Source organism: Paractinoplanes tereljensis (assembly GCF_016862435.1).
Classification (GTDB): domain Bacteria; phylum Actinomycetota; class Actinomycetes; order Mycobacteriales; family Micromonosporaceae; genus Actinoplanes; species Actinoplanes tereljensis.
The window spans coordinates 1-57,468 of the sequence record NZ_BOMY01000038.1; the positions used below are offsets into that span (position 1 = coordinate 1).

Genomic DNA, 57,468 nt, shown 5'->3' on the forward strand with positions numbered 1-57,468 from the left:
GGCCGGGCCGGCGGGCCAGCGGCCGGGCCGGCGGGCCAGCGGCCGGGCCGGCGGGCCAGCGGGCCAGCGGCCGGGCCAGCGGGTCGGCTGGCCAGCGGCCGGACCGGCGGGTCGACGAGCCAGCGGCCGGGCCTCCCATATTGCGGGCATACGATCCCGCCTTGCGGACGAAGCCTCCACATCGTGGCCGCGGCACCCCGATATGCCGTCTATATCCGGCAGCGATAGGGCGGCCTGCGGCGAACTTGTCGAATTGGCACCCCGCTCAGTGATTTACCGTTCCAAGATCTGCGATTTTCCGGCGCGGGAGCTGCAGGAGAAGCCGCATAACTTCCAAAACGCCCTTCGCCGCCGGGGTAGGCAGCTACGCGTGTTGGCCGGCTGAGCAGCGAGCCCGGCGGGGTTGGGGTGAGAGCCCGGCGGGGTTGGAGTGGAGGCCCGGCGGGGTTGGAGTGAAAGCCCAGCGGGGTTGGAGTGAAAGCCCAGCGGGGTTGGAGTGAAAGCCCGGGGTTGGAGTGGAGGCCCGGGGTTGGAGTGGAGGCCCGGGGTTGGAGTGAGGGCCCGGGGTTGGAGTGGAGGCCCGGGGTTGGAGTGAGGGCCCGGCGGGGGTGGGGTGAGGGCCCGGCGGGGTTGGGGGTGAGGGGTCTGGATGCGCGAGAGTCGCTTCGCGGGCCGGTGTTGCACGCCGGCCGCGCGGTGTGGGCGGTCGGGTGCGGTTGCGGTTGTGGAGGTCGCCGCCCGTATCGGAAAAGCTTGGTCTTGAACCGGAAAGCTGTCCGGGGTTGACGCGATGGACCGGGCGTTGGTCGACATCCGGATGCGAGACCTGTTCGTCATGAGGGCCTCGCCAGGATGGTTCGGGCTGTTTCGGGTCCTGGGATGCTGAGCGGTCAGGGTGGGGTCAGGCCGGTCAGGCCGGTTGGGGTGCCCCAGCCGGTTGGGCCGTCATAGCCGGTTGTGCCGGTGCACAGGTAGTCGCCGCCGCAGGTGGCGGAGTTTGGGCCGGGGACGTTGCTGCCCGTCGTCACGTCTCGGAAGGCGGTGGCGCTGTGCCTCAACCACGGCACCGAGCCGTCGTTGATTCGGCTTGAGGCGCCGGTCATGGCGTACAGGGCCGCGATTATCGGGGCTGAGGCGCTGGTGCCGCCTACTATCTGCCAGGCCGCTACCGGGTATGAGTTGTAGACGGCCACGCCCGTGGCCGGGTCGGCCACCGCGGCCACGTCGTTGAGCATGCGCATCGGGCAGTTCGGGTCGGTCTGCCAGGACGGCTTTGGCATGTAGGCCGAGCAACCCGAGCCGGTCAGCGACCACACCGACTCCGACCACGTGCCGGCGGCGTTCTTGGTCAGGGTGGTGCCGCCTACCGAGGTTACGTGCCCGGATGCGGCCGGGAAGGAGACCGAGTAACCGATGTCGCCGGCGCTGACCACGATCGGGTGTCCGGGGTGGATGTAGTGCGACTCGAACTCGGTCTGCCCGGGGAACTCGACGCCGGTGCCGTAGCTGTTGGAGACGGTGTCCGCGCCCAGCGCCACGGCCGTGTCCACCGCCGCGCCCAGGTCGTCGAAGCCGTTGGAGGTGGCCTGCACCAGTAGGATCTTGCAGGCGGGGCAGACGGCCGAGACCATGTCCACGTCCAGCGACTGCTCCAGCGCCCAGCCCGGGTCGGGGGCGGGCAGCGGACTTGTGGCGCCGTCCTGGTTGACGATGCGCAGGCAACCGCTGGCCACGGTGCAGGCCGGCAGTCCGTAGGTGCTGCGGTAGACGGCCAGGTCGGCCTCGAGGTTGGGGTTCGTGAAGGCGTCCACGATGGCGACGGTCCGGCCGGTGCCGCCGGCCGAGATGTTGTAGGCCGAGACCAGGTCGGCCGGCGCGAGCCCGGCCGGCGCGGCGAGGGTGCCGACCGGGCCGCCGCTCACCACCACCTTGGCGAAGCAGGTGGCCTTGGGCGGCGCGACGCGGGGACACGCGTCCCGCACCACAAAGGACGTCGCGGTTGGCGATTCGGCGGCAGCCGTCGTGGATGGCGGCTCGACAGCGTCCGCCGCGGATGACGGCCCGGCGGCAGCGGCCGTTGCGGTCAGGGTGGTTGCCCAGGTCAGCATGGCGGCGGCAGTGGCGGCGCCGAGGGCGAGCAGTGGGGTGCGGATACGCATCTGTCTTCCCTTCGGGGTCAGCCGGCCACGCGCACGGCGCGGATGACGGTCTGGTCGAGCGTTGCGCCGGCCGGGTCGGTGGCGTGAATGCGCAGGGAGAGGTAACCGGCGGGGGCGGGTGGCACGGTTGCCGTGAATCGGCCGCTGCCAGCTGCTGCGGCGGTCACCGGTGTCCAGGTGGTGCCGTCGTCGGTGGAGACGTCCAGCGTGAGGTGTTCGGAGATCGGCGTTGGGTCGTAGGACTGACGCCGTAGCGTCACCGACAGCGGCGTGTCCACGCCCGCTCGGATCGCGTTGGTGGTGTCCGCCGCGATGCCGTATTCGGCGAACAGCAGCGGCAGGAACGCGCAGGGGGCGTCGCAGGTTCGGCCGGTCGGCAGCGAAGCCGTTGGCGATGCGGTGTGCCAGCTCCAGGCGGTGTGCACCCGGTCGGCGGTGCTCGACCACGATGCCGACGCTGCGGTGTCCAGCTCCAGCCTCAGCTGGGTCGCGGCGGCGGGGATGGCGATGCTGCCGACCGGGTCGGTGCCTTCGGCGATCAGGGCGCTATCGGCGTACACCCGGGTCTGGATGTTGACCTTGGTGGTTTCGCTGGAAACCATGCGGATCGCGTGGCCGCCGGCATCCATCCTCGGTCTTAGGTCGAGTTGCAGCTGGTTGGCCTGGCGGCAGGCGGGGCACGGCAGGGGGCGCAGGGTGGTCAGGTCGACGCCGGGCACGGCTGGCGCCGCGAAGTAACGGTCGGTCGTGCGCTGCCCGGGTCGATAGGCGACCAGGGCGGACTGCGCGCTGCCGTTGAAGTCGTCCGGTTGCGCTACGGCCGAGCCGACCCAGCCGACGCCGGGGAGCGCTGAGACGTACTCGGTGCGGCGCAGCGGCGCCACCGCCGTGCTGGCGAAGCGGATCGGGAACTGCTCCCAGGGCTGGAACGAGGTGCGGTAGGTGCTGATCCGCGAGGTGTCGCCCTCGGCCGCGTAGGTCGCGTCCAGCGTCGCCAGGCCGGCGGCCGGGACCTTCTCGGCGAAGTCGGCCGGCACCTCGCCCTCGGTCGGGAAGACCAGGTCATAGAGGTACGGGTCGGGGGCGGTGGCCGGGGAGGTCAGCCGGAAGTAGGTGTACCAGCGCACCGCGCCCAGGGAGACCGGGTCGGTGGGCGTTACCGACAGCGACGGGGAGCCGCCGATCATCATCACCGCGGTGGTCGAGTCGGAGCCGGCCGCCGATTGCCGTGAGTAGGTGGCCTGCATCTGCTCCAGCCCGGACGGGTTGGGTGTGGCCGGCACCGGTACGACCGTCGTCGCGGTGGCGGCGTCCGCGGTTACCGTCAGCTCGGTGCCGGTCACCGCCAGCTCGGGGAAGAAGAGGAGGGCGTCGCCTCGATAGACGCCGTCCGCGTCGTAGGTGGTGATGTTGACCTCGATCGAGTAGTGCCCAACCGGGACGCTGAACGACACCTGCCCGTCGCGGAACGGCTGCAGGCTGCTGAAACGCTGGACGTCCTCGACGTTGGTGGCCGCTACGCCGCCGCTGAACGCGGGGGCGCCCAGCTTGTCGAGGCCCTTCACGGTCAGCGTGGCCACCGGGTATTGCGGGGCGGCGGTGGGCTCGTCGGCGGGGGCGCCCAGCTTCTTGACGCCCGCGAGCGCACCGTGGGCGAGGCCGGCGCCGAAGGCGGCCGGGTCGTCGATCCGGCCGGTCGGCACGTCGAGGCCCGGGATGTCGTGCGGGGTCGCGCCGGGCGCCCACTCCACCCGGAGTGCGGGCGGCGGCGCGAGCACGTCGAACAGCGCGAGATCCAGCTCGCGGCCGACGAATGGCATGGCTTCGTCCGGTACGACGTAGAGGTGTTCGCCGACCGCCATGCTGCGGATCCGCACCGGGTCGGCGGTGGTGGTCGCGGCGGCCTCCACGGCACCGCCCTCTTTATCGAGGAAGAGGCGCTCCCCCGTCGGCAGCGTGAGCCGCACCGGGTTCTCGTCGGCGTGGACGGTGCCCGGCACGGCGGCCAGCGCGCCGATGAAGGCGAGCGCGAGCGCGGCCAGCCCGGCGGTGATCCTGAGGCGAAGCATCCGCATCCCTCCAATTAATCGAGGAATGTCTATATTGGGAGCGCTCCCACCTCAGGTCAACCCCTCAGCGCACCTGCTTTGCCTGGAACTGCATGCGCGGCGCCGCGTAGAACTCCTGCGCCTCCACCAGTTGGAGCTCGCGTTCGCCGGACCGGAAAGTGGTGTCGATCAGGTCGAAAATGCTGGAGGCCGTACGCTCCAGCGACACCGCCGCGTTCCGGGTCGCGACGTAGTGGGCGGTGAACAACGCGGCCGTCACGTCACCCGAGCCGTTCGCCTTGAACGGCAGGTGCGGGGTGGTCACCAGCCAGGCGCCGGCCTCGTCCACCGCGAGCATCTCGATCGTGCCCTCGTCCCGGTCGGGCCGCTCCACGCTGGTGACCAGCACGGTCGACGGGCCGGCGGCCCGGGCCAGGTCGGCCGAGGCCAGGGTGGACTCGATGTCGGCCGGCTCGGTGCCGGTCAGGTAGCCCAGCTCGAACTGGTTGGGCGTGATGATGTCGGCCACCGGCACGACCCGGTCCCGCAGCAGGTCGGGGATCTCCGGCGCGACGAAGCAGCCGGACTTGGCGTTGCCCATGACCGGGTCACACGCGTAGAGCGCGGCCGGGTTCGCGGCCTTGACCCGGCGGACGGCGTCAACGATCACGTCACCGATGCCCACCCCGCCCTGATATCCGGACAGCACCGCGTCGATCTGCGCGAACACCCCGCGCTCCTCGACCCCGAGCAGGATCTCGGCCACGTCCGACGGCGGGATCAGCGGCCCCCGCCAGGCGCCGTAGCCGGTGTGGTTGGAGAAGTTCACGGTGGGGACCGGGACGACCTCGACGCCGATCCGCTGCAGCGGGAACACCGCCGCGGAGTTCCCGACGTGCCCGTACGCAACGGCTGACTGGATGGACAGAACCTTCATGCCCACAGCGTAGAGACCGTCAGGAGCGGAACTGCGCGAAGCGGGGGCGGGCGGCTCCGCCGAACGCGGTGAACTCGCCGCCGACCGTGATCGCCCGGGTGACCGGGTTGACGCTCAGGGTGAGCACCCCCCAGCGGCCGTTGCTGCGGGGGTTCCAGCCGAGCAGCGTGCCGCTGGCCGAATCCCAGGCGCCCAGCTTGGGCTGACTCCGCATCCGCGGCGCGCACCACGAGGTCGCCGTGCGCGAGCGCTGCGGGCAGGCCACGGTGAAGTGCCCACCGCCGTAGACGACGCCGTTCAGGTAGGCGATCGCCTGCACATCACCGTCGGTGACGCTGCTCCACACCATCGACCCGTCCGGCCGGTACGCGACCACCCGGCCGCCCGGGCCGGCCAGCGCGGCGTACACCCGGTCGCCGTTGGTGGTCAGAGCCATCACCGAGTACGGCGTCGCCGGGCGGAAGCCCGGGTCGACCTGCCCGTCGGTGAGCCGCCGCGCGGAGAGGTGGCCCTTGATGCTGCCACCGACGTACAGCCGGGTCCCGGCCGTGCTCAGCGTCCGCACCAGCCCGTCCACCCCACCGCGGAAACCACTGTCCAGGGCGCCGTCGGACAGCCGGAACGCGGCCAGGTTGCGGACCGACCGGCCGTCCACCGACCGGATGCGGCCGCCCAGGTAGAGCCGCCCGCCCGCGGCGGCCAGCGCCTGGCCGATGCCGCCGACGGCGTGCCGCAGCGGACCCACCGCGCCACTGCGCAGGTCGATGCCGGCCAGGCCGGCCCGGGGCTGACCACCCACGGTGCTGAATTTGCCGGTCGCGTAGACCGAGGACCCGCTGGCGGCCAGCGCCATCACGGTGCCGTCGGCGAGCGGGGCCCAGGGCAGCAGCTTGCCGGTGCGCGAGTCCACCGCGGCGAGCCGCTTGCGGGGCACCGACTTCCCGTCGACGACCGCGTGGGTGAAGCTGCCGCCCAGGTAGATCGTGCCGCCCACGTTGGTGCTGGCGTACACCAGCCCGTCGAATCCGACCGTGGGATCCGGCCTCGCCGAGACCAGCGAGGTGGCCGCCTCGGCCGCCATTGGCGTGCCCGCGAAGGCCAGCACACCCGACAGAACCATCCCCAGACCCGACCGCCACACAAGACCCATGAAGACGACCTTATGAGGATATTGCGGGGTTCGGGACGAAGATCGACAAAGGTTGACCAAAGATAACGATCGATGGACACTCCCTGGAAAGCGCTTACCTCCGCCCTGGGAGAGCTGGATGAGGCTTCGTCGAATTGCCCTCGTGGCCGCCCTGATTCTGGCCGGTTCACAGGCCCCCGCCCAGGCCGGCGGCCGGGGCGGCATCGAACTGGAACGCCTCGACCGCGGCCTGGTCGCGGCGGCCACCGCCGAGGGCGTCTTCCTCAGCTGGCGGCTGCTCGGGCCGGAGGCGACCGGCCACTCGGCGACCGGGCTGACCGGGGTCAACTTCCACGTCTACCGGGACGGCCGGCGGATCGCCACGGTCACCGACAGCACCAACTACCTGGACCCGGCCGGCACCGCGGCGTCGACGTACCGGGTCACACCGGTCGGTGGCGGCCGCAGTGCGACCGCCACCCCGTGGTCGAGCAATCATTACGACTTGCCGCTGAACAAGCCGGCCGACGGCGCAACCTACACCTACTCGGCCAATGACATGAGCGTCGGCGACGTGGACGGCGACGGCCAATATGAATACATCGTCAAATGGGACCCGTCCAACTCCAAGGACGTCTCCCAGGTCGGTTACACCGGAAACGTCTACATCGACGCGTACGAGTTGGACGGCACCCAGCTCTACCGGATCGACCTGGGCGTGAACATCCGAGCCGGCGCGCATTACACCCAGTTCCTGGTCTACGACTTCGACGGCGACGGCCGCTCGGAGATGATGTTCAAGACCGCCCCGGGCACGAAGATCACCCGTTACCGGCCGGACGGCTCGGTGGCGTCGTCGAAATACATCACCATGCCGGCGGCGGACCGCAAGGCCGGCTACCGCGACACCGACGACTATCGGCTGAGCGCCGCCGGCTACTACGAGCACGTGGTGCGGATGTTCGAGGGCTGGAGCACACACCCCGAGGTGGTGGCCGGGCACTGGCCGGCGACGGTCGAGGAGGCGCTGGGCCTGGCGCCCGGATTCGGCGACGCGAAAGCGCTGACCGACTACTTCATGGACGTCTACGCCCCGGCCCGCAGCACTCGCAACGCCCTGCGCAATTTCGCCGGTTTCATCGTGGACGGCCCGGAATACCTGACGGTGTTCGAAGGCGCCACCGGCCGGGAACTGCAAACCGTGCGCTACAAGCCGGGCCGCACCGACGACGGCCTGATGTGGGGCGATTACGCGATGGCCCGGATCGAGCCGGGCAACCGGGTCGACCGTTTCCTGTCCGGCGTGGCCTATCTGGACGGCAAACACCCGTCCGCCATTTTCGCCCGCGGTTACTACACCAGAACGACAATCATCGCGTACGGCTGGAACGGTCACCGCCTCACCGAGAACTGGTACGTCGACTCGGGCTGGGTGCCGATGACGAACCCGTTCAACGACTCGCCGCACGGCCGGGACGGAACGAATCCGGAATTCGCCACCATCACCACCCAGGGCGACCACTCGCTCAGCGTGGCCGATGTGGACGGTGACGGAAAACAGGAGATCGTGTACGGCAGCGCGACCATCGACAACGACGGCTCCCTGCTCTACTCGTCGTACGACACCCTGCCCGCGGGCAGCGCCGCACCGGGCGAATACGTGCGGCTCGGCCACGGCGACGCCATGCACGTCACCGACATCGACCCGAACCGGCCCGGGCTGGAGATCTTCACCGCGCACGAGGGCGCGACCTTCGCCCCGTACGGGATGGCGATGCGTGACGCCGCCACCGGCGAGGTGCTGTTCGGCGCCTACTCGGGCCGCGACACCGGCCGCGCGATGATCGGCGACGTACTGCCCGAGGTGCCCGGCATCGAGAACTGGGCCAGCCTGCCCGGCGGCTCCGACGCTCTCGGCCTGCACAAGGCCACCGGCGAGGTGCTGACCACCGCCATCCCCGGCACCAACCAGAGCATCCGCTGGGCCGGCGACGGAACCACCCAGATCCTCAACGGCGCCATCGACGTCACCCCGACGATCGACGACTGGAAGCGCGGCCCGGTGCTGACCGCGACCGGCACGCTGGCCAACAACGGCACCAAGGGCACCGCTTCGCTGATCGCCGACATCTTCGGCGACTGGCGGGAGGAACTCCTGCTGCGTACGGCGGACAGCTCCGCGATCCGCATCTACCTGAGCACCGACCTGACCACCCACAAGCTCTACACGCTGATGCACGACCCGCAGTACCGGGTCGAGGTGGCCCGCCAGCAGACGACCTACAACCAGCCGTCCTACCCGAGCTTCTACCTGGCCTCGGACACCGACTGGGCGAAGGTGCCGCTGCGCAGTCGACAATGACACGAATCGATATCGACAACCCCACGTCTCCGTCCTGAATGGATAGTGTCGCGGCACCGGGCATGTCCGTACCCACAGGACGGGGTGAACACGATGCGTGCATCAGAAATGCAGGCGGGAAGACGCCGGGCGGTCATCGCCGCCGGCGTCATCGCAGCACTGACCATCGGCGCGGCCGGCTGCGCGAAGAGCGATCGCGACAGCGGCACCGACGACAACAAGGCCTCCGGCGGCACCTTCATCTTCGCGGGCGCCGGCGACCCGAAGAACTTCGACCCGATCTTCAACGATGACGGCGAGTCCTTCCGGCCGATCCGGCAGCTGTACGACACCCTCGTCACCCACAAGCCCGGCACCGCTGACCTGACCGGCGGCCTGGCCGAGAGCTGGGAGAACGACCCGACCGGCAAGATCTGGACGTTCAAGCTGCGCTCGGGGGTCAAGTTTCACGACGGCACCGCGCTGGACGCCACCGCGGTCTGCGCGAACTTCGACCGCTGGTTCAACATGAAGGGCGAGGCCGCCCAGTCCCAGATGATCTACTACACCGACATCTTCGGTGGGTTCGCCGGCAGCCCGGACGCCCTCTACGACAACTGCAAGGCCTCCGACGCCTCGACCGCGGTCCTGACGCTGAAGAAATACAAGGGCGCCTTCCCGGGCGCGTTCGCGCTCACCGCGTTCTCCATCGCCAGCCCGGCCGCGCTGAAGCAGTACGACGGTGACACCGTCACCCAGAACGGCGACTCGTTCTCGTACAGCGCGTTCGCCAACGAGCACCCGACCGGCACCGGCGCGTTCACGTTCGGCGGCTGGAACAAGGCCACCGGCGAGATCACCCTGAACCGCAACGCCGACTACTGGGGCGACAAGGCCAAGGTCGACAAGATGATCATCAAGGTGATCAAGGACGAGAACACCCGGAAGCAGGAGCTGCGTGCGGGCACGGTCCAGGCGATCGACTTCCCGGCGCCGGCCGACCGCAAGGCCCTCGCCGCCGAGGGCTACAAGGTGCTCGACCGGCCCGCCTTCAACATCCTCTACCTGGGCATCAACCAGAAGAACAACCCCAAACTCAAGGACCTGCGGGTACGCCAAGCAATCGCGTACGCCCTCAACCGCGCCCAGCTGGTGCAGACCAAGGGCCCGGGTGGCTCGGCGGTGGCCGACGAGTTCCTGCCCAACACCGTCCTCGGCTACGCCCCGGACGTGCAGAAGTACGAGTACGACGTGGCCAAGGCCAAGCAGCTGCTGGCCGACGCCGGCGCGACCGGCCTGACGCTGAACTTCTACTACCCGACCGAGGTGTCCCGGCCGTACATGCCGAACCCGCAGGAGATCTTCACGGTCCTGGCGAACGACCTGCAGGCGGCCGGCATCAAGGTCAACGGCGTGCCGCGTCCGTGGAACGGCGGCTTCAAGGACGACGTGCAGCAGTTCGGCAAGCAGGACCTGCACATGCTCGGCTGGACCGGCGACTACAACGACCCGGGCAACTTCGTCGGCACGTTCTTCGGCCGGGGCAAGGTCGAGTTCGGCGACCAGGCGATGACCGACATGTTCGACGCCATCGGCAAGGCCGACGCGACCGTCGACCAGACCGCCAAGAAGGCCGCGTTCGAGCAGGTCAACCGCGACCTCGCCAGCAAGTGGCTGCCGGCCGTGCCGATCTGGCACGCCCCGCCGGCCGTGGTGACCACCAAGAACGTCGTGGGCCTGGTGGCCAGCCCGCTCACCGCCGAGCAGTTCAACACGGTCTCGCTCACCAAGTAGGTCCGTGCCGGCCCGGGCCCTCGTGGTCCGGGCCGGTCCGCTCATTGAAGGACCTCATATGGTGCGAGTGATCTCGCGACGGCTGATCCAGCTCGTCGCCACCGTGGTCGCCCTGATGACCCTGGTCTTCTTCTGGTTGCGCAGCCTGCCCGGCGGACCGGTCGACGCGCTGCTGGGCGAGCGGGCGACCCCGCAGACCCGGGAGTTGCTGACCCGGGCCCTCGGCTACGACCAGCCGATCTGGGTCCAGTACGGCCGCTTCCTCAAGAACGTGGTGACCGGCAACTTCGGCAACTCCATCCGCACCGGCGAGCCGGTGACCGAGGTGATCGGCCGAGCCTTTCCGGCCACCATCGAGCTGGCCATCGCGGCGATCATCATCGCCATCGGGCTGGGCATCCCGCTGGGATACCTGGCCGCCAAACACCGCGGCCGGCTGCTCGACAACGCGACAATCATCGTCACCCTGGTCGGCATCTCCATCCCGATCTTCTTTCTCGGCTACCTGCTCAAGGACTGGCTGACCCAGGACATCCACCTGTTCCCGCCGTCCGGCCGGATCAGCACCGGCCTCGGGAACACCGACGTGACCGGGTTCTTCGTGCTGGACGGGCTGCTGACCCGGGAACTCGACGCCTCCGCCGACGCCCTCTGGCATCTGGTGCTGCCCGCGTTCACCCTGGCGACGATCCCCCTGGCGATCATCATTCGGATCACCCGGGCCAGCGTGCTGGACGTGCTGGACGAGGACTACATCCGCACCGCGGACGCCAAGGGCCTGCGCCACGCCACCGTCCGCAAGCGGCACGTGCTGCGCAACGCCCTGCTGCCGGTGGTCACCACCATCGGCCTGCAGACCGGCGCGCTGCTGGCCGGCGCGGTGCTGACCGAGAAGGTCTACAACTGGGGCGGCCTCGGCACGCTGATCACCGACTCGATCAGCGGCGGCCGCGACTACCCCGTACTCCAGGCCTTGATCCTGCTCGCCGCGATCGTGTTCATCGTGGTCAACCTGGCGGTCGACCTCTCGTACGCGTTCATCGACCCGAGGGTGCGTGTCAAGTGAGCGGAATGGCGACGCTCGCCGAGAACAAGCGCCGGCGGATCGAGGAGCTGATCGCGCGTACCTCCGAGGCCGGCGGGGTCAGCCTGTTCCGCGACGCCGGCCGCCGGTTGCTGCGCAACCCCACCGCGATCGTCGGTGGCGTGCTCATCCTGCTGTTCCTGATCATCGCGATCTTCGCGCCGCTGGTGGCGCCGCACGACCCGGTACAGCGGTTTCCCGAACTGACCCGGGACCTGACCGTCGACCACATCCCGGGCCCCACCGCCGGGCATCCGCTGGGCAGCGACCCGCTGGGCCGGGACTTCGCCTCCCGGATGATCTACGGCGCCCGGCAGACGCTGTTTGTCGGCGTCCTCGCCACCCTCATCGGCCTGCTGCTGGGCGTGCTGCTGGGCGCTATCGCCGGCGCGCTCGGCGGCCGAGTGGACGCGATAATCATGCGACTCACCGACGTCATGCTGGCCCTGCCCAGCCTGCTACTGGCGATCACGCTGGTCGCCCTGGCCAGCCAATCCACCCAGTGGACGGTGATCATCGCGGTCGCGGTGGTGAACGTGCCGATCTTCGCCCGGCTGCTCCGCGGCTCGATGCTGGCGCAGCGGGAGAGCGATCACGTGCTGGCCGCCCGCGCGCTGGGCGTGAAGCGGCACGACATCGTGCTGCGGCACATGCTGCCGAACTCGCTGACCGCGGTCATCGTGCAGGCCACGCTGACCTTCGCGGTGGCGATCCTGGACGCGGCCGCGCTGTCCTTCCTGGGCCTCGGCGACCCGGACATCAACCGGGCCGAGTGGGGACTGATGCTGGGGGTGGACGGGGTTCGGTATTTCGAGGTCCGCCCGGAACTGGCCTACTTCCCGGCCCTGGCGATCATTCTCGTCGCCCTCGGCTTCACCCTGCTCGGGGAGAGCATCCGCGAGGCCCTCGACCCGAAGAACCGGCGGTGACTTGTCATGCCCCTGCTCGACGTACGTGACCTGTCGGTCGTCTTCCAACGGCGGGGCACCCGGCCGGTCGCGGCGGTGGACGGCGTCAGCTTCACGGTGGAACCCGGCCAAACGGTCGGCCTGGTCGGTGAGTCCGGCTGCGGCAAGTCGGTGACCAGCCTGGCGATCATGGGCCTGCTCCCCCGCCGTGGTAACACGGTCACCGGCGAGGTCCGCTTCGAGGACACCGACCTGCTGAAACTGCGCCCGGCGGAGCTGCGGGACCGGCGCGGCCGGGACATCGGCATGATCTTCCAGGATCCGCTGTCCTCGCTGAACCCGGTGATCCCGCTCGGTCTGCAGGTGGCCGAGGTGCTGGAACGCCACCAGGGCCGCACCCGGCGGGAGGCGCTGCGGGAGGCCCGGGGCCTGCTCGACGCGGTCGGCATCCCGGACCCGTCACGGCGGCTGAAGGAGTTTCCGCATCAGCTCTCCGGGGGCATGCGGCAGCGGGCGCTGATCGCCATCGCCCTGGCCTGCAAGCCGCGGCTGCTGATCGCCGACGAGCCGACCACGGCCCTCGACGTGACCATCCAGGCGCAGATCCTCACCCTGCTCAAGGAACTTGTCGACAACTCCGGCACGGCGCTGGTCATGATCACCCACGACCTGGGCGTGGTGGCCGGCCTCTGCGACACGGTCAACGTGCTGTACGCCGGCAAGGTGGTCGAGCGGGCCGGCCGCCACCACCTGTTCGCGGCACCGCGACACCCGTACACCGATGGGCTGTTGCAGTCGGTTCCTCGTCTTGATGCCGACCGCGGCGGGCGGCTGCACCAGATCCGTGGCTCGGTCAGCGACAACATCCCCTGGTCGGAGGGCTGCGCCTTCGCGCCCCGCTGCGACCGGGTGATCGACGACTGCATCGGCGAGACGGTGCCCCTGCTCGGTGGCGCGCTGCGATGCACGAACCCCGTACCGAAGGGAGTGCGGGTGTGAGCGCACTGGTCAAGATCGACGACCTCAAGGTCCACTTCCCGATCAAGAGCGGACTGCTCTTCGACCGTACGGTCGGCTACGTCTACGCCGTCGACGGCGTCTCCCTGGAGATCAAGAAGGGCGAGACGTACGGCCTGGTCGGCGAGTCCGGGTGTGGCAAGTCGACGCTGGGCCGCGGCCTGTTGCGCCTGATCGAGCCGACCAGCGGCGAGATCACCTTCGACGGCACCGATGTCCGCGCGCTCAAGGGCGAGCAGATGCGACTGTTCCGCCGGCGCATCCAGATGGTGTTCCAGGACCCGATGTCCAGCCTGGACCCCCGGCAGTCGGTGCAGTCCCTGCTGGTCGAGGGCTTGCGTGCGCACGGCCTGCACACCGGCCGGGCCGACGTGCAGAAGCGCCTGAGATCCACGCTGGACTCGGTCGGGTTGCCGGCGTCGGCCCTGAACAAGTACCCGCACGAGTTCTCCGGCGGGCAGCGCCAGCGCATCGGCATCGCCCGGGCCCTGGTGCTCGGCCCCGAGCTGATCGTGGCCGACGAGCCGGTGTCCGCGCTCGACGTGTCCATCCAGGCCCAGGTGATCAACCTGCTCGGCGACCTGCAGGAGTCGCTCGGCCTGACCTACCTGGTCATCGCGCACGACCTGGCCGTGGTCCGGCACATCTCCGACACCATCGGCGTGATGTACCTCGGTTCGCTGGTCGAGGAGGCCGACGGCGACCAGCTCTACGAGCGCCCGCTGCACCCGTACACCCGGGCTCTGCTCTCGGCCGTGCCCATCCCCGACCCGCGGGTGGAGGACCGGCGCGAGCGGATCCTGCTGGTCGGCGATCTGCCGTCGCCGGCGAATCCGCCGAGCGGATGCCGGTTCCGCACCCGCTGCCCCTGGTCGCAGGCCCGCTGCGCCGAGGAACGGCCGGAACTGCGGGTCTTCGACGACTCCGGGCAGCGGGTGGCCTGCCACTTCGCCGAAGAGATCCGGAGCGGCGACCTGACCCCGCACGAGGTCCGCGCCGAACTCGTCCACCCGGACTCCGACCCGGCCGAGGTCGGCGCGGAGCTGATCGTGACCCGCACCGACCTGCCTTAGGCTCGGACCATGACCTTCGATATCGCCCGGGTCCGGGCCGGCTATCCCGCGCTCGCCGACGGCTTCGTGCACTTCGACGGGGCCGGCGGCACCCAGCCGGCCGAGCCGGTGATCGCCGCGATCGCCGGGGCGATGCGCACCGCGGTGTCCAACCGGGGCACCGCGCACGAGCCGGCCCGCCGGTCCGGCGAGATCGTCGAGGCGGCCCGCGCCGCGGTCGCCGACCTGGTGGGTGGCGACCCGGCCGGGGTGGTGTTCGGCCCGAGCGCCACCGCGCTGACCTACCTGGTGGCCCGCACACTGGCGGCGGGCTGGGGCCCGGACGACGAGGTGGTGGTGTCCCGGCTGGATCACGACGCCAACGTCCGCCCGTGGGTGCAGACCGGCGCGACCGTCCGGTGGGCCGAGGTCGACCTGGCCACCGGCGAGCTGCCGGTGGCGCAGTACCGCGATCTGATCGGCCCGCGCACCCGCCTGGTAGCGATAACAGCGGCCAGTAACGCCATCGGGACCATGCCGGCGGTCCGGCAGATCGCCGACCTGGCGCACTCAGCAGGCGCTCTGGTGTACGTAGACGGAGTGCACGCCACCGCACACCGCCCGACCGACGTGCGCGAGCTGGGCGCCGACTTCTACGTGACAAGCGCCTACAAGTGGTCCGGCCCGCACTACGCCGCCGTAATCGCCGACCCAGCCGTCTGGGAGCCCCTGCACCCCACCAAGCTGATCCCGTCCCCCGACCGAGCCCCCGACCGCTTCGAATACGGAACGCTGAGCTTCGAGCTGCTAGCCGGCATAACCGCCGCGGTAGACCACCTGGCCACCTTGACCGACGCTGTCGGCACCCGGCGCAGTCGGCTGCTGGCCGGCCTGGCCGCAGCCACCGAGCACGAGAACCAGCTGCTGGACCGGCTGCTGACCGGCCTAGCCACCATCAACGGCGTGACGATCTGCCCGGCGGGCGCCAACCGCTGCCCAACGGTCTCCTTCCGCCTGGCCACCCAGGCTCCGGCCGAGACCGCCCGCCTCCTGGGCGAGCAGGGCATTTGTGTCTCCCACGGCGACTATTACGCGGTCGAGTACTTCGAGGCGGCAGCCCTGCGGGCCACCGGCGGCGCGGTCCGAGCCAGCCTCTACCACTACAACACCAAAGACGAGGTAGACCGCCTCCTAGAGGCAGTCAGCAAGCTTTCCTGAGCTCGCCATCCGGCCACGAACGACGCTTAGCGGGGTTTGTTGGGGTCTCGTTGCGCGAGAGTCGCTGCGCGCGCCGGTGTTGCGCGGTGGTCGCGTGGTGTCGGCGGTCGGGTGGGGTTGCGGTTGGGGAGGTCGTTGCCCGTACCGAAAGAGGCTTTGATCTTTACGCCTGGGCTTCCCAGCGGGCGGTGAAGGACGTGGTTTGGTTTATCGCCGCGTCGTCGCTCTGGACTATCCACTCGAGCTTCCAGGTTCGGGTTGCGTTTGTGGTCGCTGACCAGCTGCCTATGCCGTTCGCCCAGGTGTTGCGGGCGGTTATGAAGGCGGCCAGGGTGCTGTTGCTGTAGAGGGTGCCGGTGGCGCTGAAGTCGCTGCAGTCGGTGTTGCTTCCGGTGCCGTACTGCAGGCGGAAGACCAGGTACGAGCCGAGGGTGCCGGTCGCCGTGGGCACGTACATCTGCACCGTGGCGGGCAGCGAGCCGGTGTAGGTGGTGATCACGCAGGTGATCGCGGTGCTGCCGGGGATGGCGTTGGTGACCGCGAAGAGCGCAGGCGTCGCTGCGCGCCGGTGGCCTTAAATCTCACCCCGTCCACCGGCAATGGTGCGGCGGAGATCGGCGGGCGGCTGGGCGTTGAGCCTGCTCGTCTCCGACTACTGGCAGGGGCAGATCGACGACCTGCGCATCTACCACGGTTACCCGCTCAACTCGGCCAGCACCACCGGCACCACCGCGATGGCCTTCGGCGGCACCGGCAGCGCCTACAACAACAAGTACGCTGCGACCCCGGCCACGACCGCCTTCACCGTCGAGTGCCTGATCCGGGTCGGCCCCGGCCAGAGCGGCATCATCGCCGGATTCAGCGCCGGCGGCACGACCGACCGGCTCCTCTACGTCGACGCGGCCTGGCACCACCTCACGGCGAGCGTCGGCCCGATCACCGGGACCGGCGCCCTCGCCGCCGGCGGCCTCCGGCTGTCCCTGGACGGCACGGTCACCTCGACCTCCGCGGTGACCGCGGCCATCGCGTCGACCGGCGTCTGGCGCTGGGGCGGCACGCCGCTGCTGCTCCCGCTGACCACCTGGCCGGCTGCCCCCGGCAACCCGTATCTGACCGGCACGCTCGACGAGCTCGCCGTCTACGACAAGCAGCTGACCGACCAGGATGATCTCTGGCGGGTCTACGGCAACTACTGACCCACGAGCGCCTTGATGCTCACGGTGGCGGCCCCGCGCGCCCACTCCTCGAACGGCAGCGGGCGGATCGACAGCGGGCAGTCGGCGGCGGCACCGAACGCCTGGCGCTGGAAGCCGGCCCGGATGTGCGGCTCGAACAGGTCGTAGGCGGACAGCCCCTCACCGGAGACCACGATCCGATCGGGGCCGACCAGGTTGGCCACCGCCGCGATGCCGCAGCCGATCGCCTCGCCGGCCCGGGCGAAGACGGCGCCGACCCGCTCGTCGCCGGCTCGCGCCGCGGCCACCGCGTCGTCGAACCGGAGCCCGGCGTCACGGATGATGGCGTCGGTGCCGGCGACCGCCTCGACGCAGCCGCGGCTGCCGCAGTGGCAGGCCGGGCCGTTCACGTCGAAGCCGACGTGGCCGATCTCGCCGGCCACCCCGTGCGAGCCGGACACCAGCCGGCCGTTGACGACCAGGCCGCAGCCGATGCCCGCGCCCACGGTCACCAGCGCGAACGACTCGGCGCCGACGCCCTCGCCGAACCAGTGCTCGGCGGTGGTCAGCGCCTTGACGTCGTTTTCCACGGTGACGGTGAGGCCGGTGGCCTTCTCGGCCCGCTCCCGCAGCGGCACGTCGCGCCAGCGCAGGAACGGCGAGTAACGCACCAGGCCGGTGGAGTGGTCGACGTCGCCGGAGACGGCCAGGCCGAGCCGCCGGGTGCGGGCCCGGTAGTCGCCGGGGCCGTCGAGCAGGTCGTCGACCAGCTCGCCGAGCTGGGTCAGGACATAATCTAGGTCGGCGGCGGCCAGTCGCCGGTGCGCCGACGCCCGCACCTGCGCGCCGAGGTCGCAGACCACGCCGATGAGCTCGTCGCCGGTGATCTTCACGCCGACGAAGAACTCGCGGTCGGCCCGGATGACCAGCGGGCTGGCCGGTCGGCCGGCGCCCGGGCCGGTGCGCTCGGTCGCGGCCAGTTCCTCGAGATAGCCCATCTCGATGAGCGGGCGCGCGGCCTTGGTGACGGCGGCGGAGGACAGGTCGAGCCGGCGGGCGAGGGCGACGCGACTGATCGGCCCCTCGGTCAGCACGGCCGTGAACACGGCCGTCACGGCGGGCGCCACGGTCTCGCCGTCGGGAAACATGCCCGAAATCTATGCTCAATAATTTCCTTCGTCAAGTATTGATTTCGGTCAGAAAGCGGCCCTACGCTCGCCGCGTCCCACACATCTTTGTTGAGGATCCCGATGCCCGACCTGCATTTCGAGCCTGACCAGCGCCTCTGGCTGCTGTGCACCCCGTCGACCTCGTACGCCATCCGGCTCGACGAGAACGACGACGTGCGGCACGTGCACTGGGGTGCGCCGCTGACCCCGGCCCAGGCTCGTGAGCTGGGCGCGCGCACGCCACCGGCGGGCAGCAGCTTCGACACCGCGGGCGGGGCCGAGGAGATCGCCGTCGAGGGCGGCGCCCGTTTCGGGGCAGCCGGTCTGCAGGTGCGCTTCGCCGACGGCACCCGGGGCGTCGAGTGGCACTACGCCGGCCACGACATCGACGGTGGGCACCTGAGCATCCACCTGGACGACCGGCACTACCCGCTGCGCGTCACCCTGCACTACCGGGTGCACGACGACGGCGACGTGATCGAGCGGTGGACCACCCTCGAGAACCGCTCTTCGGCTGAGTTGATCGCCGTGCAGCGGAGTGACAGCGCGGCGTGGACCCTGCCGGTGGCCGGTCGGCGGGTGAGCCACCTCGTCGGCGGCTGGAACAGCGAGTTCCAGCTGCGCCAGGCCGAGGTGCCGACCGCCGAGACCGTCTTCACCAGCCGGCGGGGCATGACCAGCCACCACGCCAACCCCTGGCTGGCCCTTGACGACGGCACCGCCACCGAGGAACACGGCGACGTGTGGAGCACCGCGCTGGCCTGGAGCGGCAGCTGGCGGATCACCCTGCAGCGCGACCCGCGGGGCCGCACGACGTGGACCGGCGGGTACGGCCACGAGGGGCTCACCTGGTCGCTGGCCCCCGGCGAGAGCCTGGAGACCCCGGTGTTCGCCGGGCTCTTCACCACCGGCGGGTTCGGCGCGGCCAGCCGCAGCTGGCACGAGCACGTCCGGCGGCACGTCCTCACCCATCCCGGCGAGCCCCGGCCGGTGCTCTACAACTCGTGGGAGGCGACCGGGTTCGACGTCGACGAGCCCGGCCAGACCGCCCTGGCCGCGCGGGCCGCGCGGCTCGGCGTCGAGCTGTTCGTGGTGGACGACGGCTGGTTCGGCGAGCGGGTCAGCGACCACGCCGGTCTCGGCGACTGGACCCCCAACCCGGACCGCTTCCCGAACGGACTGCGGCCGCTCTCCGCCGAGGTGCACCGGCTCGGCATGCAGTTCGGCCTGTGGGTGGAGCCGGAGATGGTCAACCCGGACAGCGACCTCTACCGGGAGCACCCGGACTGGGTGCTGCACATGGCCCACCGCTCCCGGACCGAGATGCGCCAGCAGCTCGTGCTCAACCTGGCCCGGCCGGACACCGCCGCGTGGGCGCACGCCTGGCTCGACCGGCTGGTGGCCGAGAACGACATCGACTTCCTCAAGTGGGACGCCAACCGCCCGATGACCGAGGCCGGCTGGCCCGGCCACCCCGACCCGGACCGGGTGTGGATCGAGCAGACCCGGGCCGTCTACCAGATCCTGGACCGGCTCCGGGCCGACCACCCGCGCCTTCGCATCGAGGCTTGCTCCGGCGGTGGTGGCCGGGCCGACCTGGGCGTCGTCGCCCGCACCGACCAGGTGTGGACGTCGGACAACACCGATCCGGTCGACCGGATCGGCATCCAGCACGGTTTCAGCCAGCTCTTCCCGGCGCAGGTGATGGGTGCGTGGGTGACCGACAGCCCGAACGTCGCCACCGCCCGGCGCACTCCGCTGCGGTTCCGGTTCCACGTGGCCATGGCCGGCGCGCTGGGCATCGGCGGTGACCTCGCCAAGTGGACCGAGGACGAGCTGAAGGAGGCCACCGGGCTGATCGCCACGTACAAGCGGATCCGGCCCGCGGTCCAGCACGGCACCGCCTACCGGCTGGCCGGGGACGGCACCCTGACCGCGGTCGGCTACCGGTACGAGGACCAGTTCGTGGTGCTCGCCTGGTGCCCGTCGCGCCCGTTCGGCCACCAGCCCGGGCCGCTGCGGCTGACCGCGCTCGACCCCGGCGCCAGCTACCGGGACCAGGACACCGGGGCGGTGCACTCCGGCGCCGTACTGCTGCGGTCCGGTCTTCCCCTCGCCCTGCCCGACGGTGACCACGCCAGCGTCCTCGTCCACCTCGTCCGCATCGGGAGCTGACCCCATGGCCATGTTCGACCTGCCCCTCGACCGGCTGCGCGACTACCGGCCCGAGCTCACCGAGCCGGCCGACTTCGACGCGTTCTGGCTCGGCACCCTCACCGCCGCCCGCGAGCACGACCTGGCCGCCGAGCTGACCCCATTTGACGCGCTGCTGCCCGGGGTGGAGGTGTTCGACGTCCGGTTCAGCGGCTACGACGGGCAGCGGGTAGCCGCCTGGCTTTTGCGCCCGGCCGGTTCGGACAGCCCGAGGCCGTGCGTGGTGCAGTTCATCGGGTACGGCGGTGGCCGCGGCCGCCCGCACGAGTGGCTGCTGTGGCCGGCCGCCGGCTATGCCGTGCTGGTGGTGGACTCCCGGGGTCAGGGCGACGGCGACACGCCCGACCTGGCCGGCGACACCACGCCGCACCACTCCGGGCTGCTGACCCGGGGCGTGCTCGACCCCGCGCAGTACTACTACCGGCGGCTGTTCACCGACGCGGTGCGGGCGGTGGACCTGGCGATCACCCTGCCCGGCGTCGACCCCGACCGGATCGTGGTGGCCGGGGCCAGCCAGGGCGGCGGCATCGCGCAGGCCGTCGCCGGGCTGCATCCCCGGGTCCGAGGCGCGCTCATCGACGTACCCTTCCTGACTCATTTCCGGCACGCCACCGAGATCACCGACTCGTACCCGTACCACGAGCTGTCGGTTTTCTGCGCCACCAACCGTGAGCGGACCGACCAGGTCTTCCACACCCTGGGTTATTTCGACGGCGTGCATTTCGCGGCGCGGGCGACCGCGCCGGCGCTGTACTCCGTCGGCCTGATGGACGACGTGTGCCCGCCGTCCACGGTGTACGCCGCGTTCAACCGCTATGCCGGGCCGAAGCAGATCCAGATCTGGCCCTACAACCGGCACGAGGGCGGCGGGTCGTACATGGCCCCCGTCCAGCTGCCCTGGCTCCGGGACGTGCTGGCCTGATGCCCGAACTCTTCTACGACCGGCCGGCCGAACGCTGGTTCGAGGCGTTGCCGATCGGCAATGGCCGGCTCGGCGGCATGGTCCACGGCGGCGTCGGCACCGAGATCATCCGGCTGTCCGAGTCGACCGCGTGGTCCGGCGCCCCTTCGGACAGTGACGTGAGCCCGACCGCGCTGCGTGAGCTGCCGGCCATCCGTCAGTTACTCTTCGACGGCAAGCACGGCGAAGCCCAGCGGCTGGCGGCCGAGCACCTGCCCGGCCACCCCACGTCGTTCGGCACCAACCTGCCGCTGCCCCGGCTGCGCCTCGACTTCCCCGGCGACGCGGCCACCGACTACCGGCGCACCCTCGATCTCGAGACCGGCCTGGTCCACATCGAATTCGATCAGGACCAGACCCATTTCGTACGCGAGGCCTTCGCGTCCCACCCGCACGGCGTGATCGCGATGCGCCTGACCGCGAGCCGTCCCGCCGCGATCAGCTTCACGGCCACCCTGGACGACGCCGCCTTTCCCGGCACGACCACGTCCACCGTTTCCGGCCTGGCATTCCGCGGCCGCGCCGTCGAGTCCCTACACAGCAACGGGAAAGACGGCACCACTGTCGAAATCCTCGCCCGGTTCGAGATCGAGGGTGGCACGCTGCGGCCCGCCGGCGACAACGTCATCGTCACCGGCGCGGACGCGGTCATCGTGCTGATCTCCGTCGGCACCGACTGGGCGCCTTCTGCCCCGGCTGTCGCTGCGGGTTACGACGAGTTGCGGGCTGCGCACATCGCCGATCATCAACACCTGATGGCCCGGGTGTCGCTCGATCTGGGCGATCCGGTTCAGCTGCCCACCGACGTACGCCGGGAGCGTCTCGCCCAGGGACACCGCGACGACGATCTGATCGCCCTGTACTTCCAGTACGGCCGCTACCTCACCATCGCCGGTTCACGGGCGGACTCGCCGCTGCCGCTGGCCCTGCAGGGTGTCTGGAACGACGGGTTCGCCAGCAGCATGGGCTGGTCCAACGACTTCCACCTGGACATCAACACCCAGCAGAACTACTGGGCGGTGGAGTCCGGAAACCTGGCCGAATGCCACGCTCCCCTGGTCCGGTTCGTCGGGCGGCTGGCCGAGGCCGGCCGCAGCACGGCCGAGCAGATGTACGGCGCGGACGGCTGGGTCGCGCACACGGTAACCAACGCCTGGGGTTACAGCGCACCCGGCAGCGGCATCGGCTGGGGCATGAACGTGACCGGCGGCGCCTGGATCGCCCTGCAGCTGTGGGAGCACTACGAGTACAGCCTGGACGAGGACTATCTCCGCGAGCAGGCGTACCCCGTCCTGCGCGAGGCCGCCCGGTTCATGCTGTCCTACCTGGTGCCCGAGCCGACCCAAGGCTGGCTGGTGGCCGGCCCCGCCGAGTCCCCGGAGAACTGGTACCTGGCACCGGATGGCACGCCGTGCTCGGTAGCGATGGGCACCACCGCCGACCGCGTCTTCGCCGAGGCGATCCTGCGGATCTGCGCCCAGGCCGCCACCATCCTGGACGTCGACCCGTCGCTGGTGGCCCGCGCCGAGGAGGCCCGGAAGAGGCTGTCCCCGTTCCAGATCGGCCGGCACGGCCAGCTGCAGGAATGGCTTGATGACTTCGACGAGGCCGATCCGGCCCACCGGCACACCGCGCACCTGTGCGCGGTCTTCCCGGAACGGCAGGTCACCCCACGCGGCACCCCGGCGCTGGCCCGCGCGGCCGAGGTCATCATGGAACGCCGCCAGCAGGCCGCCGGCTGGGAGCAGACCGAGTGGGGCGAGGCCAATTTCGCCGCCTTCTACGCCCGCCTGCTGAACGGCGACCAGGCGCTGACCCACGTAACCCGCCTGATAGCCGACGCCAGCGAGGCAAACCTGCTGAGCTATTCGGCCGGCGGCATAGCCGGAGCCCCCCAGAACATCTACTCCTTCGACGGCAACGCCGCCGCCACCGGCGCAATAGCCGAGATGCTGCTGCAGTCCGACGGCGAGGAGCTAGAGCTGCTGCCCGCGCTGCCGTCCGCTTGGCGTGACGGCGAGGTCCGGGGCCTACGAGCCCGAGGCGGCTTCACCGTCTCCCTGTCCTGGCGCGACGGCCACCTACACGAGGCCCGCATCCACTCCCCCAGGGCCACCAGCGCCCGCGTCCGCTACCGAGACACGGTCACCGACTACACCTGGAAGCCGGCCGAGGACGTCATCGTCGGCAGCGGCTTGGCGTAGTACACCAGCGCAGCGGCCGCGCGTCGCTCCAGCTCACCCATCAGGGCACGCCCGATCCCAAGCCGCCGCGTAGCCGGACGCACCCGAGCCCGAAGCACCTCGGCCCGCCCGTCGGCATCCGGCCAATAGCCACCCATGCCAACGACATGCCCATCCAGCCACGCCACCGACCTTGCCCCAGCGGCGGTACCACGGCCAACGAAATTGTTTCTTCGATTGGTCGCGCAACTGACTGGGACAACCCGGCGCTGATATGAACAGTGACATGTGGTGTCATGCCAGCCGGAACTCATCGGTCGTCCAGCCGATTGACCAATCAAATTGGATTGGCGAACCTGTGCAGGCGAGACTGGTTGCAGGCGCCCGGCAACGCGGATAATCTCCATAAAATCAGGAGTAATCATGATGGACGACGCGGCGGACCCTGCCGACGAGGTCATCGCGAGCGCACGTGAGGCGTTCAAGCGCGGTGACAATATCTTTGAATACACCGTATCCGCCATACTCGAGAGCGCCTATACCGGAGCCCGCTACGGGCGCCCCTTCAAGGCCGTTCAGAATATGAGCCTGCAAAACCAGATCTGCAATCAAGGCTGGGAATTGGTCAACGGATCCGTATCGAAGTGGGACCCCAGCAACTCCGCCTACATGGTGCGCTTCTACCTCTTCCGCCGCTGTGAAGCGAACTTCGAGGCGTAGCTGAAACGCGGCTCAGGACGTGTGGCAACGCTGGGGATTCGATGGCGGGCAGATGATGAGGAGCTGCCGGTCAGCCACCGGGCGCCGGCCGCCGGCAACGCGACGGTCAGCAGGCCGGCTACGAGCCACCGGGGACGGCCGCGCCCCGGGAGATTCCGGGGCGCGGCTACATCGTGGTCGGTCACGCGACCATTATTTGCTGGACTTGTACTTGTCGTACGCCTGCTGGTTGAGCTCGAGGTAACGCTTCATGCCGATGCCGTCCAGGCCCTTCACCCAGGTGTCCCAGTCGGTGTCGATGTTCTTCGTGCCGGTGATGAAGGCCAGCTCGCCCTGGCTCACGTAGCTGTCCAGGTTGGTCTTCAGGGTGGCCATCTCGGAGACGGTGGCCGGGTCGGCCCAGACCGCGGCCTCCGGGAAGACCTGCGCCTTGTCCACGTGCGGCTCGTACTGCTGGGTTGCCTGGAACAGGCGCCGTTCGAGGCCGGTCTCGGCGTAGATGTCCTCCGGCACGGCCTGGGCGTTACGCAGGGCGAGCGTCATGTTGTACTGCCCCAGCGAGTTCCAGGAGGTGTTCTTCGGGACGTCCGCGCTGAGCCGCGGCTTCCAGGTCGGCTGCACCTTGGTGTCCAGGGCTACGTCGCCGGCACCCGGCTTCTCCCAGCCGACGCCCTCGGGGCCGCCGTTGACGATGATCTGGCCCTCGTCGGTGTAGATGTAGTCGAGCATCTTGATGGCGGCGATCCGCGCCTCCTTGCTGGACTTGTTGGTCAGCATGAAGGTGTAACCGATCGAGGTCGGGTTGTTGTAACCGGTGTAGCTCTTGCCGGACGGGCCGGTCAGCGGCGGCACCGCGTCGTACTGCTTGTCCCGGCCGTCCTTGGAACCCAGCTGGACGAAGATGCCGGGCCACAGCACCGGAACCGAACCGAGCTGTACGGCCTTGGGGTTGTTGCCGATCGCCTGCAGGGCCTCGGCGTTCTGGGTGAACGAGCCCTGGTCGATCAGGCCGTCCTTGTAGAGCGAGTTGATGTACTTCAGGCCCTCGCGCCATTCCGGCTTGTCGACCGGCGTCACCACGCTGTCGCCGTTGAGCGCCAGCAGCGACGGAACACCGTTGTTCGCACCGTAGGGCGCGTAGGCAAAAGCGCTCATCAGGTAACCGATAAGCGTGCTGTCGCCGGTGTCGGTGGTCATCGGGATCTCGTCGGCCTTGCCGTTGCCGTTCGGGTCCTGCGTTTTAAAGGCCTTCAGGACCGTACGCAGTTCCTCGGTCGTCTTCGGCACCTGCAGGTTGAGCTTCTTCAGCCAGGTGGAGTTGAGCCAGAGCTTGTCGGGGTACGTGCAGTGGTAGCAGTCGGACCACTGCGGCAGGGCGTAGATGTGCCCGTCCGGCGCGGTCGACATCGCCTTGAGCATGGCGTTGGAGTCGAGCGCCTTCTGCAGGTTCGGCGCGTTCTCCTTGATCAGGTCTTCCAGCGGTACGGCGACACCCTGCTGGCCGAGTTTCTGCACGTCGGTCTTGGTGAAAGCGTCGACCCACGGAATCAGCAGGAACATGTCGGGATAGTCGCCACTGGAGATGGAGATCTGCCGCTTCTCCTTGGCCGGCCCCGCGTCGTACGTCGTCGTCTGGAACTGGAACTTGATTTTGAATTTGTCGCTGAGCAGCGTGGTGACCGCGTTGGTGTCGAGCTTGGTGTCCGGGTCGGCGGGGGCGAGGGCCGAGATGATGACCTTGTCGCCGTCCATCTTTGCCTCGGGGGCGTTTTCCTTGCTGCCGGAGCAGCCCGCGGCCAGCAGAACAGAGACCGCGACAATTCCGAGAAGGGGGGAAGGTATTTTCATGATGGTTCCATTCGTGAGTTTCCGTCAGCCCTTTACCGCGCCCACCATCACGCCCTTGGTGAAATGGCGCGCGACAAATGGGTAGATAGCCAGGACGGGCACGCTCGAGACGACGATGAGCGCGTATTTGAGGACGTTGGCCAGTTGAAGCTGGTGCATCTGCTGGGCCAGGTCCACGGCGCCCGTCCGGCTCTTGTCGAGAATGAGCATGTTGCGCAGCACGATCTGCAACGGATACAGATCGGGATCCTTGAGATAGACGAGTGCGTCGAAATAGGTGTTCCACTGGTAAATCGTGTACATCAGGGCGAGGACCGCCAGCAGCGGCTTCGACAATGGCAGCACCACCGACCGAAGAACCCGCAGCTCGCTCGCCCCGTCGAGCATCGCCGCCTCGTAGAGCTCATCGGGGATCGAGTTGGCGAAGAACGTGCGGGCGATGATCACCTGCCAGACGCCGATCGCGTTGGGGATCAGCAGGGCCCAGCGGGTGTCCAGCATTCCCAGGTCGTGCACCACCATGTAGGTCGGGATCAGGCCACCCGAGAACAGCATGGTGAAGATGAGCAGGGTCATCAGCACATTGCGCCCGTAGAAGGTCTTCCGGGACAGCGGATAGGCGATGGCCACCGTCAGTGTGACGCTGATCAGCGTGCCGGCGACGGCGTAGATCAGCGAGTTGTAGTAACCCCGCAGGACCTCCGCGTTGCTGAGCACGTTCCGGTACGCCTCGGTGGAGAACTCGACCGGCCAGAAGGTCACCCGGCCCGAGTTGACCGCGTCCGGGCTGCTTAACGAGCTGGCCACGATGTAGAGCAGCGGCAGCAGCACCACAACCAGTGCCACGGCCAGCATGATTTTGACAACGATCAGGAAAACACGGTCGCCAAAAGGTTCGCGGATACGCACCTTGTTCATCGCCACAGTCCGCTCCCAGTAATCCGCTTGGCGATGAAATTGACCACCAGTAGCAGGCATAGATTGACCACCGAATTGAACAGGCCCACGGCGGTGGCCATGCTGAAGTCCGCGTTGATCAGGCCGGTCTTGTAGACGTACGTCGGGATGATTTCTGATTGTGCGAGGTTGAGGTTGTTCTGCAGGAGATAGGCCTTCTCGAACCCGATCGCCATCATGTTCCCGGCCGCCAGGATCAGCATGATCACCGCGGTTGGCATGATGCCGGGCAGGTCGACGTGCCGGATGCGTTGCAGCCGGCTGGCGCCGTCGATCTTGGCCGATTCGTGCAGTGTGGGATCGATGCCGGCCAGTGCGGCCAGGTAGATGACGGCCGAATACCCGGCGGTCTGCCAGACGTCGGTCCACACGTAGATATGGCGGAAGTAGCTCGGATCGCCGAGGACGTTGGCGTCCACGATGCCGATTCGCGGCGACAGCAGCAGGATGGTTATCGAGACCACCACGACGGTGGAGATGAAGTAGGGCGCATAGGTGACCATCTGCACCGTGCGTTTGAACCAGCCGTTACGAATCTCGTTCAGCGCGAGCGCCAGTAGAAGAGGTATCGGAAAGCTCGCCAGCACCAGGTAGAACGCCAGGATCAGGGTGTTCTTCAGCAGCGTGCCGAAGACCGGATTGCTGAACAGCGCCTGGAAGTTCCGCAGGCCCACCCATTCGCTGCCCCACGGACCCAGCACCGGGCTGTAGTCCTTGAACGCGATGACGCTGAAGCTCATCGGGATGTACTTGAAGACGACGAAATAGGCCAGCGGCACGCTCACCAGCAGGTACAGCTGCCAGTGCAACCGCCAGGACCGCTGCGCCTGGGACCAGCGGCTGCGTCGAGGCGCTCGCGCGCCGATCTGGGGAAACATGGCCGAAACGTAGGCTCAATAATTTCCTTCGTCAAGTATTGATTTCCGTAACGGCCTGGCCTACGTTTCGGCCATGTTGCCTGAGGCCGAATCCGCCGCACCGGCGATGACCGCCGTGCTCACGGCGGTGCTGACCGAGGGTCCACTGAGCCGGGTCACCCTCGCCCGCCGGCTCGGGTTGTCGCAGGCCGCGGTCACCAAGGCGGCCCGGCCGCTGATCGAGCTCGGTTACCTGCAGGAGCTGGCCGCGACCGAGCGGTCCGGCCCGGGTGCCGGCCGCCCGGCCAGCCCGCTGGCCATCCGGGCCGACCGGGAGTTCTTCGTCGGCGTGAAGATCACGGCCGACGAGTTGATCGGCGTGCTCTGCGACCTCGGCGCCCAGGTCCGGAAGTCGATCCACCGGCCGCTACTGGATAAGGACGTCGACTACGTCCTGACCGAACTCGGCCACCTCGTCGACGACCTGATCGACGACCGCTCCCGCACCAGGCGACTGGGCCTGGCCGTCTCCGGCGACGTCGACCGCGCCACCGGCCTGGTCCGTTATTCGCCGTTCCTGCACTGGCGCGACGTGCCGCTGCGGGAGCTCGCGGAGAAGGCCACCGGGCTGACCGTCACGGTCGAGAACGACGTGAAGGCGCTGACCACCGCCGAGCACTGGTTCGGCGAGGGTGTCGGCGCGGAGTCGTTCGCACTGGTCACCGTGGGTACCGGTATCGGCTGCGGCCTGGTGGTCAACGGCCGGCTCGTCTCCGGCTCGCACGGTGTGGCCGGCGAGATCGGGCACATCGGCGTCGACGTGAACGGTCCGGCGTGCCACTGCGGCGGGCGCGGTTGCGTGGAGGCCATCGCCGGTACCGACGCCATCGTCAGCCGGGCCGGGCTGAGCTTCGATGACGCGGTAAATGCGGCGCGCGCCGGCGACGTACGCGTCAGTGCGGTTTTCGCCGCCGCCGGCGAGGCGATCGGCTGCGGCATCGCGGCCGTGGCCAACCTGGTCGGCCCGGCCCACATCGTGGTGTCCGGCGAGGGCCTGGCCGCCTACGACCTGTTCGAGACCCACATCCGGGCCGGCTTCGAGCGCCAGGCGTTCGGCGCCGCCGCCCAGTGCCCGTTGTCCGTACGGCCGCTGCCTTTCGAAGAGTGGGCCCGCGGTGCCGCCACCGTCAGCATCCAGGCTTTCGTCGCTTCCTGAATTCCCCATCCCCAAAAGAAAAATCCGGAGGTACGACCGTGAGGTCACGCCGTCCCGCCGCCGTCCTCGGCGCCGCGATGCTTCTTCTCCTGACCGCCTATCCGGCGCAAGCCGGCCCGAAGCCGAGTCCACAGCCCGCGGTCGCACCTGCGGCCGCAGTGCCGGCAATCCCGGCAAAATCGACAGCCGACCCATGGGCCACCAAGCCCTACATGGGCTGGAGCAGCTACAGCATGCAGGTCTACTCCGGCAACGGTAAGTGGATCACGCCCGAGCAGCTCATCAAGCAGTCCGACGCGATGCACGCCAAGCTGCAGAAGTACGGCTACAACTACATCAACGTCGACGCCGGCTGGAACGACGGGATCGACGCCAACGGCCGGCCGAAGCCGATGAAGGACTTCCAGAAGGTCATCGACCACGTCCACGCGAACGGCCAGAAGTTCGGCCTCTACATGATCCCGGGCATCTCCCCCGCGGTCTACGAGGCCAGCCTGCCGATCGCCGGCGCCCCCGGCTGCACCACCCACGACATCGTCAAGCAGCCCATCCAGCAGGCCGACTACTGGAACATCGGCTATCGGATCGACTTCGCGAACCCCTGTTCGCAGAAGTACATCGACTCGATCGTCGACCTGTTCGCCACGTGGGGCGTCAACTTCGTCAAGTTCGACAGCGTGACGCCCGGCTCCGGGATCAGCGACCTCTCGCTTGACGCCCGCGACGACGTCGCCGCCTGGTCGACGGCCCTGAAGAAGCACAAGATCTGGTTCGAGCTGTCCTGGGCGCTCGACCCCAAGTACGCCGACTACTGGCGGTCCAAGGCGAACGGCTGGCGGATCGACTGGGACGTCGAGTGCTACTGCGCCAACGACGCACTGACCCAGTGGCAGAACGTTGCCCGGCTCTTCCCCGACCTGGCCACCTGGTGGCGCAACGCCGGCAACGGCGGCTGGAACGACCTCGACTCGCTCAACGTCGGCAACGGCAGCATGGACGGCCTGACCAAGGACGAACGGCGCAGCGCGATGACGCTGTGGGCGATTTCCGCCGCGCCGCTGTACCTGGGCAACGACCTGACCAACCTGGACGCGTACGGCCTGAGCCTGCTCACCAACCCCGAGGTGATCGCGGTCGACCAGGCCGGCACTCCGGCTCGCCCGGTGTCGGCGTCGGCGCAGCAGCCGATCTGGTACGCGCTCAACCCCGACGGCAGCTACACGGTCGCGCTGTTCAACCTCGGCCGCACCGACAAGGACGTCACGGTGAACTGGTCGGACCTCGGCCTGACCGGCGCCGCCACGGTCCGCGACCTGTGGGATCGCAAAGACCTCGGCCGCTTCGCGACCAAATTCACCGCCTCCGGCGTGCCGATCCATGGCGTACGGCTACTCAAGGTCACGCCGCAGTCGGGTTCTCTCGTCGCCGTCAACGATGACGCGCTGCGGGTCGGCTACCAGGGAGAGTGGACCCGGGAGGGCGTTGCGGCGACCTCGCAGCCGCTGACCCTGAACGTCACCGACACCGGCACCACCGCGCCGCCGTCGACGAGCGGCCCGGTCCGCACGATCACCCACGACGACACCGACCAGGGCATCGCGTACGCCGGGACGTGGTCGCAGAGCACCGGCCGCGGTCTCGGCGACTACCAGGACAACGTGCACTACACCGAGCGCAACGGTGACTCGTTCCAGTACACGTTCACCGGCACCGGCGTCTCCTACGTGACCGAGATGGACACCTCGCAGGGTGACGTCGACATCTACCTGGACGGCGCATTCGTGAAGACCGTGAACACCGGCCGTGAGCAAGGCCAGCCGCGCCTCTCCCAGCAGGCCGTCTTCACCGTGAGCGACCTGCCCAACGGCAGCCACACGCTGATGGGGGTCAAGAAGTCCGGCTCCTACATGCTCGTCGACCGGATCGACGTCACGCAGCCGAGCCTGCTCGACCCGCCGGCCGCCTCGTTCGACCGCAAGGCACCGGCCGATGTCCAGGTCCAGGTGCTGGGCGAGTTCACCGGCATCGCCGGCCTCACGAGCGGCTCCGATTACACCGTGTCCGGTTCGACGGTGACCCTGCGCAAGGCCTACCTGGCCAGCCTGCCACTCGGCGCGACCCAGCTCGACTTCACCTTCCGCGGCGACTATCTGGACGACGTGCACACCACCAAGATCAACGGCAGCAAGGTCTCGTACGCCTTCACCGGCACCGCCGTCGACTGGATCACCGCCACCGCACCCGACCAGGGACTCGTCGACATCTCCATCGACGGCAAGGTGGTCAAGCGGGTCGACCTGCGCAGTGCCACCCGCTCGACCCAGCAGAAGGTCTTCAGCATCGCCGGGCTGAAAGCCGGAACGCACACGTTCGCCGCCGTGAAGGTGTCGGGCGACGCCATGCGCACCGACGTCATCCGCTACACCACCCGATAAGGAGCACCTAGGTGGAACACGTTCAGGGTCTGCTCTCCTCCTCGCGCGCCGCACTGGCACCCGGCGACGAGGGCGCGGTCATCACCTCCATCGAGACATACGCACTGGCCGTGCCGCTGGCGCAGACCCTGAACGACGCCACCACCCGCCTGACCGCCTGGACCGTCCCGGTGGTGGAGATCCGCACCGCGGACGGCCGGGTCGGCACCGGCATCTCCGGCGTGCACAACGGCGCCGAGCTGCTGACCCAGGTGATCGACAACTACTACGCGCCGGCCCTGCTCGGCGCCGCCTCCGAGGACATCCTCGGCACCTGGAAGCGTCTTTACTGGCGGCCCACGCACTGGATCGGCCGGGCCGGCGTGGTGCACATGGCCCTGGCGATGGTCGACATCGCGCTGTGGGACCTGGCCGCCCAGCGGGCCGGCGTCCCGCTGTGGCGCCTGCTCGGCGGCACCGCCGGCGACATCGAGACCTACAACACCGACGGCGGCTGGCTCAACCTCAGCGTCGCCGAGCTGGAACGCGACCTCAGCTCGCTCGTCGACCAGGGCTGGCGGCGGGTCAAGGTCAAGGTAGGCAAGGACAACTGGCGCGAGGACGCGGCCCGGGTCCGCGCCGCCCGCCAGGCGGTCGGCCCGGATGTCACGCTGATGTGCGACGCGAACATGCGCTGGGACTTCAGCACCGCGGCCCGCCTGCTGCCGGTACTGGAGGAGGTAGGCATGGACTGGTTCGAGGAGCCGGTCCATGCCGACGACATCCAGTCCCACCAGCGCCTGCAGGCAGCAACCACGCTGGACATAGCGGCCGGCGAGAGCCTGTACTCATACCAGGCCTTCGCGAACTTCATAGCCGCCGACGCCCTGCGGGTAATCCAGGTAGACGTGACCCGGGTAGGCGGCGTAACCGAGTGGCTGCAGGTGGCCAAGCACGCGGCAGCCAACGGCCTGCGAGTGGTCCCGCACGCCGGCGACATGATGCAGGTCCACCAGCACTTGGCCGGCACGTTCCTGAGCGAGACCCCACCCTTGCTGGAGTTCATCCCCTGGACCCAGAACGCCTTCGTACACCGCACCGTAGTCCGCAACGGCTACGCCCAGCGCCCTCAGGAACCCGGCGCGTCCACCGCCATCGCCCCGGCGGCCCGAAAGCAATGGCAGATCAAAGGCACCGGATCAACATCAACCCCAAGCTGACGTACGCCTCACCGCCGGCGCTTCTTGTTACCGCCGGCCTGACCGCCCATCATCTGCATCGCCGTGTCCCGAACCTCGGCGGCCTTCTGCGTGGTCGGGTGCTGGGCACCGAGCTGTTTCCGCAGACCTTTCCACGCCAGTTCGGCCATGCGGCGACCGGGTAAAGTCCGGCCCTGGTTCAGATAGGCGATCGCGAGGCTCAAGGCGGACCTCAGCGTGTCCGGGTGCTTCTCACCCAGCGCTCGGCCACGTTGCTCCCACAGCTGCTGCCCGAGCGTCAACGCCTCCTGATACCGCCCCAACTCCCCGAGCGCCGATACGACGTTGTTCGCCGACGCCAGCGTGTCCGGATGCTCCTCACCCAAAACCCGCCGGTGCTGGTTCCACACCTGCTGCCCGAGCGTCATCGCCTCCTGATACCGCCCCAACTTCGCCAGCCCCGAAACCACGTTGCTCGCCGCCATCAGGGTATCCGGGTGTTCCTCACCCAAAACCTGCCGATACCGCTCCCGCACCTGCTGCCAAAGCGTCAACGCCTCCTGAAAGTCCCCCAGCTCCCCCAGCACCGACGCGACACCGTTCGCCGACATCAGCGTGTCCGGATGCTCCTCACCCAGGACCCGGCGGCGCTGGTCCCACACCTGATGCTGGAGCGTCAGCGCCTCCTGATAGCGGCCCAAGTCCCTCAGCGTCGCCGCGACACTACTGGCCGACCGCAGCGTGTCCGGGTGCTCCTCACCCAGAACCTGACGCCGTCGCTGCCATACGTCGCGACCGACCTCCTCCGCATGCTGGTGGTCGCCGAGAAGACTGAGAATTATTCCGAGGTCGGAGGCGCTGCGCAGCGTGTCGGGATCACTTTCGCCCCGGGTCCTGATCTGCCGTGACAGGACGTCGGCCACCAACGGCTGCAGGCGGCTGTACTCGCCGAGGTCACGCAGCGCCCAGATCACTTCGCTCGCCGCCCGCAGAGTGTCCCGGTGATCGGCGCCCAGCCGGTGCCTCCACTCCTCGAAAAGGTTCACGGCCAACTGCCGGGCCGGGGCGGTGTCACCGCGGCCGATCAGGTAGACCACGGCATCACACGCACACAGACGCAGGGCCGGGTCATCGGTGTGGGCCGGGTCGACGGCGAGTAGGTGCGGAAGCAGTCGGCCCCAGTCCGGCCAGCTCGCCGGGTCCCTCGGGTCGCCCGGGTACATCCGGCCGAGCACCGCCTGCAGATGCACCGACAGCTCGGCAAACGCGGATGGTTCCATCTGCGTGCGGACTACCGCCTGGGTCAGCCGGTGAACCGTCACCGTTCCTGAACCCACCCGGGCCAGCCCATACGCGCCGATCCGGCCGATCGCCTCCTGCCGCACCAGCGGTCTGCCGATCACCTCGGGCAGCGGGGCCAGCATCGCCGGATAGGGCTCGGTGGGCTGGGCCACCTCGACGATCAAGTCGACCGCGATCGGCTCCGGCGCGAGCAGCGCGCACAACCGCAGGATCGCCACCGCCGCCGGATCCACCTCCGACAGCGCGGCCACGCCGAGCGCGATCGACGCCGCCAGCGGCCGGGGATAGTCGACCGGCCGGCCCAAGTCCAGCACGGCCCGGGTCTCCTCGACCAGCAACTGCCGGTACTCGGCGACCGCCATGCCGGTCTCCGCGAGATAGCCGGCTGCCTGCGCCAGCGCCAGCGGCAGGTCACCCAGCGACTCCGCCAACCGGCCGGCCTCGTCGTTGTCCACGCCGGGCAACTGCTCGGCCAGGAAGCGCACCGCCTCCTCCCGGGGCAGGACGTCGAGCTCCACCGCGTGCGCGATCTGCTGCCAGTTCCCCCGGCGCGAGGTGATCAGCACGTGGCCGCCACCGCGCGGCAGCCACGGCAGCACGTCCTCGCTGTCCACCACGTTGTCGAAGACCAGCAGCCAGCGTTGCTGCCCGGACAGGTGACCCAGCACCTTGCTCTTCGCGACCGTCGAATCGGCCCCCGCCTCGACCAGCCCCAGCTCGACCCCGAGGGCCGTGAACTGCTCGCCGATCAACCCGGCCTGCTCCGCCGACACCCACCACACCAGGTCGTACTCACCAGCGAACCGATAGGCGTACTCCAGCGCCACCTGGGTCTTCCCGACCCCGCCCATGCCGTGCAGTGCCTGCACGGCGACCCGCCCGGCCCCGGACAGGCCGTCGTGCACCTGGTTCAGCACACCGTCCCGGCCGGTGAACGCCGGATTCCGCCGATCCACGTTCCACACCGACGGCAACGAACCCGGCCGCCGTGGCCCCGCATCGACGCTCGCGGCCGGCGCCGGACTATCGGGATATCGCGGAGCGGTCGCCGGCGCGGGCGGACCCAGCACCCCGCCGACCGACTCCAGCAGCAGTTGCACGGCCTTCTCCGACGGCAGGTCACACAGGCTTGGCACGATGATCGGTGCCCAGATCCCCGTCCGGAGGTCGACGTTGTCGATCCGTACCGGAATCAGCTTCACGTCCACATCCTTACGCCGCTGCGCGAAACGAGCCGTCCACTCGTCCGTCGTGAAGCGACCCGGATCGAGGTACGCCGACGACAGCAGCACCAGCATCGGGTTCTCCCGCTCGAGCGCCTCGTGCATCCGCTCGACGAAGTTCTCACCGGCCTTCCAATCGACACAGTCCAACTCGGTGTCGTAGCCGGCGTGCTCCAGATGCCAACTAGCCCACTCCGCCCACGATCGATCCACACCGGCATGCGAAATGAAGATCCGGGACGTATCGCTCACGCGTACACCCTGCCCGCCAGCCCTTCGGACGACCACCCCCGAACGGGCGATCGGGCTAAGGTTGCCCATGGCCCTGGGGCGATCTGTCGTTATCAATGGTGATCTCGGGAGTGGCAAGACCACGGTGTCCGTGCTGCTCGCCCGGCAACTCGGGGTGCGGCGCATCAGCATCGGCGATCTCTATCGGGAACTGGCGGCGCGGCGCGGGTTGAGCGCACTGCAGCTCAACCGGCATTCCGAGCTCGACGACACGATCGACGCCCACATCGACCAGATCCAGCGCGACATCGTGGCGTCCGGCGAGCAACTCGTCGTCGACAGCCGGCTGGCCTGGCACTTCTTCGCCGGCGCGCTGAAGGTGCACCTGATCACCGAGCCCACCGTCGCGGCCCGGCGGGTTCTGGGCCGCCCGACCGAGGTGGAGAACTACGCCACCCTCGAGGAGGCACGCACCGATCTGGAGTCGCGCAGCGAGAGCGAGCGCATCCGGTTCCTGGCCAAGTACGGCGTGGACAAGACCCGCCTGCGCAACTACGACACCATCTGCGACAGCACCCGGGCCACGCCGCAAGAAATCCTCGACACGATCATCGAGTCCCTGCACGAGTCGGAGCTGACCGCCTCGTCCGGCCCGGCCTGCTATCTCGACCCGCAGCGCATCTTCCCCACGGCGGCCGTTCCCGCGTTCGACGAATCCGACTCGGCCGAGCCGATCGAGGTCGGCTACGCCGCACGGCACTTCTTCGCGGTCCGCGGCCACCAGCGACTGGGTGCCGCGATCCGCTCCGGCCAGTCCCTGGTGCGCGCCTCGCTGGCCGAGGAGGCGATCTCCCGGCCGGCCGACGTGACGGCCGACCGGGTCCACGCCTGGGACCGGGCGTTCGGCATCGAATTGCCGCAGCTGGGAGCGCTGTCGCAGGCGGGTTAGCAAACGCCGGCGAGGATCTCGGCCACGGCGCGCATTCCGGCGGCGTTCGGGTGATACGGCGCGCCGGCCCGGGAGAGGCGGAAACGCCGGGTCCACGGCTCGGCCGACCAGGCGTGATGGTCGCGGCTGGCGGCCGACACCGCCACGTACTCGGCGCCGGCCCGCTCGGCGGCGGCCGCAGTCTCCTGGCTCAGGCGAACGGCCACCTCGCGGCCCCAGGCGGCGACCTCGGCCGGAAGCCGGCCGGTGTCGGCATCCGGGTCCGGCGGCAGGATGGTGAGGTAGTCGACAAGCAGGAGGCGGGCCCGCGGGGCACGCCGGCGCACCTCGCCGGTCAGCCGGTCGAAGGTGCCGCCGAGTTCGCCGAGCCGCCGGTCGCTCCGGCGGGCGTACTCATCCGCCCGGCGCCGGATCGGGGCGGGCATGCTCGCCCAGGTCAGCCGGGGCAGGTAACCGATGTCGTTGCCGCCGCAGGTGATGGTGACCAGGTCGGTTCCGGCCGTGACCGCCGAGATCTGGGCCGGGCCGGCGCCGGGCTGACCGTCGAGCATCTGCGCCGCGGTCGCGCCGGAGTAGGTGACGTCGGTCAGGTCCAGGCCGAGCCGCGCGGCCAGCAGATGGGCGTAGTTGGCGGCCGACCGCCCGGCCCGGCGCGGGCTGCCCGGGCTGCGGCGGCCGATGAACGGGCCGGCCGCGAACGAGCTGCCCATCGCGACGTACCGCGGACGCTCAGGCACTGCTGACCATCCTGTCCGGGTTCCCGCCGAAGCTCGTCGCGTTCGCGGCCAGATACCCGAGAGCCGCGGTGCCCTGCCGCACCGGGACCGGATAGTGCTGGCCGGGCGCGAGCGAGTACTCCAGGCTCGCCACCACGAAGCCGCGGTCGGCGAGCGCGGTGGCGTAGTCGGCGACCTGCGTCCGGGAGCCGGACAGAAACCCGCCGCCTCCAGCTTCCAGTCACGTGATCCAGACTGCACTCCGGGCCGGTCGCCGGGCATCACATGAAATGATGAGGACCGGCTCTGGGGGTTGCGGGCATGGCACGGGTGACTTTACGTGGGCGCGCGCAGGAGATGTCCGTCCTTCTGGGTTCCCTCCGCCAGACCGCCCGCAGCCGGCGCGGCTCGGTGATCGCGCTGATCGGCGAACCGGGCATCGGCAAGACGAGCGTGCTGAGCGACGCGGCGGAGCAGGCCCGGCGCCAGGGATTCGCGGTGGGCGCCGGCAAGACCGAGGAGATCGACCAGGTCGCCGCGGGTGCGCCGCTGCTTGTCGCGCTGCGGTCCGGCCCGCAGCCGCTGCTCGAAGCGGAGTCCTTCGCCGGGCTGGCGCCGCTGTATGAGCGGCCGCTCTGGCTGATCGACCGGATCGCCGAGCTGCTGGCCGAGCGAGCGGCCCGCCAGCCGGTTCTGATCGGGCTGGACGACGTGCAGTGGACCGATCCACTGACCCGCTTCGCGCTGCGCGTGCTGCCGGCCCGGCTCGCCGATTCGCCGGTCGTGTGGCTGCTGGCCAGCCGGCTCACCCCGCTCGACCGGCTCGAGGACGTCCTCGCCGCGGCCGGCCCCATGCCGGTCTCTCGGATCGTCCTGGGGCCGATCACCGATGCCGAGATCGACGAGCTCGCCGCCGACCGGCTGGGCACCGCCCCGGACGCCGCCACCCGGCAGCTGCTGCGCGGCGTCGGCGGCAACCCGTTCTGGGCCGCGCAACTGCTCACCGGGCTGGCCCGCCGGCGTGCCCACGGGCTCGCCGAGACGGACGCGCACGCCGAGCTGATCGCCGGCCTCCGGCAGCGCCTGACCGGCCTGCCGGAGTCGGTGGTCTCGGTCGTGCGGGCGGTCGCCGTCTGCGGGCGGGCCGTTCCGGTCGCCGACGTCGCGGGTCTGCTCGGCCAGGTGACCGCCGAGCTGGTGTACGAGGCGGCGACCCGCGCCCAGGACGAGGGGCTGCTCACCGTCGCGGAGACCGGCCTGTCCCTGCCGCACGACCTCATCCGGGAAGCCATCTACGCCCACACTCCGGCGCCGGACCGGACCCGGCTGCACCGGGCGCGCGGGCGGCAGTTGGCCACGGCGGGCGAGGCCGCGCTGCCGGCCGTCCCGCATTTCCTGGCCAGCGCCGAGCCCGGCGATCTCGAGGCGGCCGAAGTGGCCCTGCGCGCGGCCGCCGAGAGCGTCACCGTCATGCCGGAACAGGCGGCGACGCTCGCCCGGCAGGCGTTCACGATGATCGGCGTCGCCCATCCCCGCGCCCTGGAGATCGGTGAACGGGCCCTGGCCGTACTGGTCAGCGCCCAGCGCAACAACGACGTCCTCGACCTCGCCGACACCCTGCTGCCGATCGCCGGCACCCCCGGCGCGGTGGCCCGCATCGAGGTCAGCGCCGGCCGGGCCCTCTGGGACTCCGGCGCCGGCCCGGCCCTGGAACACCGCACCAACGCCGCGCTCGGCCGCCCGGACCTGCCGCCCGCCGATCGGGCCCGGCTTCGAGCGTTGCGAGCACTCGCGATGACCCGTACACCGTCGGCGCCGGCCGCGGCCGAGGCCGCCACCCGGACCCTGGCCGAGGGTGCCCGGCTCGGCGACGGCCCGGCCCAGCAGACGGCGTTGCTCGCGCTGACCGAGATCACCCGCAATACCGGTGAGCACCGCAAGGTGCTCGACTACTTCGACCAGCTGCGCCTGATCTCGTCGTCGGCCCACGTCGCCGAGCGCATCCGCGCCCTGCAGCACCTGGACCGCTACGACGAGGCCGCCACCTTGCTGGCCAAGCTCCGGGCCGACGCCGGCGACAACCTGGACCGGCTGCTCCCGTCCCATCTGTTCGCCCAGGTGTGGCAGCACCACAACCTGGGCGAACTGGCGGCGGCCGAGGTCACCGCGCGCAAGCTGCTCCGCCAGGCCGAGGCGATCGAGAACTTCGCGTACCTGATGAACGCCCGCATGGTCCTCGGCGGCCTGGCGATCTATCGCGGCGAGGTAGCCCGGGCCCGCAAGGAGATCGCGCCGATCGAGAACGCCGTAGAGCGCCAGGACACGATCCGCGCCTCCCGCCTGCTCGCGATGCAGGCCTGGCTCGCCGCCGAGGAGGGCGACCCGGAGCGCTCGCTGCGCATCATCGTCCCGCTGCTGTCCGCGGCCGACGACGGTTCGCACGCCTGGGCCTGGTCGCCACCCTGGATGCGGACGTTCAGCGGCATCGCCCAGCAGGCCGGCGACCCCGCCGCCGCCCGGCTGGCGGCCCACCTCGCCGACCTCGGTGCCCGGCGCAACCCCGGCGTAGCGACGATGAAAGGCGTGGCCCTGCAGGTACGCGGCCATCAGACGGCCGACGCCAAGGTGCTGTCCCGAGCCGTCACCGTGCTGCGCCACTCGCCAAGACCGCTGGTGCTGGCCGGCGCCCTCCGCGATCTCGGCGACGTGCTGGTCGCCGCCGGGCGCCCGGAGGACGGCCAGGCCGCCCTCCGCGAGGCCCACAACCTTTTCGAACAGGCCGGGGCGTACGGCTACACCCGAGCGATCGAGGCCGACCACCCGGCGCTCGCCGCCCACCCCCGCCGCCGCGCCGCGCACGGCTGGGCCGCCCTGACCGAGACCGAGGCCCGGGTCGCCGAACTGGTCGCCGCCGGCCACTCCAACCGGTCCACCGCGGCCACCCTCGGCGTCTCGACCAACACCGTGAGCACCCACCTGCGGTCAATCTTCACCAAGTTCGAGGTCCGCTCCCGAGTGCAACTGGCCAACGCCGTCCGCGACGCCGCGCCGCTCCGGTAAGGCTGCTCAGGCCTGGCCGGCGGCGATGGCGGCTCGGGCGGCGGCGATCAGTTCGGCGTTGGTGTGGGCGTGGCCCCAGAGGCCCCAGCCGCCCTCCGGCGCCTCGGTCAGCAGCACCCAGGTCCGGTCCCGGAGCGAAAGGTCGCCGGCCGCCGCGGCCACGATGTCGGTCAGCCGCTCCACGACCGCGAGTTGCTTCTCCCGGTCCAGCGCGCCGGCGTTGGTCAGCACCTGCACGCGTACGTAATCGCCGTCGCCGTCGACGTTGGCGGCCGCGCCGGGCGGCAACTCGTGCACGAAGGCGGCGGTGTTCTTCCGGAACATCGGGATGTCCGGCACCTTTTCGATCTCCTTGACCGCCGTGGCCAGGTCAACGGCGAGTCGGTGCTTGTCGGCGAACGTGCCGGCCGCGGCGTACACGTCAATCATCGGCATGGTCTTTGCCCTTCGTAGGTGTGCTCGCAGCGAGCAAAACAGCACGCCGGATCCCAGAACATCACCTGAACACGTGACCGCGTTGTCGTACCGCCCGGTTACATTCGCGGCGACCAACGACGATCCTGCTCTACAGCCGGCCCGGCAAGGCGAAGCTGCGGCACATCGCCGGCAACCCGCGGGTGAGCCTGACCCTTGACGTCACCGACATCGGGCGGAACATCGTGCGTGTCGAAGGCACCGCTGTGCAGGACGGTGACCAGTTGCCGGCTCACCTTCAGCCGGACTACCTGGCCAAGTACACCGAGCGGATCGCTGCCATGTTCGGCTCGGCCGAGCAGTTCGCCGCGCTTTTCTCGGCGGCGGTGGTCATCACGCCGAGCAGGCTATACACCTGACGTGGCGGTGGGCTGCGGGAACGCTTCGCGGGCCTCCAGGAGGGCGGCTCGTTCCAGTTCGAGTTGGGCGCAGCGCAGGCGCAGGTCGAGCAGTTCGGCTCGCAGTTCCTCGGTCAGGCCGGCCGTGACCAGGTGGTCGAAGGTGCGTCGATCGGAGGAGATGGTCATCATGGTGCTCTTTTCCGTGTCCGGTGTCCTTCACGGTAAGGTCTCGTCGTCGCAATGTCTATTAGACCTATAGGAATAATATCCCATGCGCCCCTTCCCCCACCGGGACGGTAGGAATAGCGTGCGGGTATGACTGCGCGGACGCTGGCGTTTCTCACGCCCGGCAACTTTCCCGACGACGACCCGTACGCGGGCCTGGAAGACACCCTCCAGCTGTTCGAGTACGGCGAGCGGATCGGCTTCGACGGGGCCTGGATCCGGCAGCGGCACCTGGAACACGGGGTGGGCTCGGCCGCGGTGTTCCTGGCCGCCGCCGGGCAGCGCACCAGCCGGGTGGAGCTGGGCACCGCGGTCATCCCGATCGGCTACGAGAGCCCGTTCCGGCTCGCCGAGGACCTGTCGCTGGCCGACGTGCTCTCCCGGGGACGGCTGCAGGCCGGGTTCAGCGCCGGCACCCCGCCGCACGCCGAGCTGCTCGGGCACCTGGTGTTCGACGGTAACTGGCGCGACTTCGACCTGTCCCACGGGCGGATCGCCCGGCTGGTCGACAACCTCCGGGGCGAGTTCCTGGGCGACGCGGAAACGGTGATCCAGTCGCCCGGCAACACCCAGCGGCCCCGGCTGCAGCCGCACAACCCGGGCCTGATCGACCGGCTCTGGTACGGCGCGGCCAGCACCCGGTCGGCCCAGTGGGCCGGCCAGAACGGGCTGAACCTGCTGACCGGCAACATCGTCTTCGGCGAGCACCACGACGACTTCGCCGCCGCCCAGCTCGCCCTGATCGGCGAGTACCGGCAACTCGTGCCGGCGGACCGGCCGGCCCGGGTGGCGGTGGGCCGGGTGATCGTGCCGACCGACAGCGCCGACCGGGCCACCCGCGAGCGGTACCGGGCGTACGCGGCAAGTCGCCACGAACGGACGCTGGCGCCGCGCGGCGAGCGGCGGGTCCTGTTCGCCCCCGACCTGGTCGGGCCGGCCGACGAGATCGTCGAGCGGCTGGCCGCCGACCCGGTGCTGGCTCGCACCTCGGAGCTGCGGCTGGAATTGCCGTACGAGTTCCGCCGCGACGACTACGAGCAGATCCTGCACGACGCGATCCGGCTGATCGCGCCCGCTCTCGAGGCCGCCGCGGCGGGGCTCCCGCGCTGATCTCAGTTCATGGTGGCGCCGATGGTGCTGCTGCCGGTGGTCAGGAAGGTGGTGGCCGGCAGGGTGCCGCTGGACGAGCGGGCGTTGTAGGTGGTCGCGGCGTTCGTCGAGACGAACGCCGGGGTGCTGATGCCGCTGTCCCAGTTGTTGCCGGCCGAGACGACCGAGGAACCCTTGGTCACCGAGCCGCTGCCGTTGCCCACGGCCAGGTTCTTGCCGAGCCGCGCCGAGCTGGTGCTGAAGTAATAACCCCAATTCCCGTTCGCGTACGCCGTGGTCCGGTTGATGACGATGGCGCCTTTGTTGGAGTTCTCGGTGAAGCCGTTGCCCTCGTTGTCCCACGCCGCCGAGTTGTTCACGACGTGCGCCACGGTCTCGCCGTCACCGCCGAGCTTGTAGCCGTTGCCGTCGCCGGCGAAGGCCGAGTCGCCCCAGCGGTTCTGGCCGTTGCCGAAGGACCAGGTGTGCTCGATGGTGACCGGCGAGGAGAAGGACCACAGGTCGATGCCGTCGTCCGAGTTGTTGTACAGCCGGGCGCCGGTGACCAGGTTTCCGCTGCCGGAGCCGAACTTGATCGCGACACCGTCGGCGTTCTCCCCGTGTGCGGCGGCGTCGTAGTTGCCGTACGCGTCGATGTTCTTGATGGTGTTGTTCGCCGTGCCGTCGCCGGTGAGCGTGAAGCCGGAGTCACCGCCGTTGATGGTCTTGATGTTGTTCCAGTTGGTGCCGGTGCAGGACTGACAGACCACGGCACTGTCCGGAGAGTCCGAGAAGGTGATGTTTGAAACGTTCCAGTAATCGGCAGTCAGCTTGAAGATCCAAGAGCCGCTGGGCAAACTCGAGCCGGAGATCTTGACGACCTCCGAGCCGTACGCGGTGAGCGTGACCGGCGACGACGAGGTCCCGTTGACCGTCGACTGCAGGGTGGCGGTCGGGTAGTAGGTGCCGCCGCGGACCTGGATGACCGTGCCGGCCGACGCGTTCTTGATGGCGCTGGTCAGGTCGGTCACGTTGCTGACGACGACGGTGGCCGCGAAGGCCGGGGCGGGGAGCAGGACGAGGCCGACGGCGGCGACCGTCGATGCGGCGAGGACGTTCCGCATGGATCTCATGGGTGCGCTTTCCTTTCGGGGGGCCGGACAATCAGGTGGCTGCTTCGGTGGGGAGCCGCCAGCTGGGCCAGACATAGAAGCATGTCGATGCGAAGCATATCGCACCCCCGGGTCAACCGTCCGTCGACAATTGATGGAGATCGGGCGCTCACCGACCGATTCAGAGGCGGGATGTGCTCGTCGGCCGGACGTAGGCGTCGCCGCGCCAGGTCCGGCCGAGGGGCGCGACCGCGAGGATCAGGGCCAGCGGGCCGGCGTAGTTCCAGCCGCCGAGCGGTTCGAGGAACGGCGGGCGCAGCAGCGTGTAGGTGAGCAGCCAGGCCGCGGCGAGCAGCGGGCAGGCCGTGATCAACGCGCCCAGCCAGCGGCCGGACGGCTTTCCCGATTCCATGCCCGTACGGTAGCGGGGGTTTACAAAGATCGGAATGGTGACAGCCAAGTTTACAAAAACTGTCCTCTTGTAAGTTTTGGTGAGCGGTGCCACAGTCGGGCCATGTCCGAGAATCGATCCGTCTGGCGGGACGCGCGGCGCTACCTCTGGCCGTCCGCGATCGTCGTGCCGCTGCTCCCCTTCGTCAGCTATGGCATCGTCACCCGGACCGGCCTGCAAGGCTGGTGGTGGCTCACCCCGGCGGTGGTCTTCGTGGTCATCCCGGTGATCGACATCTTCGGCGGGGACGACGTCGGCAACCCACCCGAGGACATCGCCAAGGCACTGCAGGCCGACCGCTACTACCGCCGGCTCACCTACCTCTACCTGCCACTACAGCTCGGTGGCCTGGTGCTCGGGGCCTGGCAGTGGGCCGACGGCGGGCTCGGCTGGGCCGGTCGGCTCGGCCTGCTGGTGACGATCGGCGCGGTCAACGGGATCGCCATCAACGCGGCGCACGAGCTGGGCCACAAGCGGGAGAGCGCCGAGCGGTGGCTCTCCAAGATCGCGCTGGCCCCGACCGGGTACGGGCACTTCCATGTGGAGCACAACCGGGGTCACCACACCCGGGTCGCCACCCCGGAGGACCCGGCCAGCTCCCGGCTGGGCGAGAGCTTCTGGCGGTTCTGGCCGCGTACCGTGCTGGGCAGCCTGCGCTCGGCCTGGCACCTGGAGATGTCCCGGTTCCGGCTGCGGCACCGCAACCCGTGGACGGTCCGCAACGACGTACTCAACGCGTGGGCCATGACGGTCGTTCTTTTCGTGGCGCTGACCGCCGCGTACGGCATCGTGGTCCTGCCGTTCTTGATCTTGCAGGCGGTGATCGGGTTCTCGTTCCTCGAGGTGGTCAACTACCTGGAGCACTACGGCCTGCGGCGGCAATGGACCGGCAGTCGGTACGAGAAGGTCGACGAGCAGCACAGCTGGAACAGCAATCGCCTGATCACGAACATCTTTCTGTACCAGTTGCAGCGGCACAGCGACCACCACGCCAACCCGATCCGCCGCTACCAGATCCTGCGCACGTTCGACACCTCGCCGCAGCTGCCGGCCGGCTACGCCACGATGATCGTGGTGGCGCTGTTCCCGCCGCTCTGGCGGCACCTGATGGACCACCGGGTGATCGACCACTACGGCGGTGACCTCAGCCTGGCCAACGTGCACGAGCCAGCCCGGGTGAAAATGGCACGGTGAAGCAGAGCTACGCGGAGCGGGCCCGGGCCGGCATGCGCGACGCGATCCTGGACGCCGTCGAACGGCTGGTGATCGACCGCGGCTGGGACCGCACCCGGATGGCCGACGTCGCCGACGCCGCCGGGGTGAGCCGGCAGACCGTCTACCAGCAGTTCGGCAACCGCGACGACCTCGCCCAGCAGTACGTTCTGCGCGAGGTCGGCCGGCTGCTCGGGGCGGTCGACTCCGCGCTGGCCGCCCACCGCACCGATCCCCTCGCCGCCGCCGGCGCCGCGCTGGAGGCGTTCCTGACCGGCGCCGCCGACAACCTCATGATCAAGGGCATCCTGGCCGGCGACGGCGGCCTGCTCCCGCTGGTCACCACGGCCGGATTACCGGTACGCCAGGTCGCCGTCGACCATCTGGTGGCGGCGATCGGCGAGTACTGGCCGGCCCTCGACCACGGCGACGTGCTGCTGTTCGCCGAGACCATCGTGCGGCTGGCGATCAGCCACGCCACCGGCCCGTCGGCCGACCCGCAGACCAGCGTGCGCGACGTGATGCGGGTGCTGAGCCCCTTTATCCAGCAGGTGGTCGGGAAGTAAGGCTCAGGTCGGCCGGTCGCCGGCCGATCTGGCGGTCCCCCGACTGCGGAGGCCGGCCTTGAGCTTCTCCCGATTTGTAGCCCGCACCGCGGGGTTCGCGCTGGTCTACCTGCTGGCCCTGTTCGCCGGGACGGCGACCGACGGGATCGTGTGGCCGGCCGCGGCGGTCGGTGCGATCTGGCTGCTCGCGCAGGACGGGCACGGTCCGCGCCGCTACGGCATCCTCACCATGATGGTGCTGTCCGCGCTGGTGCCGGCCACCGGCGACCTGCTGGCCGGGCTGACCCAGGCGGTCCCGCAGGTGGTGCCGGCGGTGCTGTTCGTCTGGCTGGTCCAGCGCTGGAGCGGTAACCGGACCGCCGTCGTGGCGGGGGCAGCCACGACGGCGGCCGTCTCGGGCGTGGTGCTGCAGGGCGTGGTCGCCGGGGCGGACTTCGATTGGGGCTTCGCCGGGTACGCGCTGGTGCGGGACACGGTCACCGTTCTGGCGGCAGTGCTCCTGATCCGGTTGGTGGCACCCAGGGAAACCCCGACGCCGAAGCGCCGGCTCTACGTCGTCCGGTGAGAACAGAACGCCTCCGCAGGTAGGTGACCTGCGAAGACGATCCGTGGATGCCCTCCCCCGTTCATTGCGGACATCCAGGCACATCGTCATCCACCCTGGCCTTCGGGCGGCCGGCTCACCAGAGACTTCATCGGTAACTCATCGGTACAATCCACGAGTGACCGGAGGATCGGCGTTCGGGCTGACCGTGCGGGCTCACCGGCGGCGGCTGGGTTTGTCGCAGGAAGATCTGGCCGAGCTGGTCGGGGTCAGCACCAGCACTATCGGCAAACTCGAGGCGGGCCGGATCAGCCAGCCCAGGCCGACCACGGTGCGCCTGCTGGCCGACGCCTTCGGGTTGACCGACGAAGCGCGGGACACGTTCTGCCAGGCCACCGACGGCACGCCGCCGGTCGCCCGAGTGGTGGCCCAGCTGCCGCCGGACGTGCACCCGTTCACCGGCCGCGCCGAGGAACTGGCCGAATTGGACGCCCTGCTGGCCCACCCGAGCGAACGGCCGACGGTGGCGGTGATCTCCGCACTGTCCGGCATGGCCGGGATCGGCAAGACGTCCCTCGCGGTGCACTGGGCCCGCCGGGCCGCCGACCAGTTCCCCGACGGCCAGCTGTACGTCAATCTGCGCGGCTTCGACCCGTCCGGGCGGATCGTGGAGCCGGCCGACGCCATCCGCGGTTTCCTGGACACGCTCGGCGTGGCCCCCGACCAGATCCCGCCCAGTCCCGACGCCCAGGCCGCCCGCTACCGGAGCCTGCTGGCCGGCCGGCGGGTGCTGATCCTGCTGGACAACGCCCGCGACGCCGAACAGGTCCGGGCCCTGCTGCCGGCCAGCCCGACCGCCCTGGTGCTGGTGACCAGCCGCAACCAGCTCACCGGGCTGCTCGCCACCGACGGCGCGCACCCGCTGCACCTCGGCGTGCTGAGCCCGGCCGAGGCTCGCGACCTGCTCAACGAGCGGCTCGGCAACGACCGGGTGGCGGCCGAGCCCGGTGCCGTACCCGAGATCGTCGCGGCCTGCGCCGGGCTGCCGCTCGCGCTGGCGATCGCCGCGGCCCGGGCCCAGCAGTCCGGGTTCCCGCTGGCCGCGCTGGTCGCCGACCTCAACGAGGCCGGCAACCGGCTCAACGTCCTGGACGCCGGGGATCCGCTCAGCGACGTACGCGCCATCTTCTCCTGGTCGTACGCCACCCTCACGCCGCCCGCCGCGCGGCTGTTCCGACTGCTCGGCCGGCAGCCCGGCGCCGACCTGTCGATCCGCGCGGCCGCGGCCCTGGCCGGCGTGCCGGTGGCCGAGGCGCGGCGGCTGCTCTCCCAGCTCACCCGGGCCAACCTGGCCACCGAACACCTACCCGGCCGGTACACCCAGCACGACCTGCTCCGGGCGTACGCCGCCGAACTGGCCTCGCCCGCGGAAGCCGAGGAGGCGCTGACCCGGCTCATCGCCCACTACGTGCACACCGCCTGTACGGCCAACCGGCTCGTCTACCCCAACCTGGACGCCATCGCCGTGCCGCTCGAGCCGCTGCCGGCCGGCGTCGAGGTGGACCGGATCGCCGACCACGACGCGGCCATGACCTGGCTGGCCACCGAGCACGGCAACCTGCTCGCGGCGGCCACCCATGCGGCCGGCGCGGGCCTGCACGCGTACACCTGGCAGTTGGCCTGGGGTTTGGACACCTTTCACTACCGCCAGTGGCACCTGCACGACCAGATGGCCACCTGGCAGGCGGCCGTCACCGCGGCCCGGCACCTGGGCAGCCCCAGCGTGCTGGCCTACACCCACCGTCGGCTCGGCGAGACCTACCGCCGGCTGGGCCGCTCGGCCGAAGGTTCGGCCCAGGCCCGCGAGGCCCTGCTGCTCTTCGACGGCATCGGCGACCGGTGCGGCGTGGCCGACGTGCATCTCGACCTGTCCATGCTGGCCGAGAAGCAGGGCGACTTCGCAGAGGCACTCGAGCACGCCGAGCGGGCCCTGGCCGCGACCCGATCCGGCGAGGCGCCGGTCACCGACCCGGTCGAGCTGCGGATGGCCCGCGCCCTCAACACGGTCGGCTGGTTCCGCGCCCTGCTGGGCGACCACACCGCGGCCCTGGTCTTCTGCCGGGAGGCGCTCGACATCAACACCCGCCGCGGCGACGAGGAGAACATCGCGTTCACCCTGGACAGCCTCGGCTACGCCCACCAGCATCTGCGCGACCACCAGCAGGCGGTCGACTGCTACGAGCGCGCCATCGACTCCTTCCGCCGACTCGGCTTCGCCTCCATGACGGCCGACGCCCTGGAACGCCTCGGCGACACCCACCACGAGGCCGGCCAGCCCGTCCCCGCCCGCAACGCCTGGACCGAGTCCCTGAACATCCGGATCAAGCTCGACGACGACTCGGCCGGCAAGGTGCGCGAAAAGCTCAGCTAGGTCGGGCGGATCGAGCGCAGCAGCACCCGGGACACGTCGATCACCTCTACCTCCTCGCGGGCCTTTCCCTGCTGCTTTCGGACGGCGGTGCCGTCGGTCAGCATGACTATGCAGAACGGGCAGGCCGCCGCGATCAGGTCGGCGCCCGTCTCCAGGGCCTCGTCGGTGCGGGTTTCGTTGATTCGGGAGCCCAGCGTTTCCTCCATCCACATCCGGGCGCCGCCGGCGCCGCAACAGAAGGACGTTTCCTTGCGCCGGTGCATTTCGGTCAGGCGCAGGCCGGGTACGCCGGTCAGGACCTCCCGCGGCGGGGAGAAGACCCGGTTGTGCCGGCCCAGGTAGCACGGGTCGTGGTAGGTGACGTTGGCGTCCACCGGGCTGACCGGGACCAACCTTCCCTCGGCCACCAGGCTGGAGAGCAGCTGGGTGTGGTGCAGGACCTCGTAGTCGCCGCCCAGCGGCCGGTACTCGTTGCCCAGCGTGTTGAAGCAGTGCGCGCAGGTGACCACGATCCGTTTCGCGCCGGCGCTGTTCAGGGTTTCCACGTTCTGTTTGGCCAGCTCCTGGAACAGCAGCTCCTGGCCCAGCCGGCGGGCCGCGTCGCCGGTGCAGGTCTCGGCGCCGCCCAGCACCATGAACGAGACGCCGGCCTCGTGCAGCAGCTCGGCCACCGCGCGGGTGGTCTTCTTGGCGTTCTCGTCGAGCGCGCCGGCGCAGCCCACCCACAGCAGGTGGTCCACGTCGTCGGGGAGGCGCTCGCCGTCGGCCAGCACCCGGACCTCGAACGGCAGGCCGGTCGTCCACTCCAGCCGGGCCTGCGCGCCCCGGCCCCACGGGTCGCCGCTGCGCTCCAGGTTGCGCAGCAGCGTGTGCGCCTCCTTGGGGAACTGCGACTCGATAAGCACCTGGTAGCGGCGCATGTCGACGATGTGGTCGACGTGCTCGATGTCGACCGGGCACTGTTCGACGCAGGCGCCGCAGGTCACGCAGGACCACAGCACGTCCGGGTCGATCACCCCGCCGTCGCCGACCAGCGACCTTTCCGCTTCAGCCAGCACGTCCCGGGGCAGGGCCGCGCGCTCTTCGTCCGAGCCGGCCAGCAGGTAGGGGGCCTTGGCCATGGCGTGGTCGCGCAGGCTCATGATCAGCAGCTTGGGGCTGAGCGGCTTGCCGGTGTTCCAGGCGGGACACTGCGACTGGCAGCGGCCGCATTCGGTGCAGGTGCCGAAGTCCAGCAGGCCTTTCCAGGTGAAGTCCTCGATGACGCCGCGGCCGATCTTGTCGTCCTCGCCGGGGTCCTCGAAGTCGACCTCCTTGCCGTCGGAGTAGACCGGCAGCAGCGCGCCCAGCGCGCGCGGGCGGCGGGAGAACGCCACGTTGAGCGGCGCCAGGAAGATGTGCAGGTGCTTGGAGTAGAGGACGATCACCAGGAAGCCGAGCACCACAGCCAGCGAGGCGAGCAGGCCGGCGGTCTCCAGCACATCGTTGGCGGTGCGGCCGAGGGGCTCGAGCACCCGGGCAGCCCGTTCGGAGGCGAACGCTCCCTCGTCGTACGGGAAATTGCCGGTGTTGATCTGCGCTCCTCGATAGAGGAGCAGGGTCCACATTACATTGAAAATCATGAATAGTACGAGCCAGGCCGGTCCCAGATGCGATCCGAAGAAGCGGGATCGGCGGCCCTCGCGTTCCGGGTTCTGGCGCAGCCGAATGGCGGCGAAAACGGCCAGGCCGGCCAGCACCGCCACGATGAACAGGTCCTCCAGAAAGCCCAGCCAGGCCTGTTTACCGATGACGGGAATGGCGAAGTCGCGCTGGAAAAGGGCCCCGAACCCCTCCACGATGGTGGCCAGCAGAATGGTGAAACCCCAGAAGACCGCGAAGTGGGCCGCGCCGGGAACGCTCCATTTCAGCAGCTTGCGCTGCCCGAGAACCTCGACCGCCACCGCGCGTACGCGTTTGCCGACGCCACTGGTACGGCCGGGTTCGACCGGCTGGCCGCTGCGGCCCAGCCGGTAGAGCTGAAGCGCACGGCGGCCGGCCACGGCGAACACGGCCAGCGTGATCGCGATGCCGAGTACAAGTCGCACGACCACGTCATCCCTCCACAATCCGGGGTTGGGCCCGGCGTCGCTCGATCTCGGCGATCAGCTCCGGGACGACCTTGTGCACGTCGCCGACCCCACCGAGGTCGGACAGCTGGAAGATGGGGGCCTGCGGGTCGCTGTCGATCGCGACGATGGTGGCGGCGCCGCGCATGGCGGTGCGGTGCCGCATCGAGCCGGAGATGCCCAGGGCCAGGTAAAGGCTGGGGTGCACGATCGTGCCGACCTGATCGACCTGCATCTCGGGCGGGCACCAGCCCTGTTCGGCCGCGGCGTGCGAGCCGGCCGGCAGCCCGTCCAGGGCCGCGGCCAGCTGCCGGACCAGCTCGAATCCGGCCCGCGAGCCGACCCCTCGGCCACCCGCGACGATCACCGCTGCGGTGGAGAGCTCGCGGGGCCGGGTGCGGTCCCGGGCGATCATCCGAACGGCGCGCACCCGGTCGGGGAAGGGCACCCGGACCGGGCTGACTCTTGGTTTGGCCGGGGCGGGCACCACCGTGACGTACTCGGTGCGGACCGCGAGGATCGGGATGCCACGCACCACGCTGGACTCGACCCGGTAGGCGCCACCCTGGACCGACTGCACCACGACCGGGCCGTCCGTCACATCGATGACGTCACTCAGCAAGCCCGAGTCCAGCCGGACCGCGACCCGGCCGGCGATCTCCAGGCCGTCGCGGCCGGAGGCGATCAGGATCGCCGCGGGCCGGTTGCGCCGGGCCAGGTGTACGAGCATCTCGACCCGGGCGGCCACTGGGTGCTCGTCCACCTCGGCGGCGGTCACCGGGTAGATCGTGCGCGCGCCGAACCGGCCCAGCACCGCCGTACCGGCCGGGTCGGGCGAGCCGCCGACCACCGCGGCCGGGACGCCGAGCCGCCGGGCGAGGGTGAGCAGCGCGCAGGTGGCGCGGTGCACGCTCGTCCCGCCTTGCTCGGCGAGAACCAGGACCTCCGCCACGCGCGTGCCTCCCGGAGCTAAAGGAACTGGCGCTCGGCCAGAAAATCGGCGAGCCGGGTCGCCACGCCGGCCGGCGGGCCCATGGCGAGTACGTCGCAGTCGCGCCGGCCGCCCCGGCGCGGGGTCGCCGCCCGGACGATCGACGCCGAGCCGGCCAGCCCGACCTCGGCCGGTTCGATGCCGAGCGCGGCCAGCGGCCAGACCGAGATCGGCTTGTCCCGGGCGCCGCGCCGGGAGACATACCCCGGGTAGTGCGGCTCACCGCACCGCTCGGTCACCGAGACCACCAGCGGCGGGGCGGCCACGAAGACCCGCCGGTCACCGCACCCGTCGTCACGCTGGATCTCGACGGTCTGCGAGCGGACCAGCAGCCGGTCGGCGAAGCAGAGCGCCGGCACGCCCAGCCGTTCGGCGACCATGGCCGGCACCGCCGACATCCCCGAGTCGGCCGACGCGGAACCGCACAGCACCAGGTCGAACCCGAGCCGGCCGACCGCGGCGGCCAGCACCCGCGAGGTGGCCAGCGCGTCCGACCCGTGCAGCGCCGGGTCCTGCACGTGCACCGCCGTGTCGGCGCCGAGCACCAGGGCGGTGCGCAGCGCGTCGACCGCGCCGGGTGGCCCCATGGTGACCGCGGTGATCCGGGCGTCGGGCCGGCCGACCGCGATCTGCAGACTCTGATCGACGGCACACCAGTCGGCGGCGTTGAGCGCGGCCGGCCCGGCGTCGCGGACCACGGTGAGATCAGGCGCGAAGGCAAGACCGGCATCGGCGGCCGGCACCTGCTTGACGAGCACCACGATCCGCATCGCGTGAACCTCCGGCCGGCATCCGTACGGGGCTGAACGCGAGTTTAGGACGACGATCGTCGATCTGACCAGAGTCAGCGGCGACAGGCCTGCCACCTCATTCCGAGCTTGCAGTGCTCGAAACTCACTGTCGGTTGTCGATGTGTGGTGTTACAACGTCTCGGTGGAAGAGAATCTTGCGTTCGCTGACCTGTTGCGGCTGATGGACGAGCGATCGACCGCTTTCCAGGCGGCGGTCGCCGCGGCACCCAGCCTCGACGTGCAGGTACCGACCTGCCCCGAGTGGACATTGCTCGACCTGGTGCAACACCTGGTGCAGACGCGCAACAAGTGGACCGCCATCGTCGCTGCGGGGCCAGCCGACGATCCTGCGACCTTCTCCGTCCCGACGGCACCCCGCGAGCGCGAAGCCGTGCCGGCCTGGTTCGCCGCCTCGGTGCAGGAGCAGCTGGACGCGCTACGGGAGGCCGGACCGGACCGTGGCTGCTGGACGTGGTGGGGTGATTCGCAGTCGCCGCAGACCAGCGGTGCCGTCGCTCGCGACCAGCTCCAGCAGCTCGCCGTGCATACTTACGACGCCCAGGTAACGGTGGGCGCCCCGCAGCCACTGTCCAGCGAGCTGGCGCTCGACGGGGTCGACGAGTTCCTGACCACCCGCTGCGCAGGAACGGAACCCTGGCCGCACGCGCCGGTGGTCGTCGACTACCACGCCGCCGAGGGCCGCTCGTGGCGGCTCTGGGTCTCCGACGGCCGCACGCGCACCGCCCAGCTCCCCGACGGCGCTACTACCGGTGAAGGCCCAGAAAAGGCCGACGTAGCCGTCTGGGGCACCGCCCACGAGCTTGTCATGTTCTTCTACGGCCGGATTCTCGTGGAGTCACTGCGCACTGAGGGCGACCAGGGAATCCTCGTGCACCTCCACGTATAGAAGCAGCCCCGGGACCATTTGGTGCGCCCATGTCCATCGGTGGGCGAGATCAGCACGATCCCTGGCCTGCCGCAGGTCCCGTGCAGTGAGGTCGCCCGGGTGCTGCTCGACGCGGCCAGCACGGACGCGTGGTCGCGACAGACCGTTGTGGTGATCTGACCTCGCCTATGCTCGGCGGGATGAGCAGGGCGTTGAGTGAGATCAGGATGCGGGACCCGTTCATCCTGGAAGCGTCGCCGGGGAAATTTGTGCTGTACGGGACTACCGACCCGAACCTCTGGGGTGGGCCCGCTACCGGCTTTGACTGCTTTATCAGTGACGACCTCGAGAGCTGGGACGGGCCGCTGCCGGCCTTCCGGCCGCCGGCCGGGTTCTGGGCCGACACCCAGTTCTGGGCGCCCGAGGTGGTTGGCCGGGACGGTCGCTTCTTCATGTTCGCCACCTTCGCCAGCGCTGACCCTCAAGCCGGGCCGCGTGGCATTCAGGTGCTTGTCGCGGACGAGGCCACCGGGCCGTTCGCCCCTTGGAGCGACGGGCCGGTGACGCCCCGGGACGTCCCCTGCCTGGACGGCACGCTGCACCTCGACGACGACGGGACGCCCTGGCTGGTCTACAGCCGGGGCGCCGAGGGCATCCCGGGCGGGGAGCCCGGGATCTCCGACGGCGAGATGTACGCGCTGCGGCTCTCGGCCGATCTTCGGGCGCCGGTGGGCTCGCCTGCGCTGCTGTTCCGGGCGTCCGCGGCAGCCTGGAGCAAGCCGCTCTGGTTCCCGCCCGGGGTCGAGCCGCCCGAGCAGCTCAACCTGGGCAAGGATCCGCTGTTCACCGACGGGCCGTACCTGGTGCGGTCGGCGGGCGGGTCGCTGCAGATGCTGTGGTCGAGCTTCGGCGACGAGGGGTACGCAATGGGCGTCGCGAAGTCCGCGAGCGGCACCGTGGCCGGCCCCTGGTCGCAGCGCGACGAGCCGCTGTGGGCCAGGAACGGCGGCCACGGAATGATCTTCACCGACTCCCGAGGTGTCAGCCGCCTGGTGTTCCACTGGCCGAACGACACCCCATCCGAGCGGGTGAAGCTCGTGCCGGTGGAGATCACCGACGACGACATCAGGATTTCGTGACGGTCTCCTTCACCCAGGCGATGAAGTTGGTGGGGCCGTCGCCGGTGCGCTCGGCCACGGTGTGGCCCAGGCCCCAGACGGTGGCGAAGTCGACGTCGCTGCCGTAGTTCTGCAGCGCCAGGGCCAGGTTGACCTCGGTGGTGTTGGCGGTGTCGCCCTGCATGATGCCGGTGCGGATCCGCCAGTGCTTGGCCACCGTGCTCTTCTTGTAGCCCTCGTACGCGCTGGTCAGGTAGTACAGCGGGGTGTACGCGTTCAGCCGCCAGGTGACGTCCTTGCCGACCGAGTCGGTCTCCTTGAAGTCGGCGGTGTACTCCGACGCGGCGTAGGTGTCCTTCCAGCCGGTGATCTTCGCGTAGGCGCTCTCGTTCGCCTCGAGGACCTGCGATGAGACCGGGGAGAAGTGCAGGCCGGTGGTGCCCTTGCCGAGCACGATGTTCTCGCCGACGGTGGGTTCCGGGCCGTCGAACGCGCCGACGGTCTTGGACGGCGCCTTCTGGCTCTTGACGAAGCCTTCCAGGCTGGCGACCTCGGCCGTGTTCGACGAGGCGTCGTAGGTAACCCAGTGGCCGTCGCTGTTGAGGTGCGCGATGTATTCGGCGACCGTCTTGTAGGTCGTGGTGTCAGTGGTGGCGCCGCCGGGGGGACCACCCTGCGGCATACCGGATGGCATGCCCGCGCCGTCCGGGGCACCACCACCGGGAGCACCGCCGCCGGCCGTCATGCCCGCCGAGAAGGCGTTCGACGGCGTATAGGGGAACGTCGTGTCGGACAGGAAATTGTTCAGCGACGTATTGATCACCGACACCAGGTGGTCGTAATAAGTGCCGGTGAGGTAATACCCGGAACCGGTCTGGCCGAGCGACAGCAGCTTGCCCGCCGAGTCCTTGAGCCCCAGCTTGTTCTGGTGCGCCGCGAAGGCCTTGGCCAGGTCGTTCGAGTAACTCTTGGTCCAGGTCCCGGTGGCCCGGGTGTCGCTGGTGTTGAACTGGCCCATGTTCCACTCGTAGGCCGCGTTCGCGTAGTCGAGGCTGGTGATCGGGCACCAGCACATCGCACCGGCGATTGCGTCACTGATGGTCTTGCCGTTCGCATCGGTCTGCGCCGCACCCAGCGCGGTGAGATAAGGCGTATACAGCTCGCTGTCGCCGGACGACCCCATCACCGCGCTCTGCGCCCCGCCCCCGCTCATCCCGAACACCACCATGTGGTCCTTGCTGCCGGGAATCCCCGCGTCGTTGTACCGGACGAACCGCACCGCGGCCTTCAGATCGGTCACGCCCCAGGGCGCGTTCCCGGTGTATCCGGTGCCGTTGCTGTCCTTACCGCGAAGCCCGGCATGCACATAAACAAAACCCGCTTCAAGGTACGCCGAAATTGTCTCGTAGCTATAGGCCGTGAGCGGTTTCTGGGCCGCGTATCCCGGCGTGTCGACCGGCAGCACGATCGGCGCGGTGCTCGGCGTATAACCGCCGACGGTGCCGGAAGAATCGACCGTCACGGCGTACGTGCCGTCGCTGCTCTTGGTGCCTTTGAAGTATTTTCCCGGAACGAAAACGGCGAGCGTCTCGTAGTCCGGCGCGGCCGGCGTCGCCACGTAGGACTTACCGATCTGGTAATACACGTCGTTGGTCTCGTCGTAGCTCCAAGCCTTGCCGTCCAGACCCAACGACTGCTTCCCGGCCGACGAGGAGCCCGAGTCGGAATCCGTGCACGCGGTCAGACCCAGAACACTGACCACCGAGGTGGCCGCCGCCCCTTGAAGGAACGTTCGCCTGCGCAGCTCCATGATTGACGTCTTCCTCTCGGCATTCTCCGGCAATTTCAATAACAAAGAATGCCGATTCCGTACGCCGTTGTCGTCCATCGCCGGCAGCCATTGCCGCTACTACCGCAGTGGTATCCCGCCCGGCAAAAGCCCAGCTCCCGCCGTTTGACAGCGAATTGACAGGAAATGCAAAGGCGCAGAACTACTACCCGGGTAGTAGTTCAGTCCTGTTCGCCGGGGTGGACCAGGCCGCTCTGATATCCGATGACCACCAGTTGGGCCCGGTCGCGGGCGCCGAGCTTGGTCATCGCCCGGTGCACGTGGGTCTTGGCGGTCAGCGGCGACAGCACCAGCCGCTCGGCGATCTCCTCGTTCGACCGGCCGAGCGCGACCAGCCGCAGCACCTCGCGCTCCCGGTCGGTGAGCCGGGCGAGCGCCGGCGGCACCACCGGCGGCGATCCCGGGGCGGAAGAGCCGAGGAACCGGTCGATCAGCCCGCGGGTGGCGCGCGGCGTCAGCAGGGCCTCGCCGGCGTCGACCACCCGGATCGCGCGAAGCAGGTCCTCGGGCTCGACGTCCTTGCTGAGGAAGCCGCTGGCGCCGGCCCGCAGCGCGGCCAGCACGTTCTCGTCCGCGTCGAAGGTGGTCAGCACCACCACCCGCACCCCGTCGAGATCCCGGTCGGCGGTGATCCGGCGGGTCGCCTCGACGCCGTCCACGCCCGGCATCCGGATGTCCATCAGCACGACGTCGGCGCGGGCGCTGCGGGCCAGCTCGACCGCCTCGGCTCCGTCGGATGCCTCGCCGACCACCTCCATGCCGTCGGCGAGGTCGATGATCAGCCGGAAGCCGGCCCGGATCAGCTTCTGGTCATCGGCGAGCAGCACACGCACGGTCACGTCAGGTCTCCTGCCGATGTGGCGCCGGCAGCTCCACGCGTACCGCGAAAAGATCGGCGGCCGTCAGCCGCGCCTCCACCGTGCCCCCGGCCGAGGCCGCGCGTTCCCGCATGCCGATCAGCCCGTATCCCGCCTCGGTGCCGGGCCGGCCCGGCACGACACCGTTGGTGATCTCGATGGCGAGGTGCTCCCGGCCGTACCGGAACGATACCCGGACCGGGCCGCCGTCGCCGTGCTTGCGGGCGTTGGTCAGCGCCTCCTGGGTGATCCGGTAGGCCGCCAGGTTGCCGGTCGCGGGCAGCGGCCGGGCCTGGCCTTCGGGCAGGAACTCGACCCGTACGCCGGCCGCGGCGAAGGCGT

At 69.7% G+C, this 57,468-nt stretch carries 47 protein-coding genes and 1 pseudogene (1 of these 48 only partly in view); 25 read left to right on the top strand and 23 right to left on the bottom strand.

Annotated elements, in window-relative coordinates; genetic code table 11:
- Positions 1 to 890: 890 nt before the first annotated feature.
- From Ate02nite_RS28570 to Ate02nite_RS28585, 4 genes are all read right to left on the bottom strand, one after another.
- Positions 891 to 2,159 (bottom strand): S53 family peptidase, encoded by a 1,269-nt coding sequence (locus tag Ate02nite_RS28570; protein ID WP_203810926.1) that lies wholly within the window; start codon positions 2,157 to 2,159, stop codon positions 891 to 893.
- Between the two features lie 17 nt (positions 2,160 to 2,176).
- Positions 2,177 to 4,228, bottom strand: a complete 2,052-nt coding sequence (locus Ate02nite_RS28575; protein WP_203810927.1) for a hypothetical protein — start codon at positions 4,226 to 4,228, stop codon at positions 2,177 to 2,179.
- 64 nt (positions 4,229 to 4,292) lie between these two features.
- On the bottom strand, positions 4,293 to 5,144 hold the full coding sequence (pdxY, locus tag Ate02nite_RS28580) for a pyridoxal kinase PdxY (protein WP_203810928.1): 852 nt from the start codon (positions 5,142 to 5,144) through the stop codon (positions 4,293 to 4,295).
- Positions 5,145 to 5,163: 19 nt separating this feature from the next.
- On the bottom strand, positions 5,164 to 6,294 hold the full coding sequence (locus Ate02nite_RS28585) for a hypothetical protein (RefSeq protein WP_203810929.1): 1,131 nt from the start codon (positions 6,292 to 6,294) through the stop codon (positions 5,164 to 5,166).
- 118 nt (positions 6,295 to 6,412) lie between these two features.
- Between Ate02nite_RS28585 and Ate02nite_RS49530 the strand changes: the two genes are divergently transcribed.
- The 7 genes from Ate02nite_RS49530 (at position 6,413) to Ate02nite_RS28620 (ending at position 15,687) form a co-directional block, all read left to right on the top strand.
- Complete coding sequence (locus tag Ate02nite_RS49530) at positions 6,413 to 8,635, top strand: rhamnogalacturonan lyase (RefSeq protein ID WP_203810930.1); 2,223 nt, start codon at positions 6,413 to 6,415, stop codon at positions 8,633 to 8,635.
- Between the two features lie 93 nt (positions 8,636 to 8,728).
- A complete protein-coding gene (locus tag Ate02nite_RS28595) occupies positions 8,729 to 10,408 on the top strand; it encodes an ABC transporter substrate-binding protein (protein ID WP_239147769.1) in 1,680 nt (559 codons plus the stop codon).
- A gap of 58 nt (positions 10,409 to 10,466) precedes the next feature.
- Positions 10,467 to 11,474, top strand: coding sequence for an ABC transporter permease (locus Ate02nite_RS28600; RefSeq protein WP_203810931.1), 1,008 nt, complete (start codon positions 10,467 to 10,469; stop codon positions 11,472 to 11,474).
- 5 nt (positions 11,475 to 11,479) lie between these two features.
- Positions 11,480 to 12,421 carry an ABC transporter permease gene (locus Ate02nite_RS28605; RefSeq protein ID WP_203811118.1) on the top strand — a complete coding sequence of 314 codons (942 nt, stop codon included), beginning with the start codon at positions 11,480 to 11,482 and terminating at the stop codon, positions 12,419 to 12,421.
- Between the two features lie 6 nt (positions 12,422 to 12,427).
- Complete coding sequence (locus tag Ate02nite_RS28610; protein WP_203810932.1) at positions 12,428 to 13,399, top strand: ABC transporter ATP-binding protein; 972 nt, start codon at positions 12,428 to 12,430, stop codon at positions 13,397 to 13,399.
- Complete coding sequence (locus Ate02nite_RS28615; protein ID WP_239147770.1) at positions 13,396 to 14,490, top strand: ABC transporter ATP-binding protein; 1,095 nt, start codon at positions 13,396 to 13,398, stop codon at positions 14,488 to 14,490. The genes Ate02nite_RS28610 and Ate02nite_RS28615 overlap by 4 nt, the downstream gene beginning before the upstream one ends.
- 9 nt (positions 14,491 to 14,499) lie before the next feature.
- Positions 14,500 to 15,687: a cysteine desulfurase-like protein gene (locus tag Ate02nite_RS28620; RefSeq protein WP_203810934.1), complete on the top strand. Its 1,188-nt coding sequence runs from the start codon at positions 14,500 to 14,502 to the stop codon at positions 15,685 to 15,687.
- A gap of 163 nt (positions 15,688 to 15,850) precedes the next feature.
- Here the strand turns inward: Ate02nite_RS28620 and Ate02nite_RS28625 are convergent, their stop codons facing one another.
- Positions 15,851 to 16,186: a hypothetical protein gene (locus Ate02nite_RS28625; RefSeq protein ID WP_203810935.1), complete on the bottom strand. Its 336-nt coding sequence runs from the start codon at positions 16,184 to 16,186 to the stop codon at positions 15,851 to 15,853.
- A gap of 100 nt (positions 16,187 to 16,286) precedes the next feature.
- Between Ate02nite_RS28625 and Ate02nite_RS28630 the strand changes: the two genes are divergently transcribed.
- A complete protein-coding gene (locus tag Ate02nite_RS28630) occupies positions 16,287 to 16,883 on the top strand; it encodes a LamG-like jellyroll fold domain-containing protein (RefSeq protein WP_203810936.1) in 597 nt (198 codons plus the stop codon).
- Here the strand turns inward: Ate02nite_RS28630 and Ate02nite_RS28635 are convergent.
- A complete protein-coding gene (locus Ate02nite_RS28635; RefSeq protein WP_203810937.1) occupies positions 16,877 to 18,010 on the bottom strand; it encodes an ROK family transcriptional regulator in 1,134 nt (377 codons plus the stop codon). The two genes, Ate02nite_RS28630 and Ate02nite_RS28635, sit on opposite strands and share 7 nt — an antisense overlap.
- A 102-nt stretch (positions 18,011 to 18,112) precedes the next feature.
- Between Ate02nite_RS28635 and Ate02nite_RS28640 the strand changes: the two genes are divergently transcribed.
- The 3 genes from Ate02nite_RS28640 to Ate02nite_RS28650 are packed head-to-tail and all read left to right on the top strand — an operon-like array spanning position 18,113 to position 23,410.
- Positions 18,113 to 20,206, top strand: a complete 2,094-nt coding sequence (locus tag Ate02nite_RS28640; RefSeq protein WP_203810938.1) for an alpha-galactosidase — start codon at positions 18,113 to 18,115, stop codon at positions 20,204 to 20,206.
- A gap of 4 nt (positions 20,207 to 20,210) precedes the next feature.
- A complete protein-coding gene (locus Ate02nite_RS28645; RefSeq protein ID WP_203810939.1) occupies positions 20,211 to 21,167 on the top strand; it encodes an acetylxylan esterase in 957 nt (318 codons plus the stop codon).
- The gene (locus Ate02nite_RS28650) at positions 21,167 to 23,410 is read left to right on the top strand and encodes a glycosyl hydrolase family 95 catalytic domain-containing protein (RefSeq protein ID WP_203810940.1); all 2,244 of its coding nucleotides are present in this window, start codon (positions 21,167 to 21,169) and stop codon (positions 23,408 to 23,410) included. The genes Ate02nite_RS28645 and Ate02nite_RS28650 overlap by 1 nt, the downstream gene beginning before the upstream one ends.
- Here Ate02nite_RS28650 and Ate02nite_RS49855 read toward each other — a convergent pair.
- A complete protein-coding gene (locus Ate02nite_RS49855; RefSeq protein ID WP_369076747.1) occupies positions 23,359 to 23,913 on the bottom strand; it encodes a GNAT family N-acetyltransferase in 555 nt (184 codons plus the stop codon). The two genes, Ate02nite_RS28650 and Ate02nite_RS49855, sit on opposite strands and share 52 nt — an antisense overlap.
- On the opposite strand from Ate02nite_RS49855, the gene Ate02nite_RS28660 reads away from it, so the two are divergent.
- Complete coding sequence (locus Ate02nite_RS28660) at positions 23,813 to 24,109, top strand: hypothetical protein (RefSeq protein ID WP_203810942.1); 297 nt, start codon at positions 23,813 to 23,815, stop codon at positions 24,107 to 24,109. The two genes, Ate02nite_RS49855 and Ate02nite_RS28660, sit on opposite strands and share 101 nt — an antisense overlap.
- Before the next feature lie 192 nt (positions 24,110 to 24,301).
- Here Ate02nite_RS28660 and Ate02nite_RS28665 read toward each other — a convergent pair whose 3' ends face one another.
- The 3 genes from Ate02nite_RS28665 to Ate02nite_RS28675 are packed head-to-tail and all read right to left on the bottom strand — an operon-like array spanning position 24,302 to position 27,792.
- A complete protein-coding gene (locus Ate02nite_RS28665) occupies positions 24,302 to 25,957 on the bottom strand; it encodes a type 2 periplasmic-binding domain-containing protein (RefSeq protein WP_203810943.1) in 1,656 nt (551 codons plus the stop codon).
- Between the two features lie 24 nt (positions 25,958 to 25,981).
- On the bottom strand, positions 25,982 to 26,812 hold the full coding sequence (locus Ate02nite_RS28670; RefSeq protein WP_239147771.1) for a carbohydrate ABC transporter permease: 831 nt from the start codon (positions 26,810 to 26,812) through the stop codon (positions 25,982 to 25,984).
- A gap of 59 nt (positions 26,813 to 26,871) precedes the next feature.
- Entirely contained in the window at positions 26,872 to 27,792 is a 921-nt protein-coding gene (locus Ate02nite_RS28675; protein ID WP_203810945.1) for an ABC transporter permease, read from the bottom strand.
- 73 nt (positions 27,793 to 27,865) lie between these two features.
- Between Ate02nite_RS28675 and Ate02nite_RS28680 the strand changes: the two genes are divergently transcribed.
- From Ate02nite_RS28680 to Ate02nite_RS28690, 3 genes are read left to right on the top strand one after another with little or no spacing between them, the layout of a single operon-like run.
- Positions 27,866 to 28,987 (top strand): ROK family transcriptional regulator, encoded by a 1,122-nt coding sequence (locus tag Ate02nite_RS28680; RefSeq protein ID WP_203810946.1) that lies wholly within the window; start codon positions 27,866 to 27,868, stop codon positions 28,985 to 28,987.
- A gap of 38 nt (positions 28,988 to 29,025) precedes the next feature.
- Positions 29,026 to 31,422, top strand: coding sequence for a X2-like carbohydrate binding domain-containing protein (locus tag Ate02nite_RS28685; RefSeq protein ID WP_239147772.1), 2,397 nt, complete (start codon positions 29,026 to 29,028; stop codon positions 31,420 to 31,422).
- Between the two features lie 11 nt (positions 31,423 to 31,433).
- On the top strand, positions 31,434 to 32,621 hold the full coding sequence (locus Ate02nite_RS28690; RefSeq protein ID WP_203810947.1) for a mandelate racemase/muconate lactonizing enzyme family protein: 1,188 nt from the start codon (positions 31,434 to 31,436) through the stop codon (positions 32,619 to 32,621).
- An 8-nt stretch (positions 32,622 to 32,629) separates the two neighbouring features.
- On the opposite strand, the gene fxsT is transcribed toward Ate02nite_RS28690, so the two are convergent.
- A complete protein-coding gene (fxsT, locus tag Ate02nite_RS28695) occupies positions 32,630 to 35,377 on the bottom strand; it encodes an FxSxx-COOH system tetratricopeptide repeat protein (RefSeq protein ID WP_203810948.1) in 2,748 nt (915 codons plus the stop codon).
- A gap of 124 nt (positions 35,378 to 35,501) precedes the next feature.
- On the opposite strand from fxsT, the gene Ate02nite_RS28700 reads away from it, so the two are divergent.
- Positions 35,502 to 36,305 carry an AAA family ATPase gene (locus tag Ate02nite_RS28700; protein WP_203810949.1) on the top strand — a complete coding sequence of 268 codons (804 nt, stop codon included), beginning with the start codon at positions 35,502 to 35,504 and terminating at the stop codon, positions 36,303 to 36,305.
- Here the strand turns inward: Ate02nite_RS28700 and Ate02nite_RS28705 are convergent.
- Together Ate02nite_RS28705 and Ate02nite_RS28710 are read right to left on the bottom strand one after the other, a co-directional pair.
- A complete protein-coding gene (locus Ate02nite_RS28705; protein WP_203810950.1) occupies positions 36,302 to 37,042 on the bottom strand; it encodes an SGNH/GDSL hydrolase family protein in 741 nt (246 codons plus the stop codon). The genes Ate02nite_RS28700 and Ate02nite_RS28705 overlap by 4 nt on opposite strands.
- Positions 37,035 to 37,262 (bottom strand): alpha/beta hydrolase, encoded by a 228-nt coding sequence (locus Ate02nite_RS28710; protein ID WP_203811120.1) that lies wholly within the window; start codon positions 37,260 to 37,262, stop codon positions 37,035 to 37,037. Before Ate02nite_RS28710 ends, Ate02nite_RS28705 begins: the two co-directional genes overlap by 8 nt.
- Positions 37,263 to 37,342: 80 nt before the next feature.
- On the opposite strand from Ate02nite_RS28710, the gene Ate02nite_RS28715 reads away from it, so the two are divergent.
- Positions 37,343 to 40,081 carry a helix-turn-helix transcriptional regulator gene (locus tag Ate02nite_RS28715; protein ID WP_203810951.1) on the top strand — a complete coding sequence of 913 codons (2,739 nt, stop codon included), beginning with the start codon at positions 37,343 to 37,345 and terminating at the stop codon, positions 40,079 to 40,081.
- 6 nt (positions 40,082 to 40,087) lie between these two features.
- On the opposite strand, the gene Ate02nite_RS28720 is transcribed toward Ate02nite_RS28715, so the two are convergent.
- On the bottom strand, positions 40,088 to 40,510 hold the full coding sequence (locus Ate02nite_RS28720; RefSeq protein ID WP_203810952.1) for a tautomerase family protein: 423 nt from the start codon (positions 40,508 to 40,510) through the stop codon (positions 40,088 to 40,090).
- Positions 40,511 to 40,626: 116 nt separating this feature from the next.
- Between Ate02nite_RS28720 and Ate02nite_RS28725 the strand changes: the two are divergent.
- Positions 40,627 to 40,914 (top strand): annotated as a pseudogene (locus tag Ate02nite_RS28725) (pyridoxamine 5'-phosphate oxidase family protein); the annotation flags it as partial.
- Here the strand turns inward: Ate02nite_RS28725 and Ate02nite_RS28730 are convergent.
- A complete protein-coding gene (locus tag Ate02nite_RS28730) occupies positions 40,903 to 41,085 on the bottom strand; it encodes a hypothetical protein (protein WP_203810953.1) in 183 nt (60 codons plus the stop codon). The pseudogene Ate02nite_RS28725 and the gene Ate02nite_RS28730 sit on opposite strands and share 12 nt — an antisense overlap.
- Positions 41,086 to 41,211: 126 nt before the next feature.
- Between Ate02nite_RS28730 and Ate02nite_RS28735 the strand changes: the two genes are divergently transcribed.
- Positions 41,212 to 42,231, top strand: coding sequence for an LLM class flavin-dependent oxidoreductase (locus tag Ate02nite_RS28735; RefSeq protein WP_203810954.1), 1,020 nt, complete (start codon positions 41,212 to 41,214; stop codon positions 42,229 to 42,231).
- A 2-nt stretch (positions 42,232 to 42,233) separates the two neighbouring features.
- Here Ate02nite_RS28735 and Ate02nite_RS28740 read toward each other — a convergent pair whose 3' ends face one another.
- Both Ate02nite_RS28740 and Ate02nite_RS28745 read right to left on the bottom strand, forming a co-directional pair.
- Positions 42,234 to 43,343, bottom strand: coding sequence for a right-handed parallel beta-helix repeat-containing protein (locus tag Ate02nite_RS28740; RefSeq protein WP_203810955.1), 1,110 nt, complete (start codon positions 43,341 to 43,343; stop codon positions 42,234 to 42,236).
- A gap of 160 nt (positions 43,344 to 43,503) precedes the next feature.
- A complete protein-coding gene (locus tag Ate02nite_RS28745; protein WP_203810956.1) occupies positions 43,504 to 43,734 on the bottom strand; it encodes a cell division protein CrgA in 231 nt (76 codons plus the stop codon).
- A 102-nt stretch (positions 43,735 to 43,836) separates the two neighbouring features.
- On the opposite strand from Ate02nite_RS28745, the gene Ate02nite_RS28750 reads away from it, so the two are divergent.
- The 4 genes from Ate02nite_RS28750 (at position 43,837) to Ate02nite_RS28765 (ending at position 48,526) form a co-directional block, all read left to right on the top strand.
- Positions 43,837 to 44,967 carry an alkane 1-monooxygenase gene (locus Ate02nite_RS28750; protein WP_203810957.1) on the top strand — a complete coding sequence of 377 codons (1,131 nt, stop codon included), beginning with the start codon at positions 43,837 to 43,839 and terminating at the stop codon, positions 44,965 to 44,967.
- Positions 44,964 to 45,551: a TetR/AcrR family transcriptional regulator gene (locus Ate02nite_RS28755; protein WP_203810958.1), complete on the top strand. Its 588-nt coding sequence runs from the start codon at positions 44,964 to 44,966 to the stop codon at positions 45,549 to 45,551. The genes Ate02nite_RS28750 and Ate02nite_RS28755 overlap by 4 nt, the downstream gene beginning before the upstream one ends.
- A 58-nt stretch (positions 45,552 to 45,609) precedes the next feature.
- On the top strand, positions 45,610 to 46,116 hold the full coding sequence (locus Ate02nite_RS28760; protein WP_203810959.1) for a hypothetical protein: 507 nt from the start codon (positions 45,610 to 45,612) through the stop codon (positions 46,114 to 46,116).
- 157 nt (positions 46,117 to 46,273) lie between these two features.
- Positions 46,274 to 48,526, top strand: coding sequence for an XRE family transcriptional regulator (locus Ate02nite_RS28765; protein WP_203810960.1), 2,253 nt, complete (start codon positions 46,274 to 46,276; stop codon positions 48,524 to 48,526).
- Here Ate02nite_RS28765 and Ate02nite_RS49535 read toward each other — a convergent pair.
- Genes Ate02nite_RS49535 through Ate02nite_RS28780 form a run of 3 tightly spaced genes read right to left on the bottom strand, consistent with a single transcriptional unit; the run spans position 48,523 to position 52,395 of the window.
- The gene (locus tag Ate02nite_RS49535; protein WP_203810961.1) at positions 48,523 to 50,619 is read right to left on the bottom strand and encodes a (Fe-S)-binding protein; all 2,097 of its coding nucleotides are present in this window, start codon (positions 50,617 to 50,619) and stop codon (positions 48,523 to 48,525) included. The genes Ate02nite_RS28765 and Ate02nite_RS49535 overlap by 4 nt on opposite strands.
- 1 nt (position 50,620) lies before the next feature.
- The gene (locus Ate02nite_RS28775) at positions 50,621 to 51,586 is read right to left on the bottom strand and encodes an electron transfer flavoprotein subunit alpha/FixB family protein (RefSeq protein WP_203810962.1); all 966 of its coding nucleotides are present in this window, start codon (positions 51,584 to 51,586) and stop codon (positions 50,621 to 50,623) included.
- Positions 51,587 to 51,603: 17 nt separating this feature from the next.
- On the bottom strand, positions 51,604 to 52,395 hold the full coding sequence (locus Ate02nite_RS28780) for an electron transfer flavoprotein subunit beta/FixA family protein (RefSeq protein WP_203810963.1): 792 nt from the start codon (positions 52,393 to 52,395) through the stop codon (positions 51,604 to 51,606).
- 163 nt (positions 52,396 to 52,558) lie between these two features.
- On the opposite strand from Ate02nite_RS28780, the gene Ate02nite_RS28785 reads away from it, so the two are divergent.
- Both Ate02nite_RS28785 and Ate02nite_RS28790 read left to right on the top strand, forming a co-directional pair.
- Positions 52,559 to 53,323 carry a maleylpyruvate isomerase family mycothiol-dependent enzyme gene (locus Ate02nite_RS28785; protein ID WP_203810964.1) on the top strand — a complete coding sequence of 255 codons (765 nt, stop codon included), beginning with the start codon at positions 52,559 to 52,561 and terminating at the stop codon, positions 53,321 to 53,323.
- Positions 53,324 to 53,502: 179 nt separating this feature from the next.
- Positions 53,503 to 54,441 (top strand): glycoside hydrolase family 43 protein, encoded by a 939-nt coding sequence (locus Ate02nite_RS28790; protein WP_203810965.1) that lies wholly within the window; start codon positions 53,503 to 53,505, stop codon positions 54,439 to 54,441.
- Here Ate02nite_RS28790 and Ate02nite_RS28795 read toward each other — a convergent pair.
- The 3 genes from Ate02nite_RS28795 to Ate02nite_RS28805 all read right to left on the bottom strand — a co-directional run.
- Positions 54,428 to 56,230, bottom strand: a complete 1,803-nt coding sequence (locus Ate02nite_RS28795) for a subtype A tannase (protein ID WP_203810966.1) — start codon at positions 56,228 to 56,230, stop codon at positions 54,428 to 54,430. The genes Ate02nite_RS28790 and Ate02nite_RS28795 overlap by 14 nt on opposite strands.
- Before the next feature lie 200 nt (positions 56,231 to 56,430).
- Positions 56,431 to 57,108, bottom strand: coding sequence for a response regulator (locus tag Ate02nite_RS28800; protein WP_203810967.1), 678 nt, complete (start codon positions 57,106 to 57,108; stop codon positions 56,431 to 56,433).
- A 1-nt stretch (position 57,109) separates the two neighbouring features.
- A protein-coding gene (locus tag Ate02nite_RS28805) for a sensor histidine kinase (protein WP_203810968.1) crosses the window boundary here: on the bottom strand, positions 57,110 to 57,468 show its end. 793 nt of this gene lie beyond the right edge of the window; only the last 359 of its 1,152 coding nucleotides appear in the window; its start codon lies beyond the right edge, outside the window; the stop codon is at positions 57,110 to 57,112.

Excerpts from the sequence above, each read along its gene's own strand:
- Ate02nite_RS28780 (WP_203810963.1), bottom strand. The coding sequence starts at position 52,395 with ATGCGGATCGTGGTGCTCGTCAAGCAGGTGCCGGCCGCCGATGCCGGT.
- Ate02nite_RS28640 (WP_203810938.1), top strand. The coding sequence starts at position 18,113 with ATGCCCGACCTGCATTTCGAGCCTGACCAGCGCCTCTGGCTGCTGTGC.
- Ate02nite_RS28730 (WP_203810953.1), bottom strand. The coding sequence starts at position 41,085 with ATGATGACCATCTCCTCCGATCGACGCACCTTCGACCACCTGGTCACG.
- Ate02nite_RS28790 (WP_203810965.1), top strand. The coding sequence starts at position 53,503 with ATGAGCAGGGCGTTGAGTGAGATCAGGATGCGGGACCCGTTCATCCTG.
- Ate02nite_RS28585 (WP_203810929.1), bottom strand. The coding sequence starts at position 6,294 with ATGGGTCTTGTGTGGCGGTCGGGTCTGGGGATGGTTCTGTCGGGTGTG.
- Ate02nite_RS28610 (WP_203810932.1), top strand. The coding sequence starts at position 12,428 with ATGCCCCTGCTCGACGTACGTGACCTGTCGGTCGTCTTCCAACGGCGG.
- Ate02nite_RS28645 (WP_203810939.1), top strand. The coding sequence starts at position 20,211 with ATGGCCATGTTCGACCTGCCCCTCGACCGGCTGCGCGACTACCGGCCC.
- Ate02nite_RS28575 (WP_203810927.1), bottom strand. The coding sequence starts at position 4,228 with ATGCTTCGCCTCAGGATCACCGCCGGGCTGGCCGCGCTCGCGCTCGCC.
- Ate02nite_RS28635 (WP_203810937.1), bottom strand. The coding sequence starts at position 18,010 with ATGTTTCCCGACGGCGAGACCGTGGCGCCCGCCGTGACGGCCGTGTTC.
- Ate02nite_RS28675 (WP_203810945.1), bottom strand. The coding sequence starts at position 27,792 with ATGTTTCCCCAGATCGGCGCGCGAGCGCCTCGACGCAGCCGCTGGTCC.
- Ate02nite_RS28665 (WP_203810943.1), bottom strand. The coding sequence starts at position 25,957 with ATGAAAATACCTTCCCCCCTTCTCGGAATTGTCGCGGTCTCTGTTCTG.
- Ate02nite_RS28720 (WP_203810952.1), bottom strand. The coding sequence starts at position 40,510 with ATGATTGACGTGTACGCCGCGGCCGGCACGTTCGCCGACAAGCACCGA.
- Ate02nite_RS28570 (WP_203810926.1), bottom strand. The coding sequence starts at position 2,159 with ATGCGTATCCGCACCCCACTGCTCGCCCTCGGCGCCGCCACTGCCGCC.
- Ate02nite_RS28670 (WP_239147771.1), bottom strand. The coding sequence starts at position 26,812 with ATGCTGGCCGTGGCACTGGTTGTGGTGCTGCTGCCGCTGCTCTACATC.
- Ate02nite_RS28740 (WP_203810955.1), bottom strand. The coding sequence starts at position 43,343 with ATGAGATCCATGCGGAACGTCCTCGCCGCATCGACGGTCGCCGCCGTC.
- Ate02nite_RS28750 (WP_203810957.1), top strand. The coding sequence starts at position 43,837 with ATGTCCGAGAATCGATCCGTCTGGCGGGACGCGCGGCGCTACCTCTGG.
- Ate02nite_RS28715 (WP_203810951.1), top strand. The coding sequence starts at position 37,343 with ATGGCACGGGTGACTTTACGTGGGCGCGCGCAGGAGATGTCCGTCCTT.
- Ate02nite_RS28745 (WP_203810956.1), bottom strand. The coding sequence starts at position 43,734 with ATGGAATCGGGAAAGCCGTCCGGCCGCTGGCTGGGCGCGTTGATCACG.
- Ate02nite_RS28650 (WP_203810940.1), top strand. The coding sequence starts at position 21,167 with ATGCCCGAACTCTTCTACGACCGGCCGGCCGAACGCTGGTTCGAGGCG.
- Ate02nite_RS28660 (WP_203810942.1), top strand. The coding sequence starts at position 23,813 with ATGATGGACGACGCGGCGGACCCTGCCGACGAGGTCATCGCGAGCGCA.
- Ate02nite_RS28605 (WP_203811118.1), top strand. The coding sequence starts at position 11,480 with ATGGCGACGCTCGCCGAGAACAAGCGCCGGCGGATCGAGGAGCTGATC.
- Ate02nite_RS49530 (WP_203810930.1), top strand. The coding sequence starts at position 6,413 with ATGAGGCTTCGTCGAATTGCCCTCGTGGCCGCCCTGATTCTGGCCGGT.
- pdxY (WP_203810928.1), bottom strand. The coding sequence starts at position 5,144 with ATGAAGGTTCTGTCCATCCAGTCAGCCGTTGCGTACGGGCACGTCGGG.
- Ate02nite_RS49855 (WP_369076747.1), bottom strand. The coding sequence starts at position 23,913 with ATGGCGGATACGGTGTATTCAAAGATATTGTCACCGCGCTTGAACGCC.
- Ate02nite_RS28620 (WP_203810934.1), top strand. The coding sequence starts at position 14,500 with ATGACCTTCGATATCGCCCGGGTCCGGGCCGGCTATCCCGCGCTCGCC.
- Ate02nite_RS28680 (WP_203810946.1), top strand. The coding sequence starts at position 27,866 with ATGTTGCCTGAGGCCGAATCCGCCGCACCGGCGATGACCGCCGTGCTC.
- Ate02nite_RS28600 (WP_203810931.1), top strand. The coding sequence starts at position 10,467 with ATGGTGCGAGTGATCTCGCGACGGCTGATCCAGCTCGTCGCCACCGTG.
- Ate02nite_RS28735 (WP_203810954.1), top strand. The coding sequence starts at position 41,212 with ATGACTGCGCGGACGCTGGCGTTTCTCACGCCCGGCAACTTTCCCGAC.
- Ate02nite_RS28795 (WP_203810966.1), bottom strand. The coding sequence starts at position 56,230 with ATGGAGCTGCGCAGGCGAACGTTCCTTCAAGGGGCGGCGGCCACCTCG.
- Ate02nite_RS28630 (WP_203810936.1), top strand. The coding sequence starts at position 16,287 with ATGGTGCGGCGGAGATCGGCGGGCGGCTGGGCGTTGAGCCTGCTCGTC.
- Ate02nite_RS28595 (WP_239147769.1), top strand. The coding sequence starts at position 8,729 with ATGCGTGCATCAGAAATGCAGGCGGGAAGACGCCGGGCGGTCATCGCC.